50 protein-coding genes and 3 pseudogenes (1 of these 53 running past the window's edge) are annotated in these 57,671 nt (G+C 59.4%); 30 read left to right on the plus strand and 23 right to left on the minus strand.

The genetic code is table 11. From position 1 onward, the window contains the following. Positions 1-1,188 (plus strand): chaperonin GroEL (groL, locus tag EOA36_RS00005; protein WP_127275147.1); only part of this gene is annotated, 1,188 nt, incomplete at its 5' end. A gap of 157 nt (positions 1,189-1,345) precedes the next feature. On the opposite strand, the gene EOA36_RS00010 is transcribed toward groL, so the two are convergent. Further along, positions 1,346-2,347, minus strand: coding sequence for a zincin-like metallopeptidase domain-containing protein (locus EOA36_RS00010; RefSeq protein WP_126059319.1), 1,002 nt, complete (start codon positions 2,345-2,347; stop codon positions 1,346-1,348). A gap of 611 nt (positions 2,348-2,958) precedes the next feature. Between EOA36_RS00010 and EOA36_RS37910 the strand changes: the two genes are divergently transcribed. Continuing rightward, complete coding sequence (locus EOA36_RS37910) at positions 2,959-3,528, plus strand: hypothetical protein (RefSeq protein ID WP_245454735.1); 570 nt, start codon at positions 2,959-2,961, stop codon at positions 3,526-3,528. A 6-nt stretch (positions 3,529-3,534) separates the two neighbouring features. Here the strand turns inward: EOA36_RS37910 and EOA36_RS00020 are convergent, their stop codons facing one another. Next, on the minus strand, positions 3,535-4,734 hold the full coding sequence (locus EOA36_RS00020; protein WP_306462679.1) for a cation:dicarboxylase symporter family transporter: 1,200 nt from the start codon (positions 4,732-4,734) through the stop codon (positions 3,535-3,537). A 707-nt stretch (positions 4,735-5,441) separates the two neighbouring features. Between EOA36_RS00020 and EOA36_RS00025 the strand changes: the two genes are divergently transcribed. Then, positions 5,442-5,831 carry a hypothetical protein gene (locus EOA36_RS00025; RefSeq protein ID WP_024505560.1) on the plus strand — a complete coding sequence of 130 codons (390 nt, stop codon included), beginning with the start codon at positions 5,442-5,444 and terminating at the stop codon, positions 5,829-5,831. A gap of 189 nt (positions 5,832-6,020) precedes the next feature. Here the strand turns inward: EOA36_RS00025 and EOA36_RS00030 are convergent, their stop codons facing one another. The 3 genes from EOA36_RS00030 to EOA36_RS00035 form a co-directional block, all read right to left on the minus strand. Next, positions 6,021-6,266: a hypothetical protein gene (locus tag EOA36_RS00030; protein WP_063169243.1), complete on the minus strand. Its 246-nt coding sequence runs from the start codon at positions 6,264-6,266 to the stop codon at positions 6,021-6,023. Between the two features lie 174 nt (positions 6,267-6,440). Continuing rightward, positions 6,441-6,575, minus strand: a complete 135-nt coding sequence (locus EOA36_RS38735) for a hypothetical protein (protein ID WP_256754986.1) — start codon at positions 6,573-6,575, stop codon at positions 6,441-6,443. Further along, on the minus strand, positions 6,568-7,038 hold the full coding sequence (locus tag EOA36_RS00035) for a hypothetical protein (RefSeq protein WP_245454734.1): 471 nt from the start codon (positions 7,036-7,038) through the stop codon (positions 6,568-6,570). Before EOA36_RS00035 ends, EOA36_RS38735 begins: the two co-directional genes overlap by 8 nt. Positions 7,039-7,637: 599 nt before the next feature. On the opposite strand from EOA36_RS00035, the gene EOA36_RS37915 reads away from it, so the two are divergent. Beyond that, a complete protein-coding gene (locus tag EOA36_RS37915) occupies positions 7,638-7,886 on the plus strand; it encodes a DUF6074 family protein (protein WP_063169245.1) in 249 nt (82 codons plus the stop codon). Between the two features lie 366 nt (positions 7,887-8,252). On the opposite strand, the gene EOA36_RS00045 is transcribed toward EOA36_RS37915, so the two are convergent. The 4 genes from EOA36_RS00045 to panB all read right to left on the minus strand — a co-directional run bounded on the left by EOA36_RS00045 (position 8,253) and on the right by panB (position 11,537). Next, on the minus strand, positions 8,253-8,885 hold the full coding sequence (locus EOA36_RS00045; RefSeq protein ID WP_126057769.1) for an acyl-homoserine-lactone synthase: 633 nt from the start codon (positions 8,883-8,885) through the stop codon (positions 8,253-8,255). Between the two features lie 92 nt (positions 8,886-8,977). Next, positions 8,978-9,697: a LuxR family transcriptional regulator gene (locus EOA36_RS00050; protein ID WP_126057768.1), complete on the minus strand. Its 720-nt coding sequence runs from the start codon at positions 9,695-9,697 to the stop codon at positions 8,978-8,980. A 98-nt stretch (positions 9,698-9,795) separates the two neighbouring features. Continuing rightward, positions 9,796-10,704 (minus strand): pantoate--beta-alanine ligase, encoded by a 909-nt coding sequence (gene panC, locus EOA36_RS00055; protein ID WP_024505565.1) that lies wholly within the window; start codon positions 10,702-10,704, stop codon positions 9,796-9,798. Next, positions 10,701-11,537 carry a 3-methyl-2-oxobutanoate hydroxymethyltransferase gene (gene panB, locus EOA36_RS00060; protein WP_126063927.1) on the minus strand — a complete coding sequence of 279 codons (837 nt, stop codon included), beginning with the start codon at positions 11,535-11,537 and terminating at the stop codon, positions 10,701-10,703. Before panB ends, panC begins: the two co-directional genes overlap by 4 nt. 171 nt (positions 11,538-11,708) lie before the next feature. On the opposite strand from panB, the gene EOA36_RS00065 reads away from it, so the two are divergent. The 10 genes from EOA36_RS00065 to EOA36_RS00110 all read left to right on the plus strand — a co-directional run bounded on the left by EOA36_RS00065 (position 11,709) and on the right by EOA36_RS00110 (position 23,102). After that, positions 11,709-12,671, plus strand: a complete 963-nt coding sequence (locus tag EOA36_RS00065; RefSeq protein ID WP_126063926.1) for a hypothetical protein — start codon at positions 11,709-11,711, stop codon at positions 12,669-12,671. A gap of 62 nt (positions 12,672-12,733) precedes the next feature. Then, positions 12,734-13,708, plus strand: a complete 975-nt coding sequence (nadA, locus tag EOA36_RS00070) for a quinolinate synthase NadA (protein WP_126063925.1) — start codon at positions 12,734-12,736, stop codon at positions 13,706-13,708. Beyond that, positions 13,705-15,246 carry an L-aspartate oxidase gene (locus EOA36_RS00075; protein ID WP_127275148.1) on the plus strand — a complete coding sequence of 514 codons (1,542 nt, stop codon included), beginning with the start codon at positions 13,705-13,707 and terminating at the stop codon, positions 15,244-15,246. Before nadA ends, EOA36_RS00075 begins: the two co-directional genes overlap by 4 nt. Before the next feature lies 1 nt (position 15,247). Beyond that, entirely contained in the window at positions 15,248-16,129 is an 882-nt protein-coding gene (gene nadC, locus EOA36_RS00080) for a carboxylating nicotinate-nucleotide diphosphorylase (RefSeq protein ID WP_024505570.1), read from the plus strand. A 174-nt stretch (positions 16,130-16,303) separates the two neighbouring features. Beyond that, the gene (bioB, locus tag EOA36_RS00085; protein ID WP_245454882.1) at positions 16,304-17,272 is read left to right on the plus strand and encodes a biotin synthase BioB; all 969 of its coding nucleotides are present in this window, start codon (positions 16,304-16,306) and stop codon (positions 17,270-17,272) included. Beyond that, the gene (locus EOA36_RS00090; protein ID WP_024505572.1) at positions 17,269-18,408 is read left to right on the plus strand and encodes an 8-amino-7-oxononanoate synthase; all 1,140 of its coding nucleotides are present in this window, start codon (positions 17,269-17,271) and stop codon (positions 18,406-18,408) included. The genes bioB and EOA36_RS00090 overlap by 4 nt, the downstream gene beginning before the upstream one ends. Further along, positions 18,405-19,040, plus strand: a complete 636-nt coding sequence (gene bioD, locus EOA36_RS00095) for a dethiobiotin synthase (protein ID WP_063169254.1) — start codon at positions 18,405-18,407, stop codon at positions 19,038-19,040. The genes EOA36_RS00090 and bioD overlap by 4 nt, the downstream gene beginning before the upstream one ends. Beyond that, positions 19,040-20,305, plus strand: a complete 1,266-nt coding sequence (locus EOA36_RS00100; protein ID WP_126080683.1) for an adenosylmethionine--8-amino-7-oxononanoate transaminase — start codon at positions 19,040-19,042, stop codon at positions 20,303-20,305. Before bioD ends, EOA36_RS00100 begins: the two co-directional genes overlap by 1 nt. Beyond that, a complete protein-coding gene (locus EOA36_RS00105; protein WP_126063924.1) occupies positions 20,302-21,285 on the plus strand; it encodes a beta-ketoacyl-ACP synthase III in 984 nt (327 codons plus the stop codon). The genes EOA36_RS00100 and EOA36_RS00105 overlap by 4 nt, the downstream gene beginning before the upstream one ends. 173 nt (positions 21,286-21,458) lie before the next feature. Beyond that, positions 21,459-23,102: an MFS transporter gene (locus tag EOA36_RS00110; RefSeq protein WP_126063923.1), complete on the plus strand. Its 1,644-nt coding sequence runs from the start codon at positions 21,459-21,461 to the stop codon at positions 23,100-23,102. Between the two features lie 234 nt (positions 23,103-23,336). Here the strand turns inward: EOA36_RS00110 and hemN are convergent. Both hemN and EOA36_RS00120 read right to left on the minus strand, forming a co-directional pair. Further along, a pseudogene (gene hemN / locus EOA36_RS00115) lies at positions 23,337-24,663 on the minus strand (oxygen-independent coproporphyrinogen III oxidase). A 470-nt stretch (positions 24,664-25,133) separates the two neighbouring features. Continuing rightward, entirely contained in the window at positions 25,134-25,490 is a 357-nt protein-coding gene (locus tag EOA36_RS00120; protein ID WP_024505577.1) for a hypothetical protein, read from the minus strand. A gap of 682 nt (positions 25,491-26,172) precedes the next feature. Between EOA36_RS00120 and EOA36_RS00125 the strand changes: the two genes are divergently transcribed. Next, complete coding sequence (locus tag EOA36_RS00125; protein ID WP_126063922.1) at positions 26,173-27,312, plus strand: porin; 1,140 nt, start codon at positions 26,173-26,175, stop codon at positions 27,310-27,312. A 482-nt stretch (positions 27,313-27,794) separates the two neighbouring features. Here EOA36_RS00125 and EOA36_RS00130 read toward each other — a convergent pair whose 3' ends face one another. From EOA36_RS00130 to glyA, 9 genes and pseudogenes are all read right to left on the minus strand, one after another. Continuing rightward, on the minus strand, positions 27,795-29,666 hold the full coding sequence (locus EOA36_RS00130; RefSeq protein ID WP_126080682.1) for an acyltransferase family protein: 1,872 nt from the start codon (positions 29,664-29,666) through the stop codon (positions 27,795-27,797). 83 nt (positions 29,667-29,749) lie between these two features. Further along, a complete protein-coding gene (locus tag EOA36_RS00135) occupies positions 29,750-30,310 on the minus strand; it encodes a CpaD family pilus assembly lipoprotein (protein ID WP_063169261.1) in 561 nt (186 codons plus the stop codon). A 12-nt stretch (positions 30,311-30,322) separates the two neighbouring features. After that, entirely contained in the window at positions 30,323-31,744 is a 1,422-nt protein-coding gene (locus EOA36_RS00140) for a type II and III secretion system protein family protein (RefSeq protein WP_050580548.1), read from the minus strand. 71 nt (positions 31,745-31,815) lie between these two features. Then, entirely contained in the window at positions 31,816-32,502 is a 687-nt protein-coding gene (locus EOA36_RS00145) for a response regulator transcription factor (protein ID WP_024505585.1), read from the minus strand. A gap of 812 nt (positions 32,503-33,314) precedes the next feature. After that, a pseudogene (locus EOA36_RS37920) lies at positions 33,315-33,483 on the minus strand (transposase); the annotation flags it as partial. 714 nt (positions 33,484-34,197) lie between these two features. Next, positions 34,198-35,232, minus strand: coding sequence for an L-threonine 3-dehydrogenase (gene tdh / locus EOA36_RS00155; protein ID WP_126063920.1), 1,035 nt, complete (start codon positions 35,230-35,232; stop codon positions 34,198-34,200). Positions 35,233-35,297: 65 nt separating this feature from the next. Next, complete coding sequence (locus tag EOA36_RS00160) at positions 35,298-36,311, minus strand: adenosine kinase (protein ID WP_126063919.1); 1,014 nt, start codon at positions 36,309-36,311, stop codon at positions 35,298-35,300. 100 nt (positions 36,312-36,411) lie between these two features. Continuing rightward, entirely contained in the window at positions 36,412-37,587 is a 1,176-nt protein-coding gene (gene metK, locus EOA36_RS00165; RefSeq protein ID WP_127275149.1) for a methionine adenosyltransferase, read from the minus strand. Between the two features lie 57 nt (positions 37,588-37,644). Further along, positions 37,645-38,965, minus strand: a pseudogene (gene glyA, locus EOA36_RS00170) (serine hydroxymethyltransferase). Positions 38,966-39,065: 100 nt separating this feature from the next. On the opposite strand from glyA, the gene EOA36_RS37045 reads away from it, so the two are divergent. Beyond that, positions 39,066-39,266, plus strand: coding sequence for a hypothetical protein (locus tag EOA36_RS37045; RefSeq protein WP_024505365.1), 201 nt, complete (start codon positions 39,066-39,068; stop codon positions 39,264-39,266). 1,137 nt (positions 39,267-40,403) lie between these two features. Here the strand turns inward: EOA36_RS37045 and EOA36_RS00185 are convergent. Together EOA36_RS00185 and EOA36_RS00190 are read right to left on the minus strand one after the other, a co-directional pair. Next, on the minus strand, positions 40,404-42,338 hold the full coding sequence (locus EOA36_RS00185) for an HrpF/NolX family T3SS translocon protein (protein ID WP_024505366.1): 1,935 nt from the start codon (positions 42,336-42,338) through the stop codon (positions 40,404-40,406). Between the two features lie 301 nt (positions 42,339-42,639). Continuing rightward, the gene (locus EOA36_RS00190; protein WP_024505367.1) at positions 42,640-43,338 is read right to left on the minus strand and encodes a secretin N-terminal domain-containing protein; all 699 of its coding nucleotides are present in this window, start codon (positions 43,336-43,338) and stop codon (positions 42,640-42,642) included. Positions 43,339-43,525: 187 nt separating this feature from the next. Here EOA36_RS00190 and EOA36_RS00195 point away from each other — a divergent pair, with 187 nt between their 5' ends. The 12 genes from EOA36_RS00195 to EOA36_RS00250 all read left to right on the plus strand — a co-directional run bounded on the left by EOA36_RS00195 (position 43,526) and on the right by EOA36_RS00250 (position 53,077). After that, positions 43,526-44,035, plus strand: a complete 510-nt coding sequence (locus EOA36_RS00195) for a nodulation protein NolB (RefSeq protein WP_024505368.1) — start codon at positions 43,526-43,528, stop codon at positions 44,033-44,035. A gap of 9 nt (positions 44,036-44,044) precedes the next feature. Next, on the plus strand, positions 44,045-44,908 hold the full coding sequence (gene sctJ / locus EOA36_RS00200) for a type III secretion inner membrane ring lipoprotein SctJ (protein WP_024505369.1): 864 nt from the start codon (positions 44,045-44,047) through the stop codon (positions 44,906-44,908). Next, positions 44,853-45,539, plus strand: coding sequence for a nodulation protein NolU (locus EOA36_RS00205; protein ID WP_269470858.1), 687 nt, complete (start codon positions 44,853-44,855; stop codon positions 45,537-45,539). The genes sctJ and EOA36_RS00205 overlap by 56 nt, the downstream gene beginning before the upstream one ends. After that, the gene (sctL, locus tag EOA36_RS00210; RefSeq protein ID WP_024505371.1) at positions 45,536-46,159 is read left to right on the plus strand and encodes a type III secretion system stator protein SctL; all 624 of its coding nucleotides are present in this window, start codon (positions 45,536-45,538) and stop codon (positions 46,157-46,159) included. The genes EOA36_RS00205 and sctL overlap by 4 nt, the downstream gene beginning before the upstream one ends. Beyond that, positions 46,156-47,514, plus strand: a complete 1,359-nt coding sequence (gene sctN, locus EOA36_RS00215; protein ID WP_024505372.1) for a type III secretion system ATPase SctN — start codon at positions 46,156-46,158, stop codon at positions 47,512-47,514. The genes sctL and sctN overlap by 4 nt, the downstream gene beginning before the upstream one ends. Next, positions 47,490-48,002, plus strand: a complete 513-nt coding sequence (locus tag EOA36_RS00220; protein ID WP_032899688.1) for a hypothetical protein — start codon at positions 47,490-47,492, stop codon at positions 48,000-48,002. Before sctN ends, EOA36_RS00220 begins: the two co-directional genes overlap by 25 nt. An 89-nt stretch (positions 48,003-48,091) precedes the next feature. Further along, on the plus strand, positions 48,092-49,120 hold the full coding sequence (gene sctQ, locus EOA36_RS00225; protein ID WP_095769044.1) for a type III secretion system cytoplasmic ring protein SctQ: 1,029 nt from the start codon (positions 48,092-48,094) through the stop codon (positions 49,118-49,120). Continuing rightward, the gene (sctR, locus tag EOA36_RS00230) at positions 49,113-49,778 is read left to right on the plus strand and encodes a type III secretion system export apparatus subunit SctR (RefSeq protein WP_029354851.1); all 666 of its coding nucleotides are present in this window, start codon (positions 49,113-49,115) and stop codon (positions 49,776-49,778) included. Before sctQ ends, sctR begins: the two co-directional genes overlap by 8 nt. A 2-nt stretch (positions 49,779-49,780) precedes the next feature. Then, on the plus strand, positions 49,781-50,056 hold the full coding sequence (locus EOA36_RS00235; RefSeq protein ID WP_024505375.1) for an EscS/YscS/HrcS family type III secretion system export apparatus protein: 276 nt from the start codon (positions 49,781-49,783) through the stop codon (positions 50,054-50,056). A gap of 8 nt (positions 50,057-50,064) precedes the next feature. Continuing rightward, on the plus strand, positions 50,065-50,883 hold the full coding sequence (sctT, locus tag EOA36_RS00240; protein WP_024505376.1) for a type III secretion system export apparatus subunit SctT: 819 nt from the start codon (positions 50,065-50,067) through the stop codon (positions 50,881-50,883). Next, positions 50,880-51,917 carry an EscU/YscU/HrcU family type III secretion system export apparatus switch protein gene (locus tag EOA36_RS00245; RefSeq protein WP_024505377.1) on the plus strand — a complete coding sequence of 346 codons (1,038 nt, stop codon included), beginning with the start codon at positions 50,880-50,882 and terminating at the stop codon, positions 51,915-51,917. The genes sctT and EOA36_RS00245 overlap by 4 nt, the downstream gene beginning before the upstream one ends. Before the next feature lie 356 nt (positions 51,918-52,273). Beyond that, a complete protein-coding gene (locus EOA36_RS00250; protein WP_024505378.1) occupies positions 52,274-53,077 on the plus strand; it encodes a hypothetical protein in 804 nt (267 codons plus the stop codon). A 525-nt stretch (positions 53,078-53,602) separates the two neighbouring features. On the opposite strand, the gene EOA36_RS00255 is transcribed toward EOA36_RS00250, so the two are convergent. Continuing rightward, positions 53,603-55,717: a hypothetical protein gene (locus EOA36_RS00255; RefSeq protein ID WP_245454733.1), complete on the minus strand. Its 2,115-nt coding sequence runs from the start codon at positions 55,715-55,717 to the stop codon at positions 53,603-53,605. A 1,348-nt stretch (positions 55,718-57,065) separates the two neighbouring features. Here EOA36_RS00255 and EOA36_RS00260 point away from each other — a divergent pair. Both EOA36_RS00260 and EOA36_RS37925 read left to right on the plus strand, forming a co-directional pair. Next, positions 57,066-57,395, plus strand: coding sequence for a hypothetical protein (locus tag EOA36_RS00260; RefSeq protein WP_081714433.1), 330 nt, complete (start codon positions 57,066-57,068; stop codon positions 57,393-57,395). Positions 57,396-57,466: 71 nt separating this feature from the next. Beyond that, positions 57,467-57,671: the 5' portion of a nodulation protein NopA gene (locus tag EOA36_RS37925; protein ID WP_224570034.1), read on the plus strand. The gene runs 38 nt beyond the window's last position; the window shows 205 of its 243 coding nt (coding positions 1-205); it begins with the start codon at positions 57,467-57,469; the stop codon falls past the right edge of the window.

The raw sequence follows: 57,671 nt of genomic DNA on the forward strand, positions 1-57,671 counted from the left end.
TCGGTCGGCAAGATGATCGCCGAAGCGATGCAGAAGGTCGGCAACGAAGGCGTCATCACGGTTGAGGAAGCCAAGACCGCCGAGACCGAACTCGAAGTCGTCGAAGGCATGCAGTTCGACCGCGGCTACCTCTCGCCCTACTTCGTCACCAACGCCGACAAGATGGTTGCCGAGCTCGAGGACGTCTACATCCTCCTGCACGAGAAGAAGCTGTCCAACCTCCAGGCCATGCTGCCGGTTCTCGAAGCCGTCGTGCAGACCTCGAAGCCGCTGCTCATCATCTCGGAAGACGTCGAAGGCGAGGCTCTGGCCACGCTGGTCGTCAACAAGCTGCGTGGCGGCCTGAAGATCGCCGCCGTCAAGGCGCCGGGCTTCGGTGATCGCCGCAAGGCCATGCTGGAAGACATCGCCATCCTCACCGGTGGCCAGGTCATCTCGGAAGACCTCGGCATCAAGCTCGAGAACGTCGGCCTCAACATGCTCGGCCGCGCCAAGAAGGTGTCGATCTCCAAGGAGAACACCACCATCGTCGACGGCGCCGGCAAGAAGGCCGAGATCCAGGGCCGCGTTGCCCAGATCAAGCAGCAGATCGAAGAGACCACTTCGGACTACGACAAGGAGAAGCTGCAGGAACGTCTGGCGAAGCTCGCCGGCGGCGTTGCGGTGATCCGCGTCGGCGGTGCGACGGAAGTCGAAGTCAAGGAAAAGAAGGACCGCGTCGATGACGCCCTCAACGCGACCCGCGCGGCCGTCGAAGAAGGCATCGTTGCTGGCGGTGGCGTTGCCCTGCTGCGCGCTTCGGCCAACATCAAGTCGACCGGCGCCAACGCCGATCAGGCCGCTGGCATCAACATCGTGCGTCGTGCGCTGCAGGCTCCGGCCCGCCAGATCGCGTCGAACGCTGGTGCGGAAGCTTCGATCGTTGCCGGCAAGATCCTCGAGAACAAGGGCGCGACCTTCGGTTACAACGCCCAGACCGGCGAGTATGGCGACATGATCGCCATGGGTATCGTCGATCCGGTCAAGGTTGTCCGTACGGCTCTTCAGGACGCGGCCTCGGTCGCCGGCCTGCTGGTCACCACCGAAGCCATGATCGCGGAGGCTCCGAAGAAGGAGTCGGCTGGCGGCGGCATGCCTGGCGGCATGGGCGGCGGCGGCATGGGCGGCATGGGCGGCATGGATTTCTAATCCAGCTCTGGCAGCTTTCGCAACGAGAGGGCGGCATCAATGCCGCCCTCTTTTTTTGCGAACCTCGGTCCGATGAACGATCGACGCCAACGCCGGCCATCGGCGTTAGGGCAACCTCAAAAGAACTGTCGAGTTGGTTGCGCGCGGCTTTGCGTCATCAGAGGCGCAAGGCGGTCGCGTGTGAGGATTGCGCGCTCCCATAGGCGGTTTCGGCATGTGCCTCGCCTTCGACATCGACATTGCGGCCAAGCAGGAAATCGGCGGCTTTCGAGGCATGGCTTGCGGCGCGGAAGATGGCGCGGTTGTCCTCGCGCAAAACCGTCAGCCATGAGCCGATGTAGTCGGCATGGCGCACGCTCGGCTCGATGCCGAGACTGCTGCAGATGAAGGCTGATGCGATTTCGGCGACCAGTTCCTCGCGCGCATAGGTGTTGGACCCGAAGGAGCCGGACAGGTCGCGCGCGAGTCGCCTCGGGTGGCCGGTCCAGTGTCCAAGCTCGTGAAAGCAGGTCCGGTAATAGTCGATCTGGTGGAAGAAAGCCGGCTGCGGCGGCACCTGTATGGTGTCGCTGCCGGGCATGTAGAAGGCGCGCTCGCCGCCGATGCGAAAATCAGCGCCGGTTGCATGAATGAGCGCCTCGGCCTGCGGGACCATCTCGCGCTCAGGCAGAGGCTCGCCGGCGGCGTAAAGATGTTCGGGCAGATTATCGCACTGCGCGACATCGAAGACGGTGAAGCGCTTCAGGAAGGGCACCGCCTGCGGTTCGTCGCCATCGGTGTCGGCGCGTTGCTTTTCGTTCTTGGGAACAAAGCGGTCAGCGTGAACGATGGTGGTGCCGTGCTCGCCCTTCCTGACATTGCCGCCAAGCGAAAGCGCCTGCCGGAAGGTGAGCCAGTTCTGGCTGGGGAAACCGCGCTCGATGACCGCGCCCCACAGGATCAGGATATTGATGCCGGAATATCGGCGCTGGGTGGCCGCATTCCGCGGCAGGCCGAGGCCTGTCCTTGCCCTGCCCCACGGCTTGACCCATGGCACGGTGCCGCGCTCCAGTTCGGCAATGATGCGGTCGGTGATTTCCTGATAAAGGCTGGCGCCGGTGCGCCCGCCACTGTCTGCGCCAGCCTGTCGGCTGCCGCAACGTTTGTTGTTTGCACGCATCGTGATGTCCTCCGCTCTACAATCGCGCGCCCTCCCCGGAAGCGGGGTGGGCGGCAAAAGCGACCGGAAAGGCCCGCCGTCGGAGGCGGACTGCATCAGCAGGACCGGAACGGAGTGGAGGACCCGAAAGCGACAAGCGAAGGGTTGCGGGACGCCGCGGCGGGCCTAGAAGGGAGTGCTGCCCACCCTGCGCCAGGGGGAAGGCCACAATAGAAAGACGCCGGCCGACAGGCCGGCGACCGTCAGCAGCCGAAGGCTGCCCCGCGCCAGGGGGCGATGCCGCAGGGCCAAGACCGCCTGAGCTTGCCGAAGAAAAGCGGGCTCGGTTCACGAGCACCCGGCCAGCGACTTCAGGCGCGGGCGCTCAGGATTGTTGTTGGCGCCCACGGCAGCTGGATGACCGCAACAAGATTACGAGGAGCGACAGCAAAGCCAGCTGCCACAAACGGCACGCTCCGGCAACAACAGCGTGGCCGGTCTACAGATGCTGCCCCGCACGAGAGCCAGCACGCTTTGAGCGCGCATCGGCGATGCAAGCGTTGCAAGCTGGCCATGTCCACAAGGTCGGCGACCACTATATCGCCGACCACCAACGCGGGCGTACCGTCTAAGTGCAGACCTTTCGCGAGTGCGCGGACCGCGCATTTCATCTGCGATGGCCGGATCTTGCATTCCCGCTTGAGCTGCTCAACGTCAAGGCCTACACGCGCTGCGATCTTGAGAGTGACCCTTCAACTGGGGGAAATCATAAGGGCGCGGTGGAATTCGTCGAACTTTCCCTGTTTTCTCGAGGCGAGTGCGGCGAAGGCTGGGAATTGGGAATCCGGTCCCAGGACCGGGAACTGTTTGATCACAAGCTTCAGATTGGGTTCATGCTTGAAGGCTTTTTGGTAGTTGATATCAGCCAGTCTGCAATGCGGACAGTTGTGGTAGTCATTGAATATGACCAGAACGGCATCGCCTTGCGGGTTGCCGGCGATTGGCGAAGGAGATCGTTGTCGAATGCGCCGCTCCACTTTTGCCTGTCGGTCGACCACGCCTGCCGGTGCAGGTTCGCGCTATATTGGCTCGCCAGCAAGGCGAGGAGTAAAAGAAGAGCTGCGACAGTGATGGCAGTCGGCTTAGACATGAGTCTCCAATCCATGGACGGCGTGGCAGCAACGGCCGCCTTTTTGGTGTAAAATGGGTCAGTTTTGATCGTGCCCCGCAGTTGCTACAGGCGCACAGGTGCCGGTGCGATCTGGCGGTTTCTCAAATACGGCTTTGCGCCATCGGGTCCACCCCAATAGCTGAGCGTCGTTCGCACGGGGAATTGTGTTCACCACGCCGGGCGACTTGACCGTCCACCGCCGGAGCGCTGAACGGTCCGCTAGTGAGGCGCTCCCCGAATCGTCGTTTATCCCGCTCGCCCCGGACCGGGTGACAGCCAGCGTTGCCGCTACGCTGCGGAGAAAAACCGTCAGCGCGTGGCATTCGGACATAAGCTGATCGACGCCAAGAATAAGCCCCACGGAGGTGACCGGTGCGGCCGGAACAAGAAAGAGCGTTGCAGCCATTGTGACGAGGCCTGCACCGGTAATGCGGGTTGTTCCGTTCGAAGGGAACAATGCGACAAACAGCATGAGGATCCGGCAGCCGATCGGGAGATCAGTTTTCGTCGCTTGGGCGATGAAAAGGGCGGCGAGCATCATATTCGTGCCGTCCAGATTGAATGGAATGAGACCCACGACCGAATGCGTGGCGCCGGCCCTTTCCATCTTCTCCATGAGCGAGGCCAGCGCGGCCTCTGAGGAGGACATTGCGAGCAGCAGCTCGTCCTTGATGTATCGGACGAGAGAGAAGAGCGAGCGGCCGTTGTAGCGGCAGACCGCGCCGAACAGGACCGAGAGGAACAAGACTTGCAGGATGTCGCCTTCCGCGAAGGCATTGGCAATCGTTGACGGGATGATGTTCATCAGGAAGCTGGTCACGGACTGCTCGTGAGCCGTGGCCACATAGCCCTTAACGGCTTGGACATCGAGCGAGGCCGGATCGATGTTGAGGCCGGCGCCAGGCTGAACGATATTCGCGACAATCAGCCCGACAACAAAAGCGAGCGTCGAAAAGGTGAGAAAATAGACCATCGCCTTGGCGGCAACTCGGCCGACCTTCTGCAGATCGCTCATGCCGGCAATGCCGGTCGCCATTGTCAGGAAGATGACAGGTACGGTGATTATCTTGACGACATCGACGAAGGCATCGCCGAGCGGCTTCAGGCTGTGGCCGGTCTCCAAATGGAAATAGCCGATTGCGGCACCCAGGATTATGGCGGCAAGTACCTGCACGTAGGTCCGGGCAAAATGGCGCTTGCGGGGCGCTGCGATCGCGCGGGGAACTCTTGGAACCAACACCGTCTCTCTCCTTGACCGGATCGGGGTGGGGCTCCTCCCTCTCCCATGCAGTGCTCCGGTCGAACGCTGCGCCCACTTCGGCGCAAACGATGTGCCAAATAGCAAAGAGGGGAAAACGCGCAGGACCTCACGCAATGCTTGCGATTCGCTCTCCCACACTCGTGCAGTGGTTGCCTGTCGCAACTATGGAAGGGTCGATTCTTGGGAACTCCAAAGGCCGCTCTTTGCGTCGAGCAGCTTGGCTGCCTGGAAGGTTCCCTCTTTGCCTTGCGGTCTGCGAGCTGAGTCCAGATCGTCATCATTTGGCTGCGCGCCGCACGGGGCTCGAAAGATTCAATCGAGGACGGGTCCTCTTGGAAAACGGGGGCAGCGTTGGTCAAGCCCTTCCACCCTGCTGTCCCAATGGTGTTCAGAAGCTCAGTTCACGATCAAGCGATGGATCAGCGTCATCTGGCGTTTGCGCCATCGCGGCGGCGTTGCAACGGGTCTGCCAAAGATGAGAAGGCCGCGAGGCAGGGTCCGAGACCTAGACTCCAACCTCATAGCGCGCTCGGCTCGCGTTCGGAAGGTTCGAACCGCAGCACGATCAGGTGGCGACACCGTTGGTCGGAACCGGAACCCGACGAATGATCGTTCGTGACCGACATCTGTGAACAAGCAGTATGTGTCATTGCAATCACCACCCGTTGCGCGGAAATGCCCATATGGCCGTGAATGAACTGGATTTGGTGATTTTCCAGATGGCGGTGGAAAGCGTCCGCTTGCTCTCTTCAAGCTTTGATGAGAAGGCGGCTGAGATAGCCACGAGGAGCCGTGGTAGCCTTCTTTTTGACGTGCGGGTGGACGGTGACCTGGAGGTCCAGCGAGTCGCAGCCATTGGATATCCAGGCGACAAGATCGGTGTGGTGGCATTGGACCGAGAGGGCCTTGTTAGCTGTTGTTGCCTAGTCAATGGCACCTTCTCACCTTTCATTGCACCGTTGGAGAACTGGACCAGCATGCCCCTTTCGATGCAGGCCCAGATCGATGTCACAGGCTATGCGAGGCTCCTTCTGGCCGCCTTGCGAAATGCTGGACATATGCTGGACAGGTAGCATCGCGATGATGTCTGTGATGAGATGGTGCAAACGGCTGGATGAGGCGATCGCTTGCTGGCAGCTTTGGCAACAAAGCGATCGGTGAGTTCGCAATGCTGGAACACGTCCTTTAGACTCTGCAGTTAAGTTAGCGGACTACCATCTGACGAATGCCCTCTGACAGTCTGCATGGCGCGGCATGCCCTCTTAGGAATGCAGCCGTGGTTCTACACCATCGGCTGTTTTTGTGTCGAAGGCGACGGGCACGCCATGAACGAAGGAAGCGGCCGCCAACAGTTCCTCCAACTCGCGGTCGGTGGCCTTGCATGCCGGCATTAGTGTTCGGATGGCGCGGATCGCCTGCGCCATGGAGAGAAAGCGGACCCTTCCCCTGGAAAGGACATAGGCTTCTGCGGCTTTTTCGACGGTGACGGTGTGAAACGAATTGGTCATGACGAATTCCTCCCTGAACCCTGACCAACCCGACTTATGGCACGAATTCGACCGCCTTCAAGCCTATGTCCGATTGCGGACAATAGCTGCGATTCGTTCAAAACCGCTGATGCTTTTGGGCGACCTGGTGAGGGGCAAGGAGACGTCGGCTGAACCCGTTTCAACCGACATGCTTCAGGCAGCGGCCAGGCCGAAATAACGCTGCTCCTCCTTGTCATAAGCGCCATGTGTGAGCTTTATCAATCCGGCACGGTCGATGATCGTGATCTCGCCGCGCTTGGCGTGCACCAGTCCTCGATACTCAAGCATTTGCAGGGCCGTGGTGACCCCGGGCGGTGGGCGCGAGCATGGTCGCCAGAAATTCATGCGTCGGGAGGATCTTATCTCCTTCCGCACGGTCGTGGACCATCAGCTGCCAGCGGGCCAGCCGTTCTTCGATCTTGGAGTGGCCATTGACCAGTGCCGTCCGGCATGATTGGACGAGGAACGCGTGGGCATAATCCAGCACTGAGGTGCGAAGCGACGGGCTAATCGCAGGGCGAAGGTTTTCAACCGGCAGGCGCCAGGTAGTGCTTTCCTTTCCGAGAATGACGGCAATTCCTTTCATCCCGTCATAGCCGACAATGCCGACTTCACCTTGCCGCCCGCCGGTCATGGTGGCGACCACCGACGCGATGCCCCTCTCGGGAAAATATACGTTCTTGATCGGCTGATGCGCGACCTCCAACTGGTCCTTGATGCCCGGTTCGACGTGATGCAGCGATGGTCGCAAAAGCGCGAAGTCCTGCGGGGTGAGGGCTTCAGCACCTGGTCGCGAAAGAGGGATCGGGCAAGGCTCTCTTCCAACGGGGCAAGAGCGCGTACGTCTTACTGTCGGCTGCACCGAAGTAAATGCCGGCCGATGCCAAAGCATAGGCTTCGAAACGCGCGATTGCAAAGCCCTGTCGGGGCAGTGCAGTCATGCTAGAAGTCGCGCCGCCTACGATAGGCAGCGGATGACATGATTCCCTTCTGCGGCGGCCACCAAGAACGGCTCGGGCACGCTTTAATCGTTCATACACAAGCTCGCAGGAATGTAAGCAGCGGAACAATCGGGTGATTCGTACCGCCCTGCCCTTTCAGAGATCAAGTCATTGGACGTCAATTCGGCTGGAACGCCTCGTCGAACGGCCCAGGAAAATGCAGCCGGATGAGCAATGGTGGTTCACCTTATGTGCGGTCCCGGATATGCGGTCCGGCGGCTCATCTCCCAATAGCTTGTCGATGGGGAAGTGGAACTCGTCATGTCGCCGCGAACCGTCACCGCGCTAGCGGGGCTCTTTTGAAGACGCCGGTGTTTTTCTTTGTGGAACTGAATCTGTGAGGTGATTGATGCATGAATCAAACATTTGCGTATTTCCGCTGCATCGGCGACGTATATTGGTCGAAAGTATCGCCCAGGCCCTCGAGACCAAGAACGGCGAGGCGGCGAGTGCGTTCTGGCGCTGTGCTGCCAAGAAAATGCTCATTCAATTGTCCGATGTAGGAATTGCGCCAGAGCTCGCTGCGCAGGAGGTTGGAAGCCTTCTTCATGCGGTCTTGGACGACATGGCCAACCGAACGGTAATGCACAAAGCATAGGCTCGGGCGCTGTTGGACCGCGCGTCAGCTCGGGTCCTTATCAGGGGACTGCTCCGACTGGCCGACGGTCCGGCCAAACCGGCATACCGGCAAAGGTTTGAGGTTGCGATCGCTCACGGCGGCCGGTCCAATATTCTAAGACGACCTCAGAAGCCACGTTGGCTTCTTTGGACGAAGCGGAGGGGCGCCATTTTGGCGTGCTCACGCTGGACTGCGGGTTGCGCCTACGGAAATCCAAAGTCCGGCCGCGCGAGCCAATCGACCGGAACAGTCGAAAGCTCGTGGGGGCGGGTCCGCTCACCCTCACGGCGGCGGTGGCGGCCGTGAGCAGACTTAACTCAAGTCACGGCTGAGCATCCGCAGGCGCTATGCCGATTGGATGAGAACTGGTTGCCACAACACCGGCCCGTTGAGGCGTCCCCTCCAGCGGATGCGCAAGAGACTGGCGTAGGAAATATCGAGGAAGCCGGCGACTGCCTCGGTGTTGCCGACCTGCTTGGGCTGTCCGATACGTGACAACGGCCAGGTGGCGAGACGAAGGATCCTTTCGATGCGCGTATCTGTCACCGTTACGATCCCGGAGAGATTGTTGGCCAAGCCGAATTCGATGATCCCCGCGAAGAGCTCGTAGGTTGCTTGGGCCAGGCCGCCAGCTGCCTTCGGCGCTGTCGCAGGGAGATCGAGCGCGAAACGACTACTCTCCCAGATATCGGCACTCGCAGGGACCACCATCTCATCCAGCAGCGTCGGAAACGTATCGCGCAACATTGTCGGTCCGGTGGTCGGCAAAAGGCGGACGCAGCCGCAAGTTCGCCAATCGGACCCCTTGAGAAGCAGGTAGACGGGGTTCAGGCTGTCAAACGGGTCCGTTTCCATTTCGCCTTCGGTCTGCACTTCCCAATCGAGCCGCTTCTTGAAAACCCGATACCTAAGTCCGTGCATTTCCTTGAGTTCGCTCGCAAACTCGGCGTAGCAGTCGGGTGTTATCAGCTGCATCATTGTCGTCTCCGTGCGGGATGTGTCCACGCAATCGAAGGGCAAAGCCGTCATGAATGCAGCCTGTAGACCTTTACAGCTAGACTTGGAGAGGATCAGGATCTCGCCCGAGCAGCCATCCGCACTACGGCCTGGTTGATGGTTCGCACGCCAAGCTTCGCCTTGGCGTTTTCCTGATGGAAGGTCACGGTGCGTTTCGAGACACCGAGAATCTGGCTGATATCCCAGGCCGACTTGCCGCACGCCGCCCATTTCAGGCACTCGAACTCCCGCCGGGTGAGCGTTATGCCATCTACCACGCAATCTTCGGCGAGCCTGCGCCGGGCATGGATATGAACGTTGATCGCAACCAGTTGCATTGCTTTTTCGTAGCGCGTCAGCGACCTCAGAAATGGCGGATGCGCCTCGTTGGAGGCGAAGGTCAGTGCGGCGAACCGGCCGCGATGATCATGCATCGACATGGTCAGTCCGCCGCGAATGCCGAACTCAGCTGCTTTTTCCAGGACTTCCTGCTGAGAGGTCGGCAAATAACGGTGATCGCGGTCCACACCCCAGTCGAAGGTATCCCAGCCCCGCAGTCCCCGCAGGATCACGGGATCCACGCTGTGGTAGCGCTGTTGCAGGTAATGTGATGTCCATGATGATGGATAATTCGAGATCAATCGCGGCCTGTCGCCGGAAGCGGATGGGTAGGTGAAATAAGCGAAGAGCGGAAAGTCGAACCCGGCTGCGGCGGACGCCATTGCCTCATGGAGATCGACGGCATCGACGCTTGCAGAGAGTTGCTCGACCAAGGTTTCAAATACGCGATGCATCTGCGCTTAGCGTACCTCGCGGAGGTTGCTGGAAGCCGACGGAGACGTGGTTCTAAATGATGGCCTGTCCCTGCAGGGCATACGACGCGCCGCCGTCATCACCGCAATTGCTGTGCTGCTTCCGATTGGAGAGAGCTCCGCCCACCTGACCAACTACCGATGGGTGATATTGCGACGTTATCGATGAGCCGCGTGTCGCCAAGCCAAGCCGCAGCAAGCAAGCGTGCCGGTCGGTCAAGGCTTGCTAACGATTGCAGGTCTGTTTCTCCGCGCAGCTCCAGGTATTCGAGCTCGCGATAGCCGGCAGCCAGAATTGCTGCACGCGCTTCATCAAGCGTAGGCAGGATGGGGGAGCCGCGTGCAAGCCGCTCGGCCGTATCGAGCAGGACCGATGCTAGTTTTGGGGCAATGGCGCGTTGGGCTGGGGAGAGCCGCACGTTACGCGACGATAGCGCAAGACCATCGGCTTCGCGGACTGTCGGACAGGGCACAATAGTGATCGGAATGTCGAGATCCCGGACCAAGCGCCTGACAAGCTGAAGTTGCTGAAAATCCTTTTCGCCAAAAAAGGCGAAGTCAGCGCCGGCCTGCAGGAAGAGCTTGGCCACGACCGTCGCCACGCCATTGAAATGGCCGGGCCGGAATGCGCCGCAAAGGCATTCGCTGATGCCGGACACTGAAACGGCCGTGGCGAAGCCCACCTGGTACATTTCCTCTGTGTCCGGCACATAGAGCAGATGCGTGCCCAGCAGAGCGAGCTTGGCAGCATCGTCGCTTTCCGTCCGAGGGTAGGCAATCAGGTCGGCGGGGCTGTTGAACTGCTTGGGGTTTACGAACAGCGTCACGATCACCCGCTCGGCCCTTTCGAGCGCCTTCCGCACGAGGCTCAGATGCCCGTCGTGCAAGGCTCCCATGGTCGGCACAATACCGATCGTGGCACCCGAGCGACGCCATTGCGCAACGACGCCGCGCAGCTCGCTCACGGTTCGAGCGATCGGCACGCTCATGTGAAGTCACCGGCCTTCAAGGCGTTGACATAGAGATGTTCGACCGCCGGAAAGTGCCGGTTCCGCACATCGGTGGCGTAAGCGGCGATTGCCGCCTCAGCCTGCTCACCGAGCTCGGCATAGCGTTTGACGAACTTCGGCCGAAATGAGGTGAAGAGCCCGAGCATATCGTGGCTCACCAGAATCTGGCCGTCGCAAGCTGGCGAGGCACCGATGCCGATTGTGGGTATGTCGATATCGGCGGTTATCTGCCGTGCAAGCTGCTCCGGTATCTTTTCCAGCACCAAGGAGAAGGCGCCCGCTTCGGTTACCGCCCTGGCGTCGCGCCTGATCCGCTCTGCATCGGCTCCCCGGCCCTGCACACGATAGCCTCCAAACGTGTTTACCGCCTGCGGCGTCAGGCCCACATGGGCCATGACAGGTACGCCGCGCGCGGTAAGGAAGCGGATGGTTTCCGAGATGGTCTCGCCGCCCTCGATCTTTACCGCTGAACAACCGGTCTCACCCATCACGCGCGCAGCGTTGCCGAAAGCGTGCTCTGGGCTTTCCTCGTAGGAACCGAAGGGCAGGTCGACGACCATCAGCGCGTGTTCAAGGCCGCGGCGAACGGCCTGTCCGTGCATGATCATCATGTCGAGCGTGACCCCCAGCGTCGACGACAGGCCGTGCAGCACCATGCCGACGCTGTCGCCGACAAGAACGATGTCGCAGTGGCGATCGAGCAGCCTCGCGACCGGCGTGGTGTAGGCCGTCAAGCATACAAGTGGCGTCTGGCCTTTTCGCGATCGAATATCTGGAGGAGTCATCCCTTTTATCTCACCAGCCGCGCTCAACCGAGGCCCCTTCCCTTACGTTACCAACAGCGGGTGTCGCGTTTGGCATATTTTTGTGCGACTGCGAAGAGCTAAAAACAGCGCTTGAGTACTCTGGTGTTGACGTGCTGGCTTCCAAGGTTACATTCAATCGATTAAGGCGCTCCGTTGGGCCAACCCGCTTTCGCAAACATGGATCCTCAGACAAGAAGAACCAAGAAAGGCAAAGCCGCCGTCAAAGCTGACGAAGCCAAAGTGGACCTGACTGCCGTCGTGGTCGCCGTAAACGACAGTGAGCCCTGTGTCCTCACAGTCGGTCATGCGGACACCCTCCCTTCTGGACCTTTTGCCCTTGAGCATCGATCACTGCAGTCGGGTTTGAGGGGGTGGGTGGAGCAGCAGACCGGCCATGCACTTGGATACATCGAGCAACTCTACACCTTCGCCGATCGCGATCGCATCGGCACTGAGCGCCACCAGCGCGTCATCTCAATCAGCTATCTCGCATTGACCAGGAAGGAACAGGCAACGAACTCGGCCGCGTGCGGCTGGCAAAGTTGGTACGAATATTTTCCCTGGGAGGACCACCGCTTCGGCACGCCGCCTGTGCTGCTCGATAGATTGCGGCCCCGCCTGATTGAGTGGGCCGGCGGCGCCAGCGAGCCGACCACTCAACGCGAGCGCCGGCAGCGCGCTGCGATAGCCTTCGGCTTCGACGACCGCCATTGGAACGAGGAACTCACGCTCCAACGCTACGAGTTGCTCTATGAAGCTGGTCTGATTGAGGAGGCCGGTGGCGGCAGGGACGCGATTGCGGCCGCGGCTGGCAAACCAATGGTCGCTGACCACCGTCGTATTCTGGCAACCGGGATCGCGCGGCTGCGTTCGAAGATCAAATACCGGCCGGTCGTGTTCGAGCTTATGCGGCCTTCCTTCACGCTGCTGCAACTGCAGCGAACCGTGGAAGCTTTGGCTGGCAGGCTGATCAACAAGCCGAACTTCCGGAGATTGGTCGAGCAGCAGGAACTTGTTGAGGAGACCGGGGAGACCTCCCTCGACACGGGCGGCCGACCGGCGAAGCTTTATCGCTTCCGGCATGCCGTCCTCGACGACAGGGCTATCGCCGGGACAAAATTACCGCTGGCGCGGGCTTGACATACTTATAGTCAAGGTAGATATATTCCCTTATTGTCAAACCGAATATAATCGAGGCGCCAATGACTGGGGCGTTACCTATGGCTGCGTCCCTGTATGAGCGTGTCCGGCGGGTGATCCCACCCGTTGAATGGCTCGCGTTCGCCGGCGATATTGAAGCCATCTTAGCGCTGAAGCGTGAGCGCAATGCGGTGGTGCTGGCGCACAATTACCAGACGCCCGAAATTTTTCATTGCGTGGCAGACATCGTCGGCGACAGCCTGGCGTTGGCCCACAAGGCGGTGACGGTCGACGCCGACATCATCGTGGTTGCCGGCGTTCATTTCATGGCCGAGACGGCAAAACTGCTCAATCCGAACAAGACCGTGCTCATCCCGGATCTCCGCGCCGGCTGCTCGCTGGCCGAATCGATCACGGCAAACGACGTGCGGCTAATGCGGCTGCGGTATCCGGGGGTCCCCGTTGTTACTTACGTCAACACTTCCGCCGCCGTAAAAGCGGAGTCCGACATCTGCTGCACGTCCGGCAACGCCAAGGCGGTGGTGGAATCGCTTGGCGTGGCGCGTGTGCTGATGCTCCCGGACGAATATCTGGCGAGGAACGTGGCAGCCGATACAGACGTCGAGATCATCGCCTGGAAAGGCCATTGCGAGGTGCATGAGCGCTTCACCGCAGCAGACATCCGGGAACTGCGCGATGCCCATCCAGGCGTCATCGTGCTGGCCCATCCAGAATGCCCACCAGACGTTGTCGCGGAGGCGGAGTTCTCCGGCTCGACCGCGGCGATGTCGGATTATGTCGAGCGTGAGAAACCGACGCGTGTCGTCCTTCTGACCGAATGTTCGATGAGCGACAACGTCGCGGTCGCGCATCCCGACGTCGAGTTCGTTCGCCCATGCAATCTGTGCCCGCACATGAAGCGCATCAACCTGGCCAACATTCGCGCCGCACTCGAGCAGAACCGGCATGAGGTCCGGATTGATCCCGAAATTGCCGGCCCCGCCCGCCGCGCGGTCGAGCGCATGCTTTCCCTATGACTCTGGAGGTTCGCGACATCGCCGGGGCGCCGGTCGTCATCGGCGGCGGCATTGCCGGCCTGATGACGGCGCTTCATCTGGCGCCGGAACCGGTCGTGCTTTTGACCAACGCGCCGCTTGGAACCGGAGCCTGCAGTGAACTTGCCCAGGGCGGTCTTGCGGCAAGTCTCGGGGGCGACGACGGCCCAGATTTTCACCTTTGCGACACGATAGCTGCCGGCGACGGACTCTGCGATGAGGCCACGGTGCGGCGAGTGGTACGAGCTGCACCCGAAGCGATTAGGACGATCCAAAGGTTCGGCGTCGACTTCGACCAGCACCCTGACCGCGCGTTGCGACTTGGGCTCGAGGCGGCACACTCGCGACGGCGAATTGTGCATGCAGCCGGCGACGCCACCGGTCGCGAGTTGGTGCGCGCGCTCGTCGCCGCGGTTCGGCGTACAGCCTCGATCACCATTATCGAAAATGTGGAGGTCCGCCGGCTGGTCGTGCAGGACGGGTCGGTCATCGCCGTGGTCGCAGCAGGACGAGCCGGCGCGCTCGCTCTGCCCACGCGTCGCGCGGTGCTGGCGACCGGCGGCGTCGGCGGGCTGTTTTGCGACACGACAAACCCCGCTGGCTCATGGGGTCACGGGCTGGCGCTCGCCGCATGGGCGGGGGCGGAACTCGCCGACTTGGAATTCATACAGTTCCATCCAACTGCGCTCGACGGTCCGCGCCGGCCGATGCCGCTGGTGAGCGAAGCCGTGCGTGGCGAAGGCGCGGTGCTCATCGATGAGCGAGGAGAGCGCTTCCTCGCCGACACACCTGGCGGTGAACTTGCGCCTCGCGACGTCGTAGCGCGCGCCATTTGGCACCAGCTTGCCGTTGGACGCCGCGTATTCCTGGACGCACGGCAAAGTCTCGGCCCGAGATTTGGCAAGCGTTTTCCAGGCATCGCCGAATTGTGCCGGAGCGCAGGAATCGACCCCGCGACCGACCTGATCCCGGTGCGCCCGGCGGCACATTATCACATGGGCGGCGTCGCCGTAGACAGCGCCGGCCGCAGCTCCATCGAGGGATTGTGGGCCTGCGGTGAGGTGGCCTGTACCGGCCTGCACGGCGCCAACCGCCTGGCCAGCAACTCGCTCACCGAAGCGGCGGTCACCGCGAGCTGGGTTGCCGAAAGCGTTGCCGGCACGTCGTATACCCGGCGACCGCGCAGATGCTCCACATTCGTCCCTCCACGACCAGACGCTTCCGTGGTCCGCCCGATTGTCTCCGCCGCCCTGGGTATCATCCGCGACGGCGAGGCAATGCGCGAAGCGGTGGCGACCCTGCTGCCGATCGCAGCCAATAGTGTCGCTGCCTCTGGTCCGGCTTTGGTCTCACTGATGATCGCCGCGGCGGCCCTGAGGCGGGAAGAGAGTCGAGGCGCGCACTGTCGGTCCGATTTCCCGCTCCACGATGCCAACGTGCGCCCATCACGGCTGACACTGCACAGCGCAATGCGGGCCGCGGCCGCACTCGATTGCCGGGCTACCATACGGAGCACTTGATATGACTTCATTCTCCCCCCTCCCCGCGACCCTGATCGAACCGATTGTGCGCGTTGCGCTCCTCGAAGACCTGGGCAGATCCGGCGACCTGACCACCGATGCGGTTATCCCGTATGATTGCACTGCCACGTTGGTGCTCAAAGCGAGGCAGGCGGGCGTCGTTGCCGGGCTCGATCTGGTCTCGTATGCCTTCCTTCTCGTGGAACCGGCGATCAACATCCAGATCTGGCGCCCTGATGGCAGCGAGGTTGGGGCCGGGGAAACCATTGCAAGATTGTCCGGACCCGCACGAGGCCTGCTCACGGCCGAACGCACGGCCCTCAATTTCTTATGCCGGCTGAGCGGCATTGCCACTGCCACAGCGGCCATGGTTGAGGCCGTGCGCGGTCACAAGGCGAGGATTGTATCGACGCGAAAGACGACGCCCGGGCTGCGGGCATTGGAGAAATACGCCGTGCGCGTCGGCGGCGGTGCCAATCACCGGTTCGGCCTCGATGACGGCGTGCTCATAAAGGACAACCACATCGCGATCGCCGGCGATATCCGCACAGCAATAGAGCGGGCGCGCGCCGCAGCAGGGCATATGGTGAAGGTCGAGGTCGAGGTCGACACGCTGAAGCAGCTCGATGCAGCGCTCGCGATTGGTGTTGACGCGGTGCTGCTCGACAATATGTCGGTCGAGGATCTTGCCCGCGCGGTTTCTATAGTGGATGGCCGTACGATCACCGAGGCGTCCGGTCGGGTGATGCCGAAAACGGCGGCGGCGATTGCGGCGACCGGTGTCGATCTCATCTCCATGGGTTGGCTGACGCACAGCGCCCCGATCCTCGACATCGGCCTGGACATGCCGGACCACCAGAACATCTGCAAGCACTTGAACTGAGGATTACGGCGTGAGGAGCAACATCAGCTCGGCAGGCGTAGGAGGTGCTGGAAAGACGTGCCGCAGCTCGCCTTTAGCGAGTGCGCCCCAAAGCCAAGAAGGCGTACCGGACTAGCAAACAAAGGTTTGACGATGACGATTGGAATGAACTCGGAGTTCGACGTGAACCAGACCATGCAATCGGTCGATGGAACGCCTCCGCGATGGAACCGCAAAGAGGCCGAGGCCATCTACGGCATGCCATTCAACGATCTGCTGTTCCTAGCTCAGACGATCCACCGCCAGAACTTCGATCGAAACCGAGTGCAGCTGTCGCGGCTCCTTAGCATCAAGACCGGCGGGTGCCCCGAAGATTGCGGCTATTGCAGCCAGTCTGCGCATTACGAAACCGGTGTGAAGGCGTCGAAGCTGGTGGACGTCAAGCATGTCATCGACGAAGCGGCCATGGCGCGTGATGGCGGCGCAACGCGCTATTGCATGGGCGCGGCGTGGCGAAGTCCCAAGGAGCGCGACATGGAGGTTGTGGTCGCCATGATTGAGGGCGTCAAGGCCCTCGGCATGGAGACCTGCATGACGCTCGGCATGCTCGATCTTGAGCAAGCTGCTCGCCTGAAGCAGGCCGGTCTCGACTACTATAACCACAACATCGATACCTCTGAGCGCTACTATGGCGAGGTTATTTCAACCAGGACTTTTGCCGACCGGCTGGAAACGCTTGGGCACGTGCGCGCGGTTGGGATGAAAGTCTGCTGCGGCGGCATTGTCGGGATGGGAGAAGAAAAGACCGATCGCATCGACATGCTGGTCACGCTCGCGAACCTGCCCGAGCCGCCGGAAAGCGTGCCGATCAACATGCTTATTCCCATCGAAGGCACGCCGCTTGCCGCGGCCGACGCCATCGATCCGATCGATTTCGTCCGCATCGTTGCGCTCGCGCGGGTGATGATGCCGAAATCCTATGTAAGGCTGTCCGCCGGCAGGACGGCGATGAGCGACGAAACGCAGGCGCTGTGCTTCTTTGCCGGGGCCAATTCGATCTTTGTCGGCGACACGCTGCTGACGGCGGGAAATCCCGGCGAGGACAAGGATACCCTTCTGTTCCGGCGCCTCGGCATTGAGCCTATGGAACTCGCCACGCAATGAAGGAGGCAATTCTTGCCCGCTATGACGCAACCTTGCGGGGACTGGGGCGCAAGGACCGGTTGCGGACGCTCGCACCGCGCGCCGGGCTCGACTTCTCGTCGAACGACTATATCGGACTTGCCGCCTCCAAAAGACTGGGCGATGCGGTTTCGACGGCGATTGCGCGGGGCACGCCAGTGGGCGCCACCGGATCGCGGCTGTTGCGCGGCAATGCACCGGAACATGAGCAACTGGAGGCGGACGCAGCGGCATTTTTCGGAGCCGAGCGTGCACTGTTCTTCGGCAGCGGCTATATCGCCAACTTCGCTCTGCTGACGGCCCTGCCGCAGAAAGGCGACCTGCTGGTCCTCGACGAGCTCGCTCATGCCAGCATGCATGAGGGTGCCCAGGCCGGGCGCGCTGAGTTCAAGCTGGCCGCGCACAACGACGTCGACGCTGTCGAGGACGCAATCACCCGCTGGCGCGCCGAAGGCGGCATGGGGCGGGTGTGGATCGCCTTCGAAAGCCTTTACAGCATGGATGGCGACCGTGCGCCGATGGAGAGCCTGGTCGCGCTGGCTGATCGGTACCAGGCATTCATCGTCGTCGATGAAGCGCATGCCACCGGCGTCTGGGGACCGGACGGCCGGGGACTGGCCGCCGCGTATGAAGGCCGCGACAACATCGTCACGCTCCACACATGCGGCAAGGCGCTTGGCGCATCCGGCGCGCTCGTTACCGGACCGCGAACACTGTGCGACTATCTTATCAACCGGTGCCGGCCATTCATCTATGCGACCGCACCATCGCCGCTGATGGCAGTCGCGGCACGTGAGGCGCTGACTATTCTGTCTGACGAGCCTATGCGTCGTGCTCAGTTGCACGAGCGTGTCGCTTTCGCGAGCCGGCAATTGGCCGAACGCTGCGGCGTGATGCCCAGCGGTTCGCAGATCCAGCCGCTTGTGATCGGCGATAACAGCCGCACCATGGCGGTGGCGGCAGGACTGCAGGCACGCGGCTTCGACATACGCGGCATTCGCCCGCCGACAGTGCCTGAGGGTACGTCGCGCCTGCGCATTTCGCTGACTCTCAACGTCGACGAAGCCGACATTTCCGCCATGGTCGAGGCTCTCGTCGGAGTGTTGGCCACAGCATGACCAAACGCATCGTCGTCACCGGAACAGACACTGGAATTGGCAAGACAGTGTTTTCGGCCGGACTTGCCGGGCTGCTCGACGGCTTCTACTGGAAGCCGGTGCAATCGGGCCTCAACGAGGAGACCGACAGCGAGGTCGTCGCCCGGCTTTCCGGCTTGCCCGACGGACGCGTGCTGCCCGAAGTCTATCGACTGACGATGCCGCTGTCGCCGCATCGATCAGCCGAAATCGACGGCGTCGCGATCGAGGCCGACGATCTTTCATTTCCGGTCCTGCCGACACCGCTCGTCATCGAAGGCGCCGGCGGGCTGATGGTGCCGCTCAATCGACAGACAAGGTTCATTGACATATTCGAACAATGGCGGCTGCCGGTCATACTGTGCGCCCGCACCGCGCTTGGCACCATCAATCATACGCTGTTGTCGATCGAGGCCCTGAGAGCCCGCTCCATCCCGCTCATCGGCATTGCCTTCATTGGCGAAGAGGTGGCCGATACACAAAGGACAATCGTGGAATTCGGCGGCGTGCCGCAGCTGGGCAGGCTGCCGCACCTCGGTCCGCTGACGGGTGAAACGTTGAGAGATGCAATGATTTCCGGCTTCGACCTGGCCATGATTGCCGGAGGCGACTGATGGCGGAGTCTCGAGTCTGGCATCCGTTCACGCAGCACGCGCTAGAGCCCTCGGTCCCTGAAATCGTGCTGACTGAAGGCGCCTATCTCCACAAGGCCGACGGCTTCCGCATCCTCGATGCGATTTCTTCCTGGTGGGTCGTCACCCATGGCCATCGCCACCCCCGCATCATGAAGGCCATCGAGACGACCGCGTCGAGCCTCGACCAGATCATCTTCGCGGGCTTCACCCACGAGCCGGCCGAACGGCTGGCCGAGGCGCTTATCGGCATCGCACCCGCCGGCCTCGACCGGGTGTTCTATTCCGACAGTGGCTCCACCTCAGTCGAAGTCGCGCTGAAGATGGCGCTCGGCTATTTCCGCAACATCGGCGCGCCGCGTTCGCGCATCGCCGTCATGGAGCACAGCTATCATGGCGACACGATCGGGGCGATGAGCGTCGGCGCCCGCGGCGTCTTCAACGCCGCCTATGATCCTTTGCTGTTCGAGGTCGACGCCATCCCCTTCCCGGCCGCCGGGCGCGAGCAGGAAACGCTGGATCGGTTCGAGGCCGTTAGCCGCGACCGGCGCGCAGCCGCGCTGATCGTCGAGCCGCTGGTGCTTGGCGCCGGCGGCATGCTGATGTATCCGGCCTGGGTTCTTGCCGAATTGAAGAGGATCGCCGAAGCCTCCGGCACGCTGCTGATCGCCGATGAAGTGATGACCGGCTGGGGGCGCACCGGAACCATGTTTGCCTGCGAACAGGCGTCCGTCTCGCCCGACATCTTGTGCACCTCGAAAGGTCTGACCGGTGGTACCATCCCGCTGGCCGCCACGATCGCCACCGATGCCATCTTCCACGCTCACTTTTCGGAGGATCGCAAGAAGACGTTTTTCCATTCGAGCTCCTACACCGCCAATCCGATCGCCTGCGCGGCAGCACTTGCCAATGTCGAGATCTGGCGTGACGAGCCGGTGGCCGAGCGGATCGCGGTCTTGAGCGCGAGGCAGGCCGCCGGGCTGCAACGCTTCCGGGTCAATCCATATTTCACCGACTGCCGGACAACCGGCACCATCGCGGCACTCGACCTACGCACCGGCTCAGCCGGTTATCTGGCCGAGATCGGGCCAAAACTGCGCGCTTTTTTCCTTGAGCGGGGGCTACTTGTGCGCCCGCTCGGCAATGTCCTCTATCTTCTACCGCCCTATTGCATCACCAGCGACGAATTGGGCGGGCTCTATGACGCGATAGAGGAGGCCGGCGAACGCTTCGGCTCGCGGCCATGAACCTATCGTCGCGCGTTCTCGGCTTCGGCCATCATGCGCCGGCGCGCAAGGTCGAGAACCCGGAAATCGAAGACCGGCTCGGGCTTGAGCCCGGCTGGATCGAGCGGCGCACCGGAATTCGCTCGCGCTTCTGGGCAACAGACGAAGACACGCTGTCGGGCCTTGCCGCCTCTGCCGGCGACATGGCGCTGACCAATGCCGGTATCGACCGCGGCGACGTCGGTCTACTCTTGCTCGCCACGTCGACGCCCGATCACCTTCTGCCGCCAAGCGCGCCGCTGGTCGCACATCGGCTGGGGCTAGGCCGCGCCGGAGCGATCGACCTGACCGGCGCCTGCGCCGGCTTCATCTATGCGCTGATGTTCGCCGACGGGTTCACCCGCCTGCACGGCAAAGCGAGCCTTGTCATCGCCGCCAACATCCTCAGCCACCGCATCAATTTGGCCGAGCGCGCCAGCGCCGTGCTGTTTGCCGATGCCGCCGGCGCCATGGTGATCAGTCCTTGCGATGACCCGGATCGAGGCATTCTCGGCGCTTCGGTGGATTCCGACGGCTCGCGCTACGGGCTAATCCAGATTCCCGCCGGGGGAAGCAACACTCCGTTCCATGCCGACCTCGACCTCGCGCAGACACGGATGACGATCACTGACGGCCGTGAAGTATTCAGCAAGGCCGTGGAGATGATGACCGCCTGCTCGAGAGATGCGCTCACTGCTGCCCGACTGAGGCCGCAAGACCTCGATCGTTTCGTGCCGCATCAGGCCAATGCGCGCATTTTCGACGCGGTCGGCAGGAACCTCGGCATCGCTGATCACTCGATCGTCAAGACGATCGCCGAATATGGCAACTCTTCCGCCGCGACGATCCCGCTCTCATTGTCGCTGGCCCATCGGGCGCAGCCGTTTCGGCCTGGCGAGAAAGTCCTCTTGGCGGCAGCGGGTGCGGGTCTCAGCGGCGGCGCGCTTGTGGTGGGAATTTAGCAAAGCAATGCTTGCGCACAGGACTGCTCATGAATGAGACTATGAGAATGGCTCAATACGTAAATAGTCGCCGGCAAGCTCCATAGAGCTGGGTTCCGTGCGGTGCTCCGCGATGTCTAAGTATCGACCCGCTTGCTCAAATCGCAGCGCTCATCGAAGGCCAGCAATACCTCATGCAGAGCGAAAATCCTCAACCGCCCGTTTCAAAGACGCTCGCCCCATTTCGAAACAAGGTGTTTCGCTCAATTTGGGCGGCCACCCAGATTTCCAGCCTCGGTTGGCTAGTGCAAACGGTCGCCATCAGTTGGCTTATGGCAACGATTTCAGCGTCCGACCTCATGGTGGCACTCGTCCAGGCCGCATCCACATTGCCGGTGTTCTTCCTCTCAGTTTTCGCCGGAGCCATTGCCGACAACTTCAGCCGCCGGTGGGTGATGTTTGCGGGACACTGCCTGATAGCATCGGCGTCGACGACGCTGATGATTTCTGTGGGTCTGGGATTTGTCAGTCCTTGGCTGATTCTCGGGTTAGGTTTCCTGGCCGGCTGCGGCTTTGCCTTGAATGATCCGGCTTGGCACGCTTCGGTCGGCGATATCCTTCACAAACGCGACATTCCGGCCGCAGTGACGCTTATGTCCGTCGGATACAACATTGTGCGCAGCGTTGGTCCGGCCTTGGGGGGCGTGATCCTGGCCGTCTTTGGGCCGCTGGCCGCTTTCGCCTTGGCTGCGGTGAGTGATCTGGCGCCCATAAGCGCGATATGGCGCACCAAATGGGAGGTCCGCTCTTCGCCTCTCCCTCGTGAGAGAATGACGACGGCAATTCATGACGGAGTGCGCTTTACTGCGATGTCTTTGGAGATCAGGGCAGCGACCGCCCGAGCCGCTCTTTTCGGATTGGCAAGCATCTCCATTCTGGCGTTGCTCCCCCTCGTCGTCCGGGATCAGTTGAAGAGTGGGCCAATTGTCTACGGTATCTTATTGGCCGGCTTCGGCATGGGTGCTTTCATCGCGGGCATGGGCAACGGCTTCTTGAGGAAGGTCACGTCTCAAAACAGGCTGGTGGCCTTCGCCTCTGTGGCTTGTGCAGTCTGTTGCCTCTCCCTTGCCCTTACATCGTCGATTCCTGTGGCGGCCATTTCGCTGGCGCTCGGCGGAGCGGGTTGGCTTATCACCTGGACGGGCATTGACGTGTCGGTGCAGTTGGCAAGCCCAAGGTGGGTTGTAGGCCGCACGCTCTCCATTTACTACGCCTTGAGCGCAGGCGGTATGGCTGCTGGCAGCTGGATCTGGGGTTCTGTCGCGCAAAACTATTCCTTGACCTTAGCATTGGAGGGCGCCGCAGGCGCTCTGTTGCTGGTTGCAGCAGCGGGGATCGTGTTGCCGGTCCGTCCCTGGGAAGAAACCGATCAAGAAAGTTCAGTTTTTCATCCGCCGGACGTGGCTCTCGATCTGAAACCCAGAAGTGGCCCTATCGTGGCCAAGGTCGAGTATTTGATATCGGAGGAAAATATCGAGGCCTTTCTGGGCTCCATGCGCACGCGGCGACACGTCCAGAGCCGTGCCGGTGCACGAAACTGGACGCTCCAGCGAAATCTGCAAACACCGTCACTTTGGACGGAGACATTCCGCACCCCCACCTGGATGGACTTTCTCCGCCTAAATCATCGACTCACCGCAGCAGATAAGGAAGTCGCCCAGCATCTCCTGTCACTGCATGAAGGAGAGGTGCCTCCGCAGACAGTGCTTTCGATTGAACGGACGACCGAGGCAATTCGTACCCGTACCTCGACAATCTTTTCTCGTCCTCCAAGATGACGCCATCAAGCTGCTGTCCAGGGACAGGGTGGATCACCGGTGCTTTGCAGAGCACAGCCTCACACCGAGAGCAGCGTGCTCCGGGTTGTGCGCTTTCGCGCGCACCCAGGCGAGATGATGGTGAACGCGGCGTCAAGTGGAAGTCCCCTGCATACGCTTGCGGAGTCTTCTGCGAGAGCCCATGCCGACGAGCGCCAAACAAGGTTTGATGCCTTTCGGCGTCGTGGCCTCAACTCATCGATTCGCGAGAAAAGCATCGAATGCAGCAGCAACGGCGCGAACAACAAAGCGGTGCTCCGGCCGCACGCGGATGAAGCCGTTTTCGACGTCCAGGATCCCCTCCTCAGCCAGCGTCACCAAACTCTCAACTGAATCGAGAAAACGAGCTGGTTCGATTTCGTGGGCGGCACAGATGGTCGGCACGTCGGCCTCCAAATCGCACATCAGTCGCTCGATGATCGCTGCGCGCACCCGGTCATCGTCGGTCAGACGGTGACCCTTTGATGTCGCCAGACGTCCACTTGCGATGTGCCGGGCGTAAGAATCCCGTGTTACTTCGTTCTGAACATACCCCTCGCGGACTCGGCCAATAGCCGACGCGCCTAAGCCGATCACGTTTTGCAAGTATCGGCCGAGTATCCCAGCGAATTACGCCGTAGGCGCGCCCGGTCTTCTGCGCTAGCGCGAGTTCGTCGTCCGGCGGAGCGAAATGATCGAGCCCGATCTCCCGGTAGCCAGCGCCAACCAGTGTCTCGGCGACAGCTGCAGCCTGTTCGGCGCGAAGATCGCCGTCCGGTAGACCTGCCTGCTCGATAGGCGCTGGTTCTTTATCACGGAAGGAATATGCGCGTATCCGAACACCGCAAGCCGGTTGGGGCGCATGGCGACCGCAGCCATCGCGGTCTGGATGCAGGACTGCACAGTCTGTTTCGGTAGACCGAAGATGAGGTCGAAGTTGATATGGCCAACGCCATGCCGGCGGAGATTTTGGACTGCAGCGGCCGTCTGCACCTTACTCTGGATCCGATTGATCGCCTTTGCACATCGGGATCAAAGCTCTGCACGCCGATGCTCGCGCGGTTGACACCGTTAGCTGCCAAGGCTTCGGCCATTTCCGGTGTGAACGTTCGGGGATCGATCTCCACGGTGATCGCAGCAGTTTTGCTGAAAGCGAAGTGGCGGCGTAGAAATTCCATCAGCGCCAAGTGCTCGGCTGGCCCGATAAGGTGAGGCGTTCCGCGCCGAAATGCACATCGCTCACCGGCAGCCCTTGCCGCACTTGCTCCGACACCAAACTGATCTCCTGACGCAGCACCGCTAAATAATTAAGGATCGGGCCGTTGCGACGGATGACCGCGGTAGGGAAGCCGCAATACCAGCACATGGATCGGCAAAACGGAATGTGGAAATAGAGCGACACCGATTCGTCGGCCGGGAGGCCCCCCAGCCATTCCTCATAATCGTCAGCACCAACTGCCGCAGAGAAGTCTGGCACAGTCGGATAGATGGTATACCAAGGCGGCCGGGGGTCCCGGTACTTTGTCAGGATTGAGGTGTGCAAGGAGCTGTCATCCCACGTCGCTGATCCATCATTCTTTCGTTGCGCGCTCGTCCTGGTCTCTGACCTAAGTCAGTGCGTCCCGCTTATGTCGCAGTCTCGTTTGGACAGGATGGGGTCAACCACGCCGGGGAGCGCGCGTGCCATGGTTGCGCCTGAGGTGATGGTGCGGTGCCGCATTCAACGTCTGAGTAGTACGTGACGCCAGTGCAGTGTGCTTGAGGCGTCTGCGGAAGAACTTTGCAATGCGAAATTCATGTCCGACGCAACGGACCTGTCAAGCCTCGTTCAGACGCCATCCAGGTCCAGCCAGCGGCCTTCCCTGCCGGCCGAAAAACCATACCGGCTTTAGCCACCGAGACGCTCTAAAGCTGACGTCGGCTCATTTGATGAAAGGAGGACGCCGCTAGGGGGTGCACAAGGTTCCCCGGCTTGACGTCGCTTCGAGCGAAGAGCGGCGGTGTGGCTTGTCGTCAAGCGCCGGGCAGCGTGCCCCCTACCGATATCCCGAAAAGATCGACCAAGATGGCCATGCCGACGCCACACGCGGTCTGGATGAGGCCGACCATGAAAATGCGATTGGCGCGTTCGTAGATGGGGCGCCGCAAGGAACTCATGTCGAGCAGCATGGACAGCGCTCTCATCTGCAGTGCGATGCCGAGCAGGATCGGCACTACGGCGAACAGATCGTAGAGTTGCCATGGCAAGGGGTTCGCGGCCCAATGAGTGAGGAAGCCGAGCGAAAAGGCAAGCAGGATACCCACGGCAGTGATTGTGCCGTTGCGGAAAATGGTCTCGATCGGTTCTTCCTTCGGATCGTGCTCGTCCAAGCGGCTTCCTTTCGTTGCTCTTTCCGTCGAGACTAAGTTCTCGAGAATGCTGTTCATCGCCAATTACTCGAGGCGAGCCGTAGGCAGCCGTTTCAGGGTGCGCTCCCTCTCGCTTCCGGCCGCGCAATGTACCTGCACGGCGAACTTACAGCGGCGAAAAGGTGCTGCGGCCACCATGCGACGCCTCGGACGCGCACGCCCTCTGTTCCTGGCGCAGCCCTTGCGGAGCGTACGCGCAGTGATCCTTCTCGGTAGCGCATGGCGCGGCCTCCGTTGCGGTCAGACGGGAAGCCGTCGCTGTTAAACGAGACTGTCACATATCGAACATGGCGAACCGTGTCGCACATTGCTTTTCGCAGTGACCCTCAAAAAAAGTGATTCCAGCGAGACGAAGGCGCGTCGGCCCGATTTTGGTGTCGGCCGCATTTACGCTTCAGGTTGGCATGTCGCTTGCTGCTCTATTTCGGAGAGCTGCAGCGGTCCGACCGGAGTGTTTCACATGTAAACGATAATGAATCTCCTAACAGAAAACACTATTATAAGTACATGTGGCTTTTACGCTGGCTCACCTCTCGTGTCAAGCGCTTTGGCGTCCACATATTGGAGACAACACGCACAAAATTTAGAGGAAAAGCTTGCTCTTTCGCCTCTATCCTTTTTATTCCTTCATGGAGATCTAGACATGTACATCAAGAGTCCTCTTCTCGGCTTAACTGCTCTGATGACCGTTTCCGTCGGTCGAGCAGCTGGCGCCGAGCGGGAACCGGCCGAGTACATCAAGATCTGCGACGTCCTCGGCTCGGGATATTCCTATATTCCCAACACCGAGACCTGCCTGCGCATCGGCGGCTATGTCCGTTACGATATCGGCCTGGGTGACGTCCGATCGTATGACAGCGCAAGAACCTCGGACGTGAGAACTGGCGAGGACCAAGGCACTTGGCGAAACAGCACACGCTTCACGTTCAAAACTTGGACCGGCCAGCAGACCGAGCTCGGCGCGTTGACGACCTATACCGAAACCCACGTGAATTTTGGCAACAGCGCTAACTCGCATGACAGTCCTCAGAACTATGATTTCAACAGCGGCCTCGCACTGGCTTCTGCCTGGGTCGAGCTGGGAGGCCTGCGAGTTGGCAAGGAGGGGTCGGCCTTCGATACGTTTGTAAGCTACGCTGGCGACGTTCTCGATAGTATGCTCGTTCCGTCGGCCGGCTTCGACACCAACGTGGCTCAGTACCACTTCGACGCCGGCAACGGCATTTCGACTGTGATTTCGCTCGAACAAGGATCGGGCTCAGCCGGTACTATCGACAGCTATATTCCGCACGTTGTCGCCGGCTTGAAATACACGCAAGGCTGGGGCTCGATCACCGGCGTCGCGGCTTATGACAGCAATTACGAAGCTTTTGCCGGCAAGATCCGCGTCGACGTCGCTGTCACAAACCAGCTGTCGCTGTTTGGACTCTTCGGCTACGGTTCCAATGCCAGTCTCAACGAGGACTCAAACGGCGCAATTGCCAATCATGGGCGCGGCTCGTACAAAATCTGGAACGGCCAGTGGGCTTTCTGGGCGGGCGCCACCTACGAGTTTGACGAGAAAACTTCGTTCAACCTTCAGGTCTCGGGTGATCAGCTCAAGGATGCTGGTGTGGCTGCAAACGTCGCCTACATGGTCGTTCCCGGCTTCACGGTCACAGCCGAGGTCGATTACGACCACTACGGCAACTCTGGCCTCGGCCCTGCCGAGCCTACCGCCGTCAAGGGCACGAGCAAGCCGAACAGCGTCGGCGGCATTCTCCGCTTACAAGGCTCATTTTGAAATCTCTCCAGTCGCGAGCATGGCAAAGGCACTTGCCTCGACAACGCACGCATGGAGAGCTTCGTTCGCCATCTTGAAGTCTGCATCGACCGTCCACGGCCCATCGTACCAACTAGAAACTGAAAGTTATGAGCCCTGTGTACTACACCTAGCCCTTGACCTGCCCGATGAACCGGCCAGGGGCCGTCAGTTCAAATTCGGGGCCGCTTAGAGGGCAGTGTGAGGCCGTGTTAGGTAAGCGCCACTGCAATGTCGAGGCCGCGACACGCCTGTCGCTTTGGACGGCTGGAATTGCCCTTCGCGGCGCCATTCATTCTCTCAACATTTACGTGATAATGCACGCTGAGTCCGAGCCGCGTGGCAGCACCCATCCTAGGTCACTATCGGGGGGCCTTAAACCTGAACAGCTCCATCGTCGCGGCTGCTGCGGAAGCAGGAGCTATCACTGGGACCCGTACTGGTGCTTGTCAGCCGCTGAGCCGCTACTTCGTCTTAGGAAGAGCATTGTCCTTGCCAAAAGCCGGCCAGTATTTCGAGATTGCCAGTGTGGCGCCGGCTGAAGAGAAATGACCATAGTCGAAATATAAAAACTCTCCTCTATCGGAATAGGCGCAGCGTCCTGCGCTGCACAGGAATTTCAGCGGATCGATGAATGTGGCGCCTTTGGTAAATGAGCGCACACGTTCGTTGATGTCGGGGTCCATCGCGATCGGCCAGGACGTATCGTCCAGATTTTGGCGCTTGGCGAAGAACGCAATTTTCCGGACGTCAGTTGGGAACTGCGGAGACTGGCCGATGACAAACACGCGCACGCCCAGGGCACGAAGCGTAGCGATTGTTTGCTGAAGACCGTCGAAACCTCTGACCTCATAGTCACTCCATCTACCGCTGAGGATAACCGTCTTGATGTCCGCTTCCAAGATGACGTCCAAGGCCTTGCGATTGAACCGGACACAATCAAGACGATCGTAAGGGTAGTAATAGAGTATCGGCGCGCAGCTGGCGTACGTATATTCAACGATGTTCGCCTGCAATCGATTTATGTTAGCACCCAAGCCGGAAACATAGTGCGCGGCGAAGGAGTCGCCCCACAAAAAAACCGTTGTTGGAAAACCGCTGGTGCGCGTGCAATCCTCCATATTCCAGCTTTCGATCCGGCTGGTGCCCTCGTTGAAACAGATGCCATTCCTCCAGTCCCCGACGGAAATGCGCCGCTGGACATAGTCCGGAAACCGTTGCGGAAAGCCATTGCCGAGCGCCCCCGCCGCTCCGCCGGCACAAAGGACAACGATCGCGAGCGCTGAAAAGGCGAAGATAGGCCCCGGGGAGGTGAAGGCCCTCTTCTGTCGAAACGGCTGCTCTACAAACTTCCAGGAGAATGCAGCCAATGCGAGGCTTGCCACCAACATCGCACCGGTCATCAACGGATCGAGTTTTTGGAACGAAAGATAGTGCGCGAACGCATTGAGAGGCCAGTGAACAAGATACAACGAATACGAGATGAGCCCAATCCAGACCAGCGGCCGGACTTCGAGCATGCGGGTGGCGACCGTCGAGGGGGTATTTTGGCCAACATAGATCAGAAGGGCCGTTCCGATGCATGGATACAAGGCGTTGTAGCCTGGGAACGGATCACTCGCCGAAATCGCGAAGAACCCGATGGCGAGAAGGCCAAATCCGGCCACCCCCACCGACTCCATCAGGAATCGGTTGCCCAGCGGCGAGGGGCATTTGAGCATGAGCAGGGCGCCCAACATGAGTTCCCAGATTCGGGTCGGCAGCAGATAGAATCCGGCGGTGGGTGCCAGCGATGTCGCCATCACCGCCACTACGAAGCTGCAGAGAATTATCGGAAGAAGTGTCGTCAGCCAGCGCTTCCCGATGTAGCGATAGATTAGGAACATCAGGATTGGTGCGAAGATGTAGTACTGCTCCGCTACGGAAAGCGGCCAAGTGTGCAACAGTGGTAGAAGCGCGGCATCGATAGAGAAGTAACTTGACGTTTTCCAGAAGAAAACGTTCGACCAGAAGGTCGAGGTAGCTATGATGCTAAGACTGAATCCGCGCAGATCCGGTGGCAGAAGAATGAACAATGCTGCAATGCAGGTGAGAAGCATCACAAAGACGAGCGCCGGCAGAATGCGCCGGGCACGGCGCCAGTAGAAGTTGACGATGGAAAATTGGCCGCGTTCAAGGTCATCCAGGAGGCTTCCGCTGGTTAGGTAGCCGGAGATGACGAAGAAGATATCGACCCCGCTAAAGCCACCCGGGATCGCCGAAATTCCGAAATGAAAGAGTACGACCGGAAGTACAGCAACGGCCCTAAGGCCCTCGATATAGCGCCTATATTGCATCCAGCGGTTCCTTTTATTTTAGATCAGGACGCGATTGGAAGCTTTCAATCTCCGGTAGGAGTGCTGCCGAGATAAGGGCGGTATCAGCCACCTTTATCCGTCCCGAATGTTCTGTAAGTTGCAACTGGTACAGAAGCACGATCGCCATCGCCGGCCTTGACGGCCTGATTGTCGAGCAGATCGCGCGGATCGTTGACCATCACGGCCAGGTTATGTCCTGTCGAACAACCAAGCGGCTGTTTGAAGGATTCTTCATTGGGTAAGGCACCATATGAGGGACAGACCGGCGGACGGGCGTGATAGACAATCGCCTCAATTCGCACTGAGCCGGCGTCGTGTTGATCGCGCAATTGAATGTTGTCTTCTTCGATTGCCAACTGCCTGGCCTGATGGGCTACCCCTGCGCTGAGCTGGGGCGAACCGCTGATGAGGAGGTGGATGGCATCGAACCGGCCGCGACTGGCCTTGTCTAGGAAAACACGCAAACGCTGCCGTTCGGAAGCGCGCAGGCTTTGCAACGTCAGGACGGTGGTCTCCTCTCGGACAAGCATTGGTGCCGATGGTTCGACATCAACTGGCGTAGTGCTTGTGCAGCCACTTACGCTTGGTGCCAGAGCGACAAAGAGGATTATAAAACGCAACATCTTTGGATGACACTATTCGATGATGAAGCCGAGACCGCCCTGGGCGCTTGGCGCGCCCGCACGGATAGCAGCGCGGTCTCGCGGGGGACTTGTCACGGAATTCGTCGGAGCGCCCCCTCCGTTCAAAGCCGGTGCCGCCCGCTCGGTCGGTGCGCTCATCTGGTTTGGGTTGGAGCCTGGTCTTACAATGTAAGGCGTAACTAGAATGACCAGTTCTGACTCCTCTTTTTGAAACGAGGTCGAGCGAAAAAGCGGTCCCAGGATCGGCAGTTCTCCGAGCCAGGGAAAGGCCCTGACATCATTGTTGACGTTCCGCCTGATTAGACCGCCGATTGCGAAGCTCTGGCCGCTGGCGAGTTCGACGACCGTATCGGCTCGGCGCGTGGAAACTGCCGGCACGGAAATTCCGTTGATTTGCACGGCACCTTGCGTCGACAGTTCACTGACTTCGGGCGTTACGTGAATGTTGATTTGATTGTTGCTGAGAACTGTCGGCACAAATTCCAGACTGACGCCGAAGTGACGGAATTCAACCGATACCTGCCTGTTTTCCTGCAGGACAGGAATGGGAAATTCGCCGCCCGCGAGAAAGCTGGCCTTTTCACCCGACATAGCGGTGAGGTTCGGCTCAGCCAGGACGGAAGCTATATGCTCCTTGGCGAGCGCGTCGAGAACCGCGCTGACGTTGACGGCACCGTTGTCGAATCCGATTTCTGCTGTACCGCCACCCTGGGTTGAACCAGACCCAGCGCTTGCAGCGCTTCCGCTTAGAACGCCCACTTTGAAATTGCCGATTTGACCGAAGGCGGACAAGTTGACGCCGAGTGACTTCATGGCGCTGCGTGAGACTTCGGCTACGCGCACGCTGAGGTTAACTTGCAGGGATCCAGCGACCTTGATGTTGTTGACGACTTGCGCTCCGTCGCCCAGATATTGCTCAGTGACTCTTTTTGCGGTGTCGGCGACCTCTGCGTCGGGCGCCGTCCCGCTAAGGATTGCGCCGCGCGGCGTATAGTTGACGCGGATGGGATAGTCGCCGACCTGCTCCCGCAACATGGCGCGTAAATCCCCGATCGGTTGCGTGACAACGATACGCAATTCGGCGAGAGGCTCGCCATTGCCATCCAAGGCGAATAGGCTGGTCCGCCCCGATTTCTTGCCAAAGACGAAGATTGTTTTGCTCGATGGCGCCTGAAAATCCGCGATCGTGGGGTCAGCAACAAAGATGGTCGTGGCTGGCGCGGGCAGATGAACGGTCTCCCCGAGCGAAGAGGAAAGGGTCAGCGTGGCGTTGATGCTATTCGAAGCCGCATGCGGCGGGCCTTTGTCCTGCTTGTTTTGCGCCGCGACACCAAGTGGGAAAGTCACAATAAGCGCGCAGAGGAGATGGCCCAGGTAACGGGGAACTGCAGGTCTTGTAACCTTGTTGGCGATCGCCCGCCAATTGAGCGCATGGCAAGGATGTTGAAGGATCAGCAAAATAGATCTTCTTTCGATTCGACAAACTATGCGGACGAGGCGTCAGTCAATTCTAGGATGTAACCAATGCCTCGGATGGTCTTGATCCGTGGCGTTGCACCTGATCTGGTCAGATGTCCCCGTAAACGATAAATTCCGACTTCAAGCGCGTTGGCAGACACGTCGTCGTTGAATGAATAGAGGTGATCTTCCAATTGCGCACGGGGCACGATGCGGCCTGCCCGGTTAAGCAGGTGCTCTAGAATACAGAGTTCGCGACGTGCGATCATCATTGGGTGCCCATCAACGAAAACCTGGCGGGCGACCGGATCAAAGTCGAGATTGCCAAATACGAGCCTCAGGTCGGTCATCTGTGTCGCCCGGCGCAGAATGGCTCTCATTCTGGCAATAAGCTCATCGGTAGAGATGGGTTTGAGCAGAAAGTCGTCCGCACCACCGTTGAAGATCGCAATTCGCTTATCGAGATCGTTAAGGCTGCTCATAATGACGGCAGGAACTGAATGCCCGTGGGTCCTCAACTGCCTCAGCCAACCCAAGCCATCGCCATCTGGCAGAGCCAATTCCAGCAGGAGAATTTCATAGCTGGCGCAAGAAAATGCACTCGAAGCCAGTTCCAGAGTACCAACGACATCAACGACGAAGCCGCCATCCCCGAGCGCAAGTCGCATGGCGCGCGCAAGATCCGCATGATGATCCACGAGCAGCGTTCGCATTTCATCTCCTCTCGAAGAGGGACGGCCCATCGAACGCGTCACCGGCGGCCATCTGATCGGAGCACACGGCGCGCAACTCGTCGCAGCTCTCGGAACTGGTCCGAGTCGGAGGGACATGCAAGTCGCTCGGTGGCAATAGGCGCGGGTGAGGACCAACTGACGGGCTCAAATACGCCGGTCGGCGAACCCACGAGGCCAGCAACCCGCGTGCGATTTCTCGTTGCATCATCTCTCCTACGTGCAGCCCCTGCGCTCGCAAGGCAGCGTCGCGGCTCAGAGCCCGATTCCCACAGAGGGTAGGGTTAGCTTTCGAGAAACTGATTGAACAAATCGATTATTTGGATCGAATGCATCCACGGTATGGATGCAGCGCACCATCTTCAACGACTGCGGCGTCCTGATGCACTGTTGTGTCTGTCGTGCTCTGCTTTTTTCGCTGTCCTTCAAGGCTGGCGAGCCTGGTGGAACCTGCGCGTCATTGGCTTGGTAGCTTGAATGCTCAACAACGGAGCGCCCTGCGCAAAGCCGCTCTCATTTCCAAAAAGCCTTGCAATCTGGTTGGAGCACTTCGCGCTCGACACCAAAATAGGCGAGGAAAACTGACGTCTGACAGGGATGTACATGCAACAGCCGATTTGCGGCACCAGCAAACGACCGCGTTCAGGCTGAAGATCGACGACCAACGGCTCCTCGATTTCCGCACCGACCGCTTTTACAAGCTCTTCCTGTGCGGGCGGATGCCGGCAAACAGCAGCACAGGGTCAGCGAAACCGGGAGCGGGCCTGCTTGATCGCCATGATCACATTGCCGCTGTCGCGCGTGCGGAGCGGAATGCAATCGGTCCAGCCGGCGGCAATCCGGTCAGCACCATCGTCTGCACGAAGCTCCCTGACGAAGACGTGCCCGAATGCGCTCAACAAAGCCGGGCGGCGGATCTTTCCAATCGCCGAAGGTGCGGGCTGGCACCGAGCGGCGAACTGCGAACTCATTCCTGCCCGGCGGCGCTGGCCGCCGCGAGCGTCGATGCGGACCCAGCCGCTCCGAATCCTCCCACAACACGATGAGCGCGTCGCGGACATCGCTGCCGTAACAGCGGCTGCGGCTCTTGCCCGCAGACGGCCTCTGCTCACGACGGTTCATAAGACGGATCGCGCGCTTGCGAATAATAGCCGGTTACCGCCTCGAACTCATCCAGAATGCGCCGCTTGTCAACGCCGCAATAAAGCTCCACGATCGCCGCTTCACCGTGTCGCCATGCTGAGCCGCGCCATCCTTCCCCCGAACCGGAATGGCACGACCTGTCCATCCCCTTTGGAACAGGACACTATTGGTAACATTTTGCTTGAGGCAATGCGGCTCGTTGCCTTCCTTTTCGCTGACCGGAAGGGTACCGGAAGTCGTCTATCGCATTTTACCCGCTGAAAGCGGCAACACCTCGACCTCAATCGCAGATCATAGGAAATAGACGATCGCGTCGGGGCCTCAGCATCGGTTCACCGGGTTTCCGTCATCGACTGAAGCGAATTGCCCCATCGACCGTCACCGGGTGGGCCGCGATACGTCGCCGTGTATGATTAGCGAGCGCACGTAGCGGAGCCATAGCTCTCCACCCAGCCATGTTCCCCTAGTTGGAAAATGTCCGGCGGACCAGAGGTGCTGTCGTCAGCTTTTCCTGAATAGCGGCCAAGGCAATCCCTACCAGTCCATCACCACCTTGCCGGAACTGCCGCTCTTCATCGCATCGAAACCGATCTGAAAATCGTCGATGCCGATGCGGTGGGTGATCAGGCCGGAGACATCCAGCGGACCCTGCACAAGCGCGATCATCTTGTACCAGGTTTCGAACATCTCGCGGCCGTAGATGCCTTTGAGATGCAGCATCTTGAAGATGACCTTGTTCCAGTCGATCTCGAAGCCGGTCGGCGCGATGCCCAGAATGGCGATCTTGCCGCCATTGTTCATGGTGTCGATCATGTCGCGGAAAGCGGGGGCGGCGCCTGACATTTCGAGCCCGACGTCGAACCCCTCGGTCATGCCGAGCACCGGCATGACGTCGCGCAGCTTCTCCTTCGAGGCGTCGACGACATGCTGGACGCCGAGTTTCTTGGCTAGCGCCAGCCGCACCGGGTTGATGTCAGTGATGACCACTTTGCGCGCGCCGACGCATTGGGCGACGAGCGCGCCCATGATGCCGATCGGCCCGGCGCCAGTCACCAGCACGTCCTCGCCGACCAGATCGAAGGACAATGCGGTGTGGACGGCATTGCCCAAGGGATCGAAGATCGCGGCAATCTCATCCGGCACATCGTCGGGGATCGGCACGACATTGTGCTGCGGGATCGCCAGATACTCGCCGAAGGCGCCTGGACGGTTGACGCCGACGCCGAGTGTGTTGCGGCACAGATGCCCTCGCCCGGCGCGACAGTTGCGGCAATGGCCGCAGACGATGTGGCCTTCGCCCAATACACGCTGGCCGACCTTGTATTCGGTGACCGCTGCGCCGAAATCGGCAACGGTGCCGACGAATTCATGGCCCGTCACCATCGGCACCGGCACCGTCTTCTGCGCCCACTGGTCCCAATTGTAGATGTGCACGTCGGTGCCGCAGATCGCCGTCTTCTTGATCTTGATCAGCACGTCGTTGGGGCCGATTTCCGGCACCGGCACCTCTTCCATCCAGATGCCCGGTTCGGCCTTGGCCTTCACAAGCGCCTTCATCATGTTCGACATCAGGATTTCCCTATTCCGTGATTGCGCTTCTGGCGAGATAGCCTGCACAACGGGAAGGTAGGCCACTAACTCGTTTGAACGTCCGGAATGGTCAGCCCCGCCTGCTCGGCCTCGCGGCGCAAATTCTGACGGGGCCTGGGGCCGATCTGCTGGATCACCAATCCGGCTGCCAGTGAGCCAAGGTCGCCGCAAGTCTGCAGGTCGCGGCCTTGCGTGTAGCCATGCAGGAAGCCGGCGGCATAGAGATCGCCGGCGCCCGTCGTGTCGACCAGTTCCTTGATGGCGGTCGCCTTGATCACCACGGTCTCGTCGCCGCGCACGATCACCGAGCCTTTTTCCGAGCGGGTGACGGCGGCGATCCGGCAATCCTTGCGGATCTGGGCCAGCGCCTCGTCGAACGACGATGTCTGGTAGAGCGACTTGATCTCGTGGCTGTTGGCAAAGACGATGTCGACCGTGCCCGAGCGCATCAGGTCGAGGAATTCGTCGCGGTAGCGGTCGACGCAGAACGAATCCGATAGCGTCATCGACACTTCTCGGCCTGCCGCGTGCGCCAGCTTCGCCGTCTGGCGGATTGCCTCCTTGGCGCGCGGCGGGTCCCACAGATAGCCTTCGAAATAGGTGACCTTGGCGCCGGACGCCTTGTCGGCTTCGACATCCTCAGGGCCAAGCTCGACGCAGGCGCCGAGATAGGTGTTCATCGAGCGCTCGCCGTCGGGCGTGACGAAGATCATCGAGCGCGCCGTCGGCGGCTCACCCTTGAGCGGCGTGGTGCCGAAGGCGACGCCCTGCGCATGGATGTCGTGGGCGTAGATTTCGCCCAGCGCATCGTTGGAGACCTTGCCGAAGAAGGCCGCGCGGCCGCCAAAGCTGGCGACGCCGGCCGCCGTGTTGCCGGCGCTGCCGCCGGACGCTTCGATCGCCGGACCCATGCGGCTGTAGAGCAGTTCGGCGCGTTGTGTGTCGATGAGGTTCATCGCGCCCTTGATGATGCCGTTGGTCTCGAGGAATTCCTCGTCGCACTGGGCGATGATGTCGACAATGGCATTGCCGATGCAAAGCACGTCATAATCCGGCATCAAAATCTCCGCCAAAACCCGAGCCGGCTTCTTGCCACGCCGGCCGGGCGTGGTCTCGCGAGTTGAAATGGGTTGCCGCATGCGCTTGATCCAGCCGCCCTCACGCAGCTGCCGGTCCGGCTTCACGCAGCAAATCGTCAGCTTTGTCCGTCTTCTCCCAAGTGAACTCAGGCTCTTCACGCCCGAAGTGTCCGTATGTCGCCGTCTTGCGGTATATCGGCCGTAAGAGATCAAGCATCTTGATGATGCCTTTCGGTCGGAGATTGAAAACCTCGAGAACAAGGCGCTCGATCCTTTTTTCCTCGATCCTTGCGGTTCCGAAGGTATTGACCATGACAGAAACCGGACTGGCCACGCCGATCGCGTAGGCAAGCTGAACCTCGCAGACCTCTGCAAGGCCGCTGGCAACGATGTTCTTCGCGACATACCGGGCGGCATAGGCCGCCGAGCGGTCAACCTTGGATGGGTCCTTGCCCGAAAAGGCACCGCCGCCGTGACGCCCGGTCCCACCGTAGGAATCGACGATGATCTTCCGTCCTGTGAGGCCGCAGTCGCCGGCAGGCCCACCGACCACGAACCGCCCTGTTGGGTTGACCAGAAATCTGATCCCCGAAGTATCCAGGTGGGCCGGCAGGACCGGTTTTATGATCTCCTCAATGACGCCTTCGCGGACCGTGGCTTGTGAGACCGCTTCGTCATGCTGCGTTGACAGGACTATGGTATCCAGCGCCACCGGGCGGAGCCCTTCGTAGCGTACCGACACTTGAGATTTCACGTCCGGACGCAGCCAGCCAAGCTGTCCCGCGTTCCGGACCTCGGCCTGTCTTTTCGTCAAATGGTGAGCGAGTTGGATCGGCAGGGGCATCAATGTATCCGTCTCGTTGCATGCGAATCCAAACATGATGCCCTGATCCCCTGCCCCTTGCCCGAGATCCTGCCCTCGTCCTTCATCAACGCCCTGGCTTATGTCGGGCGACTGCTCGGTGAGGGCCAGAACGACGGCGCAACGTCGACCATCAAAGCCAATCGCATCATCGTCGTAGCCAATATCGAGTATCGTATCGCGGGCGACTTGGCTGTAATCGATGTGGGCATGGCTGGTGATCTCGCCAGCCACAACGACCATCCCCGTCTTCACCAACACTTCACAGGCGACGCGCGCCTTCGGATCGGTGCGCAGGACCGCATCGAGAATGGCATCGGAGATGTTGTCTGCCATCTTGTCGGGGTGTCCCGCGCCGACGGATTCGGAAGAGAACACGAACTGCCTGGTCATAAAAATGCCCTCGCTTCAAGTGCTGGAGTTAGTGAGGAGTTTCTGGATTGGGGTGGCTTATCGGTCGCGGATGCCGGGAACATCGAACGCAGTGCAGAAGTCGGCAACGTCTCTTCGTACGCTCGCATGAACTTCCTGGTCATCGGGCTGGCGGCAGACCGAGTCGATGAAAGCGGCGATCTGCACCATCTCCGTTTCGCGCATGCCCATGGACGTCACCGCTGGTGTCCCTAAGCGGATGCCGCTTGTCAGCGCCGGATGCCGCCGGTCGCCCGGGACCATATTGAAATTCGCAATGATGCCTGCACGCGATAAGCGCTCCGCATAGGCTTTGCCTGACAGCGGCCGGTCCCGAAGATCAAGGATCAGCATGTGATTGTCAGTGCCCCCAGTGACGAGTTCATAACCTCGCTCCAGAAGCGCCTGGGCCAGAGCCTTGGCGTTGTGGACGATCTGCTGACCGTAGACACGAAAGGACGAGTTCGCTGCTTCCTGCAAAGCGACGGCAAGCGCGGCGATAGTATTCATATGCGGTCCGCCTTGCAGAAGAGGGAACACGGCGCAGATTGTGTTTGCTCTTCGGATGATGGAGGGGCTGATAACGGTCTTCATTCCTTGATAAAATGAAGCCACCCCGGGGACCGCGGATCGACTTGTGAGAGGTGCTGGTGACCACATCGCAATGGGACACGGGGTTCGGATGCACTCCTGCGACAACCAGGCCGCAGATGTGGGCGATGTCAGCCACCAGATACGAGTTCACCTCCGAAGCAATTTCGGCCATTGCCGCGTAGTCAAAAATACGCGGATAAGCAGTTCCGCCGACCCAAATTAGCTTCGGGCGTTCCCGCTTGGCGGTCTCGCGCAAGTGGTCATAGTCAATTTGCTGTGTCTTTTCGTGCAGCCTGTACGGGACGCGCTGATAATCGCTGCCGGAAAAATTGACGGACCAACCGTGAGTCAGATGGCCGCCTTCGGGTAAAGGCAAGCCCATGACTTTGTCACGGGGGCTCAAAAGCGCGCGATAGACAGCCTGGTTGGCTGGCGAGCCTGAATAAGGCTGGACGTTGGCGTGTTCACTGCCAAATAGCGCTTTCAGGCGCTCGATCGCGAGGGTCTCAAGCTCATCGACGATCTCGTTTCCGGCGTAGTAGCGCGCACCGGGGTATCCCTCGGCATACTTGTTGGTGAAAATCGACCCGGTCGCTTCCAACACCGCCGAGGAGGCAAAGTTCTCGGAGGCGATCAGTTTGAGAGTTGTCCGCTCCTGACGCTCCTGTCTTAGAAGCAGTTCGTGAACGCGGGAGTCGACGGCGGCTAAGTGAGGCCGCCCGTAAGTGTCGGGCTGCGCGATGGCGCCGCCGGCGGAGTTATCCATGGTAGTCGCGCTCCATTTGGACTGATCTATTTCACGATCAAGCAGGCGGTCCCTTCAACCGCGCGTCTTGTATTGCTTCCAGGCGTTGTAGGTCTCTTTTATGATGGCCATCATCGTGGGGCAGGAGATCGACCACCAATTGAGCCAGCCCGCCATCCTTGCCTCCTGCTTGCATATGGTACGAAGACTGCGGACGTTGTTCGTTGCAGCAAAGAAAGTTGGCTCTGCCCAGCCGCCGAACGTGGCGTCGAACCTGCTCGCGAGGCAGACTGGTAATATCGGCCAGCTCGCCGACGGTTAGATCCGCATGCGCGCAAAGGCCCAGGATTCGAAGGCGATCAAGATGCGCTGCCGTCCTTAGGCGATTTACCAGTGTCAACATTGGTTGGCATCAACCCGGACGGGATGCAGCAAGCCGCTAGCCCTTCTATCCCCATCAATCCGCATGAGACCTCTCTCGTCATTTGCTGTAAATCCGCTGGTATGGATGCTAATGGAAGATGGATCACAGTCCTTTCTACGACTAAGACGCCAGATATTGGGGCTAATGTACCACCTGACAGGAGACTACACTCACGAACATTATGTGAATTTTTTTTAACGTTGCTGAGAATCAAGGGTGAGGTTTGGCGAATGTCTCGCCGTCGACTGTCGAATCCTGCCCGACGGGATTATGGGGTGCGTAGCCTGCTTGTCCTTTCCACATGACCAGCGACGATGGGGCGGAGGCGGCAGACATAGCTCTGGAGCATGCTGCGGTATCTTTGGCCTGAAGCCGAGGAAGGCGGACCGTGGCTTCCGCGCCGCTGCCGGGAGCCCGCGAACAGGCCAAGTTGATCAGCCGGGTGTTGCCGTCATAGAGCGTGAGACCCAAAGCTGGCCAGCCGCGCCCTGAGGCTGACGCACCGCTCAGCGTCCACCTTGCTCTCGAAGCCCATCGGCATAGCGCCGATAACGACTTGACCGCGTGCGTGTCGACGAGCGATCGGTGAGCGCAAGGATCGAGGGTGCAGTGCAGGATAATGCTGTTTTAAATCAGCGCTGTTTTCAGCCGACTGCCTTGAGCGTGGGCACAAGGATATAGGCCCAAGGCAGGAGATCATCGTCTGCTGTTCGGGAGGCCGCCCTGGGCGCGCGACAGCCGTTCCTTCGGCTGCGCCGCTCCGCCACCATCCGCGCCGTGCCTTCCGGAGACCATTCCCGCTGCCGGCCGGCGCCCGTGAAAACCTCGACCCGGCGCACCGGCTCGAGATGGCTGGGCTCAGCGTAACTCTGAAGTCGTCATATACCGAAGCCTTCACAGACTTCGGACATCCCCCTCACAGTCCGATCCAGATGGCGTCAGGAACACCGCTGCGTTGATGCGGATGAACCCCTGCTTGTGCCACAATGACCCTTATGTCAGCGCGCGAGCCAAAGCTTCCGCGCAAGGCGACGGCTAGGATAAGGCAATGCCGACGAAGGGCACATTGCTTGCCACACTCTGGAATGATGGCATGCTCGGAAGGCCTAGGCTTTGCTCAGGGCCGCCTGCAAGGCGCGCTTTGAGGTTATTCACATAGCCTTCTGCGTAGTCCTGCGCCGTCGAGACCGAAAGATCAATGCCTGCCGCCAAGGCCTCTTCCATCAGGTGCTTTACGAGCCCATTTCGAATGGCCAGCTTGACCTCGGGGCCTGCGATAAGGCCGATCGCCTGCGCGGCCATATTGAGGCCAGCTTCCTCCAGCGCTCGCTTCATATCGCCTCCGTTAATGGCCGTACGCAGGAGATTGGCTGCTTGCGACTCAGCCTCGAGAACCATCGAGGCAAGATCGGCTACTTGTCCGAGGCCCGGAATGAAGCTGAGCAGTCCCACCGCCGTTGCCGCCAAGTCGAGCACTTTCGTCTCGATTTTGAGCACGGAGTCGACGACGTGCATGACGGCCCCGCCGTTCTTTTTGGCTGACTTAATGTCAGGCTGGTCCATCAGGCCCATCTTCATGTCCGCGACGGCATTCTGCTCTTCTGCGGTTTGGGCGCCGTGGGTGATTGGCTGCTGAACGTTGCGGTTCGCAGACGACATGTTTGTGCAAAAATGGGCAAAGTCTTTTTTGCTGATATTGCCGGAATCAACCGTATGCCCGCCGCCAAAGTCGAAGAATTTATGATGGGTCTTATAGCCCGTGATCGAATTGTTCAGGAGGCCAAACAGAAGAGGATCTGAAAGGAGCTGAGAGGCTGCTTCCCGCACTTTCGGATCAAGGCTCTTGTCGTCTTTCATTTTCGCCAGTTTGTCGCGAGTCAGAACACCGCTTCCAAAGAACGTGTCCTGATGGTCCTTGATCATCTCGACCGTATTCAGCTCAGTTTGCGTGAGGCTCATCGACGATGAGGCGACTTGCAGGAAATCCTCTTTGTGCATCTTCCCTTTCGAGCCACCGCACAACTGGTTCCAAGCATCGGGGTGATCGAGGAAATATTGCGCCGCCGCAATGACCTGGGGCGGAAATTTGCCGTTTTTCGATTCGCCGCCGACCATTTTCTTGAACTCATCCAGACTCAGGTCCTTGGACAGATTTTCGGAGTACCGGTAAAACTCCCGCAAGGCATCGCTCAAGGTCATGACCGAAGGCTGCAAACCTCCGCTGCCGTCGGATGGTATGTAGTTCTGCTCGTAGCTTCGCGCTTGGGCTTCCTGAAATGCAGCAACTTGTGGGTGGTGGTTTGAAAATCCGGCCAAGTCCTTGGCGTTGATCTTGCCTCCACAGCGGCCGTCGCCCTGCGAGCCAATCGCATAAAAAAGTCCCGAATCCTGCTGCAGTCCCTGGATCGCCGCTTTCAGATCCGGTGGCGTAGAGGGATCATTGGCTTTGTCGGTCAACGACTTCCAAGTAAGCGGGCATTGGTCCTTGTGACGGTTGAGTACCGCAACAATCTGCAACTCAGCCGTGGTCAGCGACCCACCGTTCCACGTGATTCCGGGGCTCGGCCTGGGAGCCGGCTCGATCTTCGGAGTGACGCCGAGCAGATGTTGGGCTTCAGTCGCCTTGGAGCGTTGCGATTGGTCCTCCTTGAGAGCCGCCCTCATATTTGGCGGCAGCAGATCCAGTGGGTGTTGCTCCAAGCCATTCAATGTCAAGACATCCGGTGCCAGATGGCCCAAAGGGTCCTGCCGCAATTTATCCATTGTCGAATCAAGATTCGACGCTGGCAGATCCCCTTGCGCGAAAGAGCCGGGCTTGTCTGCCAGCACACAAGTGGACAGCATCGCTTCGAAGCACGATGCACTTTGCTGATGCTGGGTCGCAAAATGGGAAACTTTCAGGCCCGGCCAACCCCTTGCGGACTGTAGCGAATTTGAGCGGTAGAAAGTTGAAAGATTACTGGCCGACATTATGCATCCTCAGACGTGACGTTGAAATCCCCACAAGAGACCCCGACAGAAGATCCCTTGCGTTTCACAAAATTCGACAATTCCAAGCGTCGGCAGGTCACGAATGCGCCTGCCCTGCCTTCAATTGCTGTGTTCCGGGCCGGCTCCAAGGTTCGGTCCAACACAATGGCCGGAGTCACCGCGAGAGCTGCCGGGACTCATCATGAGCGGATTAGCTTTCGAGAAACTGACGAGTTTGCGAAGAGTTCACAAAGGGGTAGCCGCAGTCATGTTCTTCAGAGCTGCGGGAAATCCTCAATGTTCATTTCTTGCCCAGCTCAGGCTTCCCGCCAACGCTATCCTGTTGTGGGATGTCAGAAGAATAAGAAGCATCCGGTCGTCCGTCGCGAACGACCGTAGTGGAGGAGCCGCGAAACAAGATCAGCACTGATTCCTTTGGCGTTGCCGCTATGTGAGTCTGCGCCTGCGCCTGCGCCACCAAGCCGTTAAAGGTCTGCTCCACGAGTGCGACGAAGCGCGGTGGACCGGAAACGAAGACGAGGCCATTGCCTGGCACGGGTTTGACCACATAGCGCTCGTCGGAGATATCAAGCTTGTCGAGAGCCCCCTTGAACGCATCGAAGCGAATCGACGTCATCAAAAGCATTCGAGTTTGCGATTCTTGTGCAGCAGACACATAGAGCACAAGGCCGTCATAGTACCATTGTAGACCGTAAAGGTTCGTCAAGCGGTCGAGGAACGCGCGCGGTGGCAAATCAGGCATACGTCCGCGAATTCGCCCCTTCACCGCAGGACTGATGTTGACCCTGATATTCAGGTTGTTGCCGAATTCCTGCAACGCTGCAGCGAGCTCCTGATCCAGAACCGTGTATCTATAGGGTGTCGCCGGAAGGGACAGCGGGACTGCATGCGCCGGGTGAATCCCGGTGGACAGAAAAAACCCGGCACAAAGAAGTCTCAAAACATGCAGGGTGACGGGTTGGATAAGCGTTCTCGGCATGTCGCACTGATAAACCAAACGCTGAAATCATCACAAGTGACTAAATTGCCGAAGAGATTTTAGATTGTCGAAATGACGCCGCCGTTAGTCAGCTTGTTGTCAGCTTGCCCCCCTAGGAGTGTTGCGCCGACACCGGGTGATGAATGGGCGGGGCTCGCCCGGTCAGAGAGAGCAACCGAGTCCTTACATGATGATGCCTGTCACGTCGATCTCTGCCACTCTAACGGCTGGCCTCCCCAGGGTCGGATCACCGTCGATTGTCGAGCAGGCCCAGTTTGAGCGCGCCTTAGGGCATGCAGCCGACTCGCTGAAAAACGATGCCGCCGCGGGGCCAGCGAGTGCGGCGCCAGTTGCTGCGGCGATGGATGTTCAGCGCGCGGCTGCGCCGACGAGCGGCATGGGCGATCGCGTGTTGCAGACGATTTCCTCCCTATATCCACACAACACTGTTTCCTTCCCCGCGCTCGACCATGACATAGCCCTTTCGAAGGGCGCTCTACCGGGACCGGCGCAGAAGCTTCCCGTTCCAGGTGAGGCGGGAACCGGAATCTCGGGCATTCCCCAACAAGGGCAAGACTTCGAAACGATGATGGCTGGTCTTCGGGATGTTTACAACGGCGTCACCCAGGTGGCGCTTATCTCCAAAGGCGTCAGCGGCGTCACATCATCCGTGAATAAACTTTTGAAGGAAGGCTGAACCGCGCGCATGATTGGCTTGGCCGAGGGCGAAATCATGCGTGGCCTGTCAGGGTGGCGGTCGGTTAGACTTGTCATGCTGCCAGTTCTCGTCGCCCTCACTGCTTGCAAAGCCGACCTCTACACGCAATTGCAAGAGCGTGAGGCAAATGAAATGCTCGCACTTCTTGAAGACAACGGGGTCGCCGCGATCCGGGTGGTCGCCAAGGATGGAACCAGCACGATCCAGGTTGACGAAAAGCTGCTCGCCTTCTCAATCAACCTTCTGAACGCCAAGGGGCTGCCGCGCCAATCCTTCAAGAACCTCGGTGAGATATTCCAAGGATCAGGCCTGATTGCCTCGCCGACCGAAGAGCGTGCCCGTTACGTGTATGCCCTGAGCGAAGAGTTGTCGCGGACGATCAGCGATATCGATGGCGTTTTTTCTGTACGTGTTCACGTCGTGCTGCCGCATAACGACCTTGTGCGAGCCGGTGCCACGCCATCCTCGGCCTCGGTGTTTATCAGGCACGACGCAAAAACAAATGTCGCGGCTCTGCTGCCAAAGATAAAGATGCTTGTAGCCGACAGCATCGAAGGCCTGTCCTACGATAAGGTGGAAGTGGTTTTGGTGCCGGTAGAACGGTCCGCACACGAGCAACGGCCCGATCCGACTGCTGTTTTGCCACAAGCATCACTACCTCTTCCTGCGCCACTTCTGGCGACCGTAACAGGTTTTGCCGCAGCCGTATTCGCCGTGGCCTGTTATCTCTTGATCGGCGTTGTTACGCGTCGGCGCAAGCAATCAACCGGCGTTTCCAAGGTCGAGGGGCGCCGGGATGCTTCTGCTGTCGAGGCCATTCGCAAAAGAATGCCTGCAATTGGACGTGGGTGACATCTCATTGCCAATGCCTATACAGACCGCCCGACCTGATGGTCCGCACTTTCCGGGCGCGAGCGAGCTTGCGGCTTCGGCCCATCCAACCCGTCTTGCGGCGCGTCTTGATCCAGCGTTATCGGCCGAAACGTTAGTGAAGTTGCAGAAGTGTTCCAGACTGCATCCAAGGCTGGCAGAATTGCTGGGCAACGATGACGTGGATCTGAACCACATCGGCTGCAGGCCGGACCTTCTACGCGGGCATGATCCATATCGAGCGGCCCTTCTTGCTGGTAGTATCTGGCATGCCCGTTCGCTGGTCGCGTTTGTCTCTCAGCCTGAGCTTGCCATCCTTGTTAAACGCATCGGCGTGGATGCACACGCATTCGGAATCCGACACCTGCTGCATGCTGTTGACAAAAGACTGATCTCGGACCCAGAAAAACTCGCTCAGCAAATCGAATACGATGGACACGCATGTCTTGGAGCTTGGCTCCAGGACAGTTCAGCGACCGAGCGTAACCGCGTGCTTCTTCGATTGCCCGAGGGGACTGCCGCGGAGACTCCAGCACATGAGCATTGGACCGCCGCCGGCCAATTGCTTTCACTTGTAGTAGCTCATTTTGAGACAGAGACCCCGGTGAAATGACAGTCGAACTTTCCGAGGGGCCAATAGCGCCGCAGATGCGTCCAGTCGGACCACTGATACCCGCGAGCGAGCTCGAAACCTGGCACAGCGCCGCGCAAGCCCTTGCCGCGGCAGAACGGCATCGGCAGCGCGTTCGAAACTGGGCACGCGCGGTTTACCAGCGGGCGTGGGCGCGCGGCCACATGGAGGGCTCGAATGCAGGCACCGAGGAGATGGCAGGGTTGATTGCGGAGACAATCTCCGAAATCGCGCGACGAAAGGCGGCTCTGGAGCAGGAATTGCCGCAGCTCGTGATGGAAATATTGAGCGATCTTATCGGCGCTTTCGATCCGGGCGAGCTATTGGTGAGGGCTGTTCGTCACGCCATAGAGTGTCAATACAGCGGCGCCGACGTTTGCCTTCATGTTTCTCCCATGCAAGTCGACATGCTTGCACGAGAGTTTGCTCGATGCGACGGCCAGGATGGTCGACCAAGGGTGCGGATCGAGCCCGACCCGACATTGTCGCCGCAACGCTGCGTGCTGTGGAGCGAGTACGGCAATGTTGACCTTGGACTTGACGCCCAGATGCGCGCGCTGCGCCTTGGTTTCGGGACGCTCTGTGAGAAAGGCGAGCTATGAGAAAGCCCGTCCCAGAACATAACGCTGACGCCGACACTCGAGCTCTCGTTCCAGCAATCTCGTCTTTGAGGGCTGCGGCCAAGCGAATTGACACGCGTGCGGTGCGCGGTCGGATCACGCGGGCTATCGGCACACTGGTTCATGCCGTCTTGCCAGACACTCGTATTGGGGAACTTTGCCTCCTAGAGGACCCGCGAACCGGGCTGTCGCTCGAGGCCGAGGTGATCGGCCTGTCGGGTGATGGTGTATTGCTGACACCGATCGGGGACTTGGTGGGCCTATCCAGCCGCGCAGAGGTCGTGGCCACTGGCCGAATGCGTGAGGTGCCCGTCGGCGGCGATTTGCTCGGTCGCGTGATCGACAGTCGTTGCCGCCCATTGGACGGCAAAGGCGAAATCAAGACCGTCGAAACTCGGCCCCTGCATGGCAGAGCCCCCAATCCGATGACGAGGCGCATGATTGAGCGGCCATTCCCGCTTGGGGTCCGTGTCCTCGATGGTCTGCTGACGTGCGGCGAGGGCCAGCGGATCGGGATTTATGGCGAGCCAGGTGGTGGCAAGTCGACGCTGTTGTCACAGATCGTAAAGGGTGCCGCCGCTGACGTCGTCATAGTGGCGCTCATAGGCGAACGTGGACGGGAAGTTCGTGAATTCATCGAAAGGAATCTTGGTGAAGAGGGCCTTCTCCGTACGGTCGTCGTGGTTGAAACATCCGACCGCTCGGCGGTAGAGCGTGCGCAATGCGCTCCAATGGCGACTGCGCTCGCGGAATATTTCCGCGATCAAGGCCTACGCGTTGCTCTCATGCTGGATTCGCTGACGCGCTTCTGCCGCGCTATGCGCGAAATAGGCCTTGCTGCGGGTGAGCCGCCGACGCGACGGGGCTTTCCTCCTTCCGTTTTTGGCATGCTGCCAGGCCTGCTCGAGCGCGCCGGCATGGGTGAGCGGGGCTCAATCACGGCCTTCTATACGGTGCTTGTAGAGGGTGATGGCACGGGTGATCCAATCGCCGAGGAATCGCGTGGTATTCTCGATGGCCATGTCATCCTCTCACGCGCTATTGCGGCGCGATCGCATTTCCCCGCTATTGATGTGCTGCAGAGTCGCAGCCGCGTCATGGATGCAGTCGTTTCGGGGACACATCGCAAGGCAGCATCCATTTTCCGCGAGCTCCTGTCGCGCTATGCCGAGACCGAGTTCTTGATCAATGTTGGCGAATACAAGCCAGGTGGAGATCCCCTGACTGACCGGGCTGTCGCGTCAATCGACGAACTGAGGGAGTTTCTGCGCCAGAGCGAAGATGACGCGTCAGATTTCGAGGAGACGGTCGCATGGATGTCGCGTCTGACCGCGTAAACTGGATTCAGTCTTCGAGGTTACGGCTTCTGAAGGAAATGCAAGAGCGTCGTGCCCTTGGCGAGCTGTCCAAGAAGGAAGCCCAGCGCGATGTGGCCGCCTCAGCCGTACAAAATGCCTCTAGGGAGCTTGCAATGATACAGCAACATTGTTCAAGAAAAGAAGCAGCGCTCTATCAGCATCTGATGTCACTCGACAACTTGTCTAGCGCAGCGCTCGACCGTCACCGCCTTCACACTGAACAACTTGCCGCTGAGATCAATTCCAGACGGCAGATGCTTGATGATACCCAAATCGCTCAAGAGGAGGCTGAGATGGCGGCGTCCAGGACGAGGGAGCTATGGGTCATATGTTCGGCGGCAAGGGACAAATGGCAACAAATCGAGGACGACGTGCGGCGCGCCGTCGAGACTCATTCGGAGGCCGCAGCCGAGATCGAGGCCGACGATGAGATACTGCTGAAATATGCGAGGGGGTCGCTTGCCTAAATGCCGCGCAACCGGATCCGACGGTCGCAAGAGGTCGTCCGAATGACACGACCGTGCAGTCTTTGATAGGCGCTGCGGTCACACCCGCCATGTTCGAACCAGTTCTGAAACTGTCCCACACGGTTGTCTCGTGGCTCAATGATACAGCAGCGCCGCGCACGCCGTTTCAAAGCCGGATCAACGAGGTGCCGCTATCGGTGCGAACGGCAGGGCTTGTCTGGCAGCAGGAACCTGCTGCCATTCCGATGCTTGACTGCGTCTGGAGAGTGGGAGCCGAAACGGTCATCTTGTCACTGTCGCGCCCGCTCGTAGAGGAGTTCATCACGACAGTGCAGAACGGCTTGGCCTTCCCTTCCGAGCCAACTGCTTCGCTAATTCTCGAACTCGCTCTGGAGCCGCTTGTCACTCGACTGGAGGAGACGACGCGTCTGAACGTGCAACTCGTGCGGGTATGCGAAGCCACGATGCTGGCTCCTCATCTTGAACTCGACATCATTTTCGGCGCGGTCAAGGGCAAGGGCCGTCTATTCCTGTTCACGCCACTTGACGGCTTAGTACCGCCTGCGTTTCGCGCGCTAGGCGAACTGCTTGCCCAGTTGCCGCGGCAGCTGGGCGGGCTGCCTCCAGAGCTCCCGCTCATTGTTGCAGGAGAGGTCGGCACGCTTCGCCTTCCTGCGGCGCTTCTTCGAAGCGCATGTGTCGGTGATGCATTGTTGCCCGATATTGCGCCGTTCGGCCGCGGCCAGATCACCCTAGCTGTCGGCCAGTTGTGCGCCGAGGCGGATCTTGACGGCGATGAATTAATCTTGCGGGGGCCTTTCCGCCCGCGACCGTGTCCTTTGGAGAGTGCGCATATGACACAACCCGGATCGCAACTGGAGCTTACTAAGGATCTCGACGATGTCGAGATCGTGCTTGTCTTTGAATGCGGCCGCTGGCCTATTTCTCTTGGGGAATTAAGAAGTGCCGGCGAAGGGCATATTTTTGAACTTGGATGGCCGATCGACGGCCCGGTCGACATAGTGGCCAATGGTCAGCGTATCGGGCGTGGCGACATTGTCCGCATCGGAGAAGAGCTGGGCATCAGGCTCCGTGGCGGGTTTGCATGCAATGAGTGAAGCTCAGCCGACAATCCTGGCGCTTCTTGCGGTTACCGCCGGACTCGGTCTGCTGGTTTTAGCAGTTGCCACGACAACGGCCTTTGTAAAGGTATCAATTGTTCTTTTCCTCGTCCGCAATGCGCTCGGGACCCAGACCATACCACCCAATGTGGTGCTGTACGCCGCGGCGATGATCCTCACTATGTTCGTTAGTGCGCCCGTTGCTGAGCAGACCTATGACCGCATGTCGGATCCCAAGCTCCACTATCAGACATTCGACGACTGGGTAAGCGCCGCTAAAGCCGGAAGTGAGCCCTTGCGCGAGCATCTCAAGAAATTCACAAATGAAGAGCAGCGGCGATTTTTCCTATCTTCGACAGAAAAGGTCTGGCCAGAGGAAATGCACGCTGCAGCCACGCCTGATGACTTTGCAATACTTGTACCATCTTTCTTGCTATCAGAATTGAAGCGCGGATTTGAGATAGGATTTCTACTTTATCTGCCTTTTATTGTTATAGATCTGATAGTGACAACTATCTTGATGGCAATGGGTATGTCGATGGTCTCACCAACTGTTATATCTGTCCCGTTCAAGATCTTCTTGTTTGTTGCCATTGATGGTTGGTCAAAATTGATGCATGGGCTTGTGCTGAGTTATACGTTACCGGGAGGCTGATCATCACTGAATCCAGCATCATTACTCTTATGAGCCAATCACTGGTGGTTTTCATGATCTGGATTCTACCGCCGCTCATTGCATCAGTGGTTGTCGGCCTCGTCATCGGCATCCTCCAGGCGGCGACGCAGATCCAGGATGAAAGCTTGCCGCTCACCGTGAAGCTTCTGGTCGTTGTCGCGGTGATTGGGCTGTTTGCTCCTGTGCTAAGCGCCCCGCTCATAGAGCTAGCCGATCAGATCTTCACCGAGTTTCCCGCAATGACACTTAGCTACTAGTCCGCCCCATGGACGCGCCATCGGCCGATATTCAAATTCTGATCCAGACGGCTCTCGAACTCGTCGTTGCGGCAGGTCTTGGGGCAGCCCGCGCGATGGGCATCATGCTGATCTTTCCCGTATTCACACGCTCGCAGATCAGTGGGCTGATCCGGGGCTGTTTGGCTGTTGGCTTCGCACTACCATGCCTGGCACACGTCAGCGGCGGATTGCCGGCGCTGGATCCTGATACGCGCCTGATCCAGCTAACCCTGCTCGGATTCAAGGAAGTTTTTGTCGGTGTACTCCTTGGCACTTTTCTTGGCATTCCGCTTTGGGGCCTTCAGGCTGCCGGGGAGCTTATCGACAACCAACGCGGCATCAGCAGCCCGACCGCTTCGGCCGATCCCGCGACGAACAGTCAGGCTTCCGCGATGGGCGTTTTTCTGGGGATCACTGCGATTGCCATATTCGTCGGATCAGGAGGCCTGGAAACTTTGATCAGTGTCCTGTACCGCAGCTACTTGATCTGGCCGGTGTATCAGTTTCACCCGACACTGAGTGGGCCAGGAGCAATGGAGTTGTTGGGGCTTCTCGACAGCATAATGCGCACGGCATTATTGGTATCGGGGCCTGTCGTGTTCTTCCTGATACTGATTGATATATCGATGATGCTGCTGCGTCGCTTTGCCCCGCAATTTAAGGCGAGCCAACTGTCTCCGGCAATCAAGAACATTGTCTTTCCAGTTCTCATGGTCACCTACGCTGCCTATCTGGTGGAGAGCATGAAACTGGAGGTCACACGTGCCAACGGCGTGCTGGAGTGGTTCGACAAATTGCTGCCATGAGCGACACAAGTGAAGAGAAGACACACGCCGCCAGCCCGAAGAAGTTAAGTGAAGCGCGCAAAAAAGGACAGCTGCCACGTAGCTCCGATTTCGTCCGCGCGGTCGGGACTTGCGCTGGGCTCGGCTACCTTTGGCTAAGAGGCAGCGTGATCGAGGACAAATGCCGGGAAGCGCTCCTATTAGCCACCAAGTTGCAGAGCCTACCTTTCGATACCGCGGTGCCGCAGGCATTGGTTGTGCTCGTCCAACTCACAGTCGCGGCTGTTGGCCCGCTGCTTGGAACCCTTGTCGCCGCGGTGATTTTGGCCAGCCTGCTAGCCAATGGTGGATTTGTCTTCTCTCTGGAGCCGATGAAGCTCAGCTTTAAGAAAATTGACCCCTTTGAAGGGCTGAAGCGCTTGGGGTCTGCTCGTTCCATGGTCGAAGTCTGCAAGACCATGTTCAAGGTATTGGTTCTCAGCGCAACCTTTTCCATTGTCCTTCTCGGGATGTGGAAGACAATGGTCCCTCTGCCGATCTGCGGCATGGGCTGTGTTGGCCTCATCTTTATGGAGACAAAATTGCTGATGGGAATTGGCGCCGGCGCACTGCTGGTCGGCGGACTGATCGATCTTCTGCTCCAGCGCGCGTTGTATCTGCGCGAAATGCGCATGACCAATACCGAAGTGACGCGCGAGTCGAAGGATCAGCAAGGAGCGCCAGAGTTGAAAGGTGAACAGCGTCGCATCCGCGAGGAGGCGGCCGACGAGCCTGCGCTTGGCGTGCATCGCGCCACGCTGGTCTTAACAGGAAGGGCGGTCCTGATCGGTCTGCGTTACGTTCGCGGTGAAACCGGGGTGCCGTTCTTAGTTTGCCGTGCCGAAGGTGAGCGCGTTTCACATGTGTTGAGCGAGGCGCGGGCACTACGCCTGACGATCGTCCATGACCATGTCTTAGCGCGTCAGCTGATAGGCACTACAAAACTCGGCCACGCGGTTCCTATGCAATATTTCCAGCCTGTCGCGAAAGCATTCTTTGCCGCAGGCTTGGCCTAGTCATTGGAAGTCCACGACTGCCCAGTTCAAAACTGACCTGGCTCCATGCTAGTGGCAAATGTCGGCTGGCCATCCGTGCCCCAGTGTCTCTGTCAGGCCAACCGCGCAACCGCGGGCCTGGGGCAATCACTCCCCTCGGATCTGCCACCCAGCAACTACGGCAAGTCCTCCGGGCATGACCTTGCAGCCTCTGCTGGCCGGTGCGTGGCGCAGTCCGAGGTTTTGAGGCCGGCAGTGCGGATTTGATTGGTGCAGCCGTTGGAATGCCCTCGTCAGCTAGTCGTCAACTAAGCGCCCTATGTTGAACAGCCGTGCTAACTTGAGCTCGGTTGCGAAACATAGGAGTACGAATCGTCATGTATGGTCGAATTGGTGGCTCATCCGATAGTTACCGCGCGCATAATGCCGGCGAGCAATCGGATGCAGGAAGCGAAGGGTTCGCGGACACATTTGCCCGAATGCACTTATCCGGATCGGAAGGTAGCGGCGCCTCATCATCGGCGGCTCCCCAAGCATACTCCCTCAATTCCCGACCTCCTGTGGTGGAGATCAACAGGACTTCCTTCAGGAGACAGGTGAGGCAATTTCATGGTGATGAAATCACGCACATCGCCGACAATCCTCAAGAGTATTCGGAGTTCGTATCGTCACGAGCCAGGCGCACCGCGGACGTTGCTCAGCAATATGGCATCCGTCGAGATACGGAGCACGCGCGATATTTCAGTTACCAATTGGGAGACCGGAGTGCCGGACTGCTGAGAATGGAAGGCGGATTCAGCATGAACGAGTTCGAATCGGAAAGTTGGCGGGAACAATTTCCTGGTCGAACTGAGGTCACTTCCATAGTGGATCTTCAAGTCGCCCATCCGCTCGTCGAAAATGCGGGCGATATTCTGCTGGAGCATCAACTTCGGATAGACGGCGACCGACCGTTGCTGAATTGGCGTGCGGCTAATCCGGAAGCACAAGCGCGCGCGCAGACGATGGGGTTTGTTGAAGTGGATCATGGCGACCTGGTGCTTGACCCTACGCAGCATCCCGACAAATGGACGAAGAACAGTGCCGGTGAGTGGCAGCGTGCAGGCAAACCTCCACTCTATCTCCACAAAACCGAGGATAGCGACAGCAGCGATAGCGGGTCCGACGACGATTTCATGTGATTTGTCGACCCGCCGCCGAGCCTTGCAACTGGTGACGGTTGCAAGGCTGTTGGCAGTGAATGCTAATTGTCCGGCGACAGCCCCGCCTTAGCGCCAGCGCCGCCGAGCAATCCAGCCCATCTCCCAGACAATAAACTGCGGATGCGCATCGTGGGTGCTTGCGAGCGGATTGTATTCGGGCCGGAACTCCGCCTCTTGGAACCGAGCTCTCCCGAATCCAATTTTCTCCACCACACCGTTGGGTCGTTGCGATGCGCCGATCCCGATCGGATCGGCTATGCCTGCTCCGCGCTCGCAGGAAGACCTTCCGCCTCGATCTTGGCGGCGCGATCTCGGCGATAAGTTGGATGGGAGGCAAGATACGCCGCCACGTCAACAGCCGGTAACGCGACATCGCAAATCGGCCCTGACGGTAGCCGATCGACTCCAATCGCCGGACCGCAACTCGCGCAGCGGCATTCGCGGTTTGGCCAGGAGAAATGCTCGCTGACTCACAGCGTGGCCGGCCGCATTCTGAGTGCCCTGTCATGCAGCCTGCGCCGACGGGAGCTCGGCACGCGAATGGCGTGGTTGGCGGCCAAGCCCTGAGGTCAACAAGGACTTACAGAAAGCGGGGGTGAGTTTGCCGCGATGAATTATGACCTTCTCGCGACCGGACCTAGCATCGGCTTCCTCTCGCTCTCGATTGTAGCCGCGCTGTTCGTTGGATTTAACGTGGCAAGCGGTGAATTCGGAATCAGCCAGCCCTTCCAAGTTTCTGGCCATGACGGGGCGACTCGTGTGGATGTGCACCCACATCGGGCTCGGCATCGCACCATTGACCAGCATCTTGGGCTGCAGCTTCATCTCAAACAGCTTTCCTGGCTCGCCACGCAGCGCGACCGGTGCCTCCGGCGGCATCAATTCGTCGGCATTGCACAAATGTTCCAGGTATTTTTGCGCCGGAAATGCGTAGGTCTTCATGCAATCAGTCGTAATGCCGGCTTTTCCTTCATTCAATGCGTTGGCCTGTCCCAGCACCATGTTCAGCAACCCTTTGAGCTGGTCTGTGCGTTCGTGCACTTTGGGTAGCTGGGTGGAGGTGAGTAGCAGGCGTACATTACGCCCCTGCAACCCGGCGAGACAGGTTTGCATCTCAATGGCCTGGGCTCGCAGGTACTGGGCCACATCGTCCACGACCTTACCGGCCTCCTCAGGCTTCATCTGGCGCACTTGGGAGACGACGCTTTGCTGACCGGCCAGATCGAACTGCAAAAGTTCGTCCAATCGTTTGAGCCGCTCCGTCAATACCTCCATTGACAACGCGGCGCCCCCGATTGTCGAGCCTGCCCCCGACGAACTCGCAGCCACCTCTTGCGCTCTCACCTGTGTACTCGCAACTTGATCCGAGCGCGCGAGAACCTTGGCTGCTGGCACTGTGCCGGCGTTCGCAGCGACTGGTGTTGATGGCTGCCCGGCGGCAGAAGTCCCGGCGCGAGCTGCCGACTTATGCTTTGACTTCCCTTTCCTTCGCGCTGTAGTGCCTTCTGACACTGCAGCCGTACCAGCAGTGCCAGCCGGTATCGCAGCGCCTGCCCTGGCCGGCATCGCAGCGCCCGCCTGGGCCTGTGGCGCCATGATGGCTGACGGCGGAGACTGCAGGTTCAACAAGTGCATGGCATCGTGCGCAGTGATCCATGCATCGTCCACGATCCGTTCGAACAGTTTCAATGGGAGGCCGGCATCTGGGTAGGTATGGCTTAGCTTGGTATGCACCTCGTGCAACGCCAATCCAAAATCCGAAAGCCGCTCCATGATTTTTTCTACAACCGCGCAATCATGAGCGTTGAGTGTTTTGCCATCATCCATTATGCCCTTCGCCAAAGAGAGGGCGCGAAGAGCTTCTTGAGCGGCGCTTGCCATCAGCTGCACCACTCCATTTCGACCGACGAGGAGTTCCTTCAAATCTGGCTCGAACCTGCTCGCCCGCAGTTCAATCTTGGCCCGCGCAAGACCGATCCGCTCACGGACCAGCCAGATCCTGACACTCAGTACCGAGCCGGCACGCAGCCGCAGTGCGCACCGCTCGGCTTCCCGCATCACGGGCGTTCCACTGGATAGGCTAGCGGTGGCAGCGCAGGCGGATCGCTGCCGTTCGGAGCGCCATGCCTTTTTTTCCCACCACTTAATTGCCGCCGTATGGTGGTTCTCCACATTTAAAATCAACAGCTCCTGCCGGTCCGCCTGGGAGTAGGAGTAGAGTTTATCGACCATACCTGCCGCTTTCTTGGTCTTTTTGTCCAATTTCGTGATCGTCGACAGGCCAAGTTTGTCTACTTCATTCGCGGCGTCGCACACGATCTGGCAACATCTACGCACCTTGTCGTCTGGCATAATTGTCTGCGCCTCAGCCGCAGGCAGGCTAGCGCGGTACTCCAGAATTGCTGAGGCTGCATCGACGACCCGACTGATCAGCTCCACCGCCTCCTCGGGGACGTCGGTTTTCCTGGCCGCAGCCTCGCAATCAGTCAGTTGTTGAACAAGACTGTTCATTCTGAGCTGTGTCGGACTGATATCTTCATTTGACGATGAGCTGGTGCCTTCCACCTGCGCGGTTGATAGTTGGCTACCGACCGGCGCCATGGCTTCGCCCTCAGACATGGAGGGAGAACCGCGCCGCCTTGCGGCTGCGCCACGTGGCGCTACGGTTCCGCGTGGTGGCGCAGCGGCTCCACGTCGCGGTGTGTTCAGGATTTGATCTTCGCCAATCGAGGCGCCTGGCAGACTTTCGCGGGCATCGCCTGGACCGCGCGCAACTGGAAGGGAGGAGGGCCTCCTATCGGCGTCCCCAGAGCGCATCTGCTCCACAACGGAATCGAATGACTGTCCACCTTCTCCCGCAGCAAGACTTGATTGCGAAAGGGAACTGCTCGCCCGCCCCGCGCGGCTGGCTCCAGTTTCAGCCTGCGATTTCCGTGGTCGGCCAATGCCCTTCATATTGCGTCTCCGTAGTAGGCGAGAATGTGCTGCTATTGTGCTGGCGGCTGACGAGACCAGCGGCATCTTTCGGTTAACGTCACGGTCAGCCAGACCCGCGACGGCGTAATGTTCCCGCCAAAGTGCTTCTCAGTAGCAGGCCAAGATTGGCCCGAGCTCACAGGACTTTCGCAACGTTGCCATCGATGTCCTGAGATTATCAGCGCTTCAGTCCGCCGATTTCCAGGAACAGCGAATGAAATCAGACCAACTCGGCTAGCTCCCCTTCCTAGACACGTGCCTGACGATTTTATTGATGCGTCACTCCTCTCGTTCGCCACCGACAAAGTCACACATTTGCTTCAGAGAAGCGTGTGCGTTGCGTATCACGCGGACCATTTCGATCTATAGTTACAAAAAGTGTCGAGACGGGACCTTTGGATCCGAAGGTCAGGCACGGCCGGCCTAGATAGACCGCTTGGCTGACGATTAGCTGACGATGGGAGTTCTCACGAACAGGGCAAGAAAATCCGACCGCTTCAAGCTTTCGATATGGTGAGAAGAGGATCCGCACCGGCCTCCCAAAGCCGGCAGACCATCCCATGTTCGTACGGTCGCCGACCTTCTCGAAGCCAATGAGCTCACCGCGCCGGGCCGTGATGTGCAGGCGAGAGAATGGTGATGCAAAGACCGAGTTCCTGCTCGTTGCGTGCGCCCGTGGAGCCAGCAAGAATACGGTCATTGCGGTCATGCAGCACGTGGACCGTGTCTCCTGTTCGACACCACAGCATCGAGGATGCAAACGAGCTGCTGCGGCTGCCATTCGGTCGCGGCATGCGTGGACGGCGGGATTGGCCGAACAGCCGAGATCGTGGTCGACTGTTCGATGCGAGAGCAACATCCTGCAGAGCATACGTTTTTGCGCTGGCCGGTTTTTGTCAAAAGCCGTCAGGTTCTCGAAAGCTCCCGCCCTTAGCTTGATCGAGGCTAACCTTTAACACGTCGCCGCCAATGGCAAATGCCGGAGTACCTGATGATAGCAGCAATTGGGAGTGGAGTTGGCAACCTCGGGACTTCCTTGATCCGAAAGGGCCATGGGGATTCGAAATCCGAGCATTCTGGTGATGGCAAGCCGGCTGATGGCAATGATGGCAAGCCAGCTGGTGGGAATGATGGCAAGGCAGCTGGCGGGAACGATCGGGCGGATAACCGGACCGTTTCAAATGATCAACTTCAAGACAACTCACAGTCTGCAGCACAAAGTGAAGCCTTCCAAAGTATCCTGCGATCGTTCGCGTTCCAATTCGCGAACGATGCGATGGCTGAGGCCGATGAAGCTTTGGATGACACAGAAGATGCCTGACGCGGGAAATCCGGCGTGAGGTCATACAGGCCGTTATTGACGGCACAACTCCAACAGAAAAAGGAATGATCATGGCTGCAGTTGATAATAATAAAAAATCAGGCAATACCAATACCAGTAGCGCCGGCAATACCGATAAAACTAACAGTGGCACTCCCGGCAATACAAGCGGAGCTGATGCTACTGCTTTTCAGGCGCAAGTGCAGGAACTAACCAATGTTAGCTTGGAGGCGACGAAAAGGAGTGTCCAGTTGCGCACTCTAACGACCAATCTCC

Source organism: Mesorhizobium sp. M8A.F.Ca.ET.021.01.1.1, assembly GCF_003998025.1.
GTDB lineage: Bacteria > Pseudomonadota > Alphaproteobacteria > Rhizobiales > Rhizobiaceae > Mesorhizobium.

Coding starts and splice junctions, on each gene's coding strand:
- sctQ (WP_095769044.1), top strand. CDS start 48,092: ATGTTCGAACCAGTTCTGAAACTGTCCCACACGGTTGTCTCGTGGCTC.
- panC (WP_024505565.1), bottom strand. CDS start 10,704: ATGAGCGTGCCGATCGCTCGAACCGTGAGCGAGCTGCGCGGCGTCGTT.
- EOA36_RS00025 (WP_024505560.1), top strand. CDS start 5,442: ATGGCCGTGAATGAACTGGATTTGGTGATTTTCCAGATGGCGGTGGAA.
- EOA36_RS00110 (WP_126063923.1), top strand. CDS start 21,459: ATGCAGAGCGAAAATCCTCAACCGCCCGTTTCAAAGACGCTCGCCCCA.
- EOA36_RS00220 (WP_032899688.1), top strand. CDS start 47,490: ATGGATGTCGCGTCTGACCGCGTAAACTGGATTCAGTCTTCGAGGTTA.
- EOA36_RS00255 (WP_245454733.1), bottom strand. CDS start 55,717: ATGTCTGAGGGCGAAGCCATGGCGCCGGTCGGTAGCCAACTATCAACC.
- EOA36_RS00190 (WP_024505367.1), bottom strand. CDS start 43,338: ATGCCGAGAACGCTTATCCAACCCGTCACCCTGCATGTTTTGAGACTT.
- EOA36_RS00260 (WP_081714433.1), top strand. CDS start 57,066: ATGATAGCAGCAATTGGGAGTGGAGTTGGCAACCTCGGGACTTCCTTG.
- EOA36_RS00160 (WP_126063919.1), bottom strand. CDS start 36,311: ATGCCGGATTATGACGTGCTTTGCATCGGCAATGCCATTGTCGACATC.
- bioB (WP_245454882.1), top strand. CDS start 16,304: ATGCAATCGGTCGATGGAACGCCTCCGCGATGGAACCGCAAAGAGGCC.
- EOA36_RS37915 (WP_063169245.1), top strand. CDS start 7,638: ATGCATGAATCAAACATTTGCGTATTTCCGCTGCATCGGCGACGTATA.
- nadC (WP_024505570.1), top strand. CDS start 15,248: ATGACTTCATTCTCCCCCCTCCCCGCGACCCTGATCGAACCGATTGTG.
- EOA36_RS00205 (WP_269470858.1), top strand. CDS start 44,853: ATGCTTCTGCTGTCGAGGCCATTCGCAAAAGAATGCCTGCAATTGGAC.
- EOA36_RS00075 (WP_127275148.1), top strand. CDS start 13,705: ATGACTCTGGAGGTTCGCGACATCGCCGGGGCGCCGGTCGTCATCGGC.
- EOA36_RS37045 (WP_024505365.1), top strand. CDS start 39,066: ATGATGGCCATCATCGTGGGGCAGGAGATCGACCACCAATTGAGCCAG.
- EOA36_RS00130 (WP_126080682.1), bottom strand. CDS start 29,666: ATGCAATATAGGCGCTATATCGAGGGCCTTAGGGCCGTTGCTGTACTT.
- EOA36_RS00135 (WP_063169261.1), bottom strand. CDS start 30,310: ATGTTGCGTTTTATAATCCTCTTTGTCGCTCTGGCACCAAGCGTAAGT.
- EOA36_RS00050 (WP_126057768.1), bottom strand. CDS start 9,697: ATGCATCGCGTATTTGAAACCTTGGTCGAGCAACTCTCTGCAAGCGTC.
- EOA36_RS00100 (WP_126080683.1), top strand. CDS start 19,040: ATGGCGGAGTCTCGAGTCTGGCATCCGTTCACGCAGCACGCGCTAGAG.
- EOA36_RS00245 (WP_024505377.1), top strand. CDS start 50,880: ATGAGCGACACAAGTGAAGAGAAGACACACGCCGCCAGCCCGAAGAAG.
- sctT (WP_024505376.1), top strand. CDS start 50,065: ATGGACGCGCCATCGGCCGATATTCAAATTCTGATCCAGACGGCTCTC.
- EOA36_RS00250 (WP_024505378.1), top strand. CDS start 52,274: ATGTATGGTCGAATTGGTGGCTCATCCGATAGTTACCGCGCGCATAAT.
- EOA36_RS00125 (WP_126063922.1), top strand. CDS start 26,173: ATGTACATCAAGAGTCCTCTTCTCGGCTTAACTGCTCTGATGACCGTT.
- metK (WP_127275149.1), bottom strand. CDS start 37,587: ATGACCAGGCAGTTCGTGTTCTCTTCCGAATCCGTCGGCGCGGGACAC.
- EOA36_RS00185 (WP_024505366.1), bottom strand. CDS start 42,338: ATGTCGGCCAGTAATCTTTCAACTTTCTACCGCTCAAATTCGCTACAG.
- sctL (WP_024505371.1), top strand. CDS start 45,536: ATGACAGTCGAACTTTCCGAGGGGCCAATAGCGCCGCAGATGCGTCCA.
- sctJ (WP_024505369.1), top strand. CDS start 44,045: ATGATTGGCTTGGCCGAGGGCGAAATCATGCGTGGCCTGTCAGGGTGG.
- EOA36_RS00090 (WP_024505572.1), top strand. CDS start 17,269: ATGAAGGAGGCAATTCTTGCCCGCTATGACGCAACCTTGCGGGGACTG.
- bioD (WP_063169254.1), top strand. CDS start 18,405: ATGACCAAACGCATCGTCGTCACCGGAACAGACACTGGAATTGGCAAG.
- EOA36_RS38735 (WP_256754986.1), bottom strand. CDS start 6,575: ATGCTTGAGTATCGAGGACTGGTGCACGCCAAGCGCGGCGAGATCACG.
- EOA36_RS00195 (WP_024505368.1), top strand. CDS start 43,526: ATGATGATGCCTGTCACGTCGATCTCTGCCACTCTAACGGCTGGCCTC.
- EOA36_RS00030 (WP_063169243.1), bottom strand. CDS start 6,266: ATGACCAATTCGTTTCACACCGTCACCGTCGAAAAAGCCGCAGAAGCC.
- EOA36_RS00145 (WP_024505585.1), bottom strand. CDS start 32,502: ATGCGAACGCTGCTCGTGGATCATCATGCGGATCTTGCGCGCGCCATG.
- EOA36_RS00010 (WP_126059319.1), bottom strand. CDS start 2,347: ATGCGTGCAAACAACAAACGTTGCGGCAGCCGACAGGCTGGCGCAGAC.
- EOA36_RS00045 (WP_126057769.1), bottom strand. CDS start 8,885: ATGATGCAGCTGATAACACCCGACTGCTACGCCGAGTTTGCGAGCGAA.
- nadA (WP_126063925.1), top strand. CDS start 12,734: ATGACTGGGGCGTTACCTATGGCTGCGTCCCTGTATGAGCGTGTCCGG.
- tdh (WP_126063920.1), bottom strand. CDS start 35,232: ATGTCGAACATGATGAAGGCGCTTGTGAAGGCCAAGGCCGAACCGGGC.
- sctN (WP_024505372.1), top strand. CDS start 46,156: ATGAGAAAGCCCGTCCCAGAACATAACGCTGACGCCGACACTCGAGCT.
- EOA36_RS00105 (WP_126063924.1), top strand. CDS start 20,302: ATGAACCTATCGTCGCGCGTTCTCGGCTTCGGCCATCATGCGCCGGCG.
- sctR (WP_029354851.1), top strand. CDS start 49,113: ATGAGTGAAGCTCAGCCGACAATCCTGGCGCTTCTTGCGGTTACCGCC.
- EOA36_RS00065 (WP_126063926.1), top strand. CDS start 11,709: ATGGATCCTCAGACAAGAAGAACCAAGAAAGGCAAAGCCGCCGTCAAA.